The sequence below is a fragment of the Streptomyces sp. NPDC048603 genome (genome assembly GCF_043199475.1).
GTDB lineage: Bacteria > Actinomycetota > Actinomycetes > Streptomycetales > Streptomycetaceae > Streptomyces.
The window spans coordinates 1-56,970 of record NZ_JBICVY010000013.1; the positions used below are offsets into that span (position 1 = coordinate 1).

Annotated in this window: 47 protein-coding genes (1 of these 47 only partly in view); 29 read left to right on the plus strand and 18 right to left on the minus strand. The window is 73.6% G+C overall.

The features are described from left to right. Positions 1–339 precede the first annotated feature (339 nt). Complete coding sequence (locus ACGFQ9_RS29215; protein ID WP_393577898.1) at positions 340–1,506, plus strand: acyl-CoA dehydrogenase family protein; 1,167 nt, start codon at positions 340–342, stop codon at positions 1,504–1,506. A 23-nt stretch (positions 1,507–1,529) separates the two neighbouring features. Here the strand turns inward: ACGFQ9_RS29215 and ACGFQ9_RS29220 are convergent, their stop codons facing one another. After that, the gene (locus ACGFQ9_RS29220; protein WP_393577899.1) at positions 1,530–1,976 is read right to left on the minus strand and encodes a cell division protein SepF; all 447 of its coding nucleotides are present in this window, start codon (positions 1,974–1,976) and stop codon (positions 1,530–1,532) included. Between the two features lie 290 nt (positions 1,977–2,266). Here ACGFQ9_RS29220 and ACGFQ9_RS29225 point away from each other — a divergent pair, with 290 nt between their 5' ends. The 3 genes from ACGFQ9_RS29225 (at position 2,267) to ACGFQ9_RS29235 (ending at position 5,804) form a co-directional block, all read left to right on the plus strand. After that, the gene (locus tag ACGFQ9_RS29225; protein ID WP_393577900.1) at positions 2,267–3,583 is read left to right on the plus strand and encodes a DUF5685 family protein; all 1,317 of its coding nucleotides are present in this window, start codon (positions 2,267–2,269) and stop codon (positions 3,581–3,583) included. 762 nt (positions 3,584–4,345) lie between these two features. Continuing rightward, positions 4,346–5,236 (plus strand): S1 family peptidase, encoded by an 891-nt coding sequence (locus ACGFQ9_RS29230; protein WP_393577902.1) that lies wholly within the window; start codon positions 4,346–4,348, stop codon positions 5,234–5,236. An 88-nt stretch (positions 5,237–5,324) separates the two neighbouring features. Continuing rightward, positions 5,325–5,804: a hypothetical protein gene (locus ACGFQ9_RS29235; protein ID WP_393577903.1), complete on the plus strand. Its 480-nt coding sequence runs from the start codon at positions 5,325–5,327 to the stop codon at positions 5,802–5,804. A gap of 52 nt (positions 5,805–5,856) precedes the next feature. On the opposite strand, the gene ACGFQ9_RS29240 is transcribed toward ACGFQ9_RS29235, so the two are convergent. After that, positions 5,857–6,753, minus strand: coding sequence for a DUF4231 domain-containing protein (locus ACGFQ9_RS29240; RefSeq protein WP_393577904.1), 897 nt, complete (start codon positions 6,751–6,753; stop codon positions 5,857–5,859). A gap of 198 nt (positions 6,754–6,951) precedes the next feature. On the opposite strand from ACGFQ9_RS29240, the gene fxsA reads away from it, so the two are divergent. Genes fxsA through fxsT form a run of 5 tightly spaced genes read left to right on the plus strand, consistent with a single transcriptional unit; the run spans position 6,952 to position 15,651 of the window. Beyond that, complete coding sequence (gene fxsA, locus ACGFQ9_RS29245; protein ID WP_393577906.1) at positions 6,952–7,137, plus strand: FxSxx-COOH cyclophane-containing RiPP peptide; 186 nt, start codon at positions 6,952–6,954, stop codon at positions 7,135–7,137. A 29-nt stretch (positions 7,138–7,166) separates the two neighbouring features. Then, complete coding sequence (gene fxsBH, locus ACGFQ9_RS29250) at positions 7,167–9,476, plus strand: radical SAM/SPASM protein FxsBH, inactivated beta-hydroxylase extension form (protein WP_393577907.1); 2,310 nt, start codon at positions 7,167–7,169, stop codon at positions 9,474–9,476. Then, positions 9,473–10,249 (plus strand): aminoglycoside N(3)-acetyltransferase, encoded by a 777-nt coding sequence (locus ACGFQ9_RS29255; protein ID WP_393577908.1) that lies wholly within the window; start codon positions 9,473–9,475, stop codon positions 10,247–10,249. Before fxsBH ends, ACGFQ9_RS29255 begins: the two co-directional genes overlap by 4 nt. Positions 10,250–10,292: 43 nt before the next feature. After that, positions 10,293–11,699 (plus strand): TIR-like protein FxsC, encoded by a 1,407-nt coding sequence (locus ACGFQ9_RS29260; RefSeq protein WP_393578177.1) that lies wholly within the window; start codon positions 10,293–10,295, stop codon positions 11,697–11,699. Next, positions 11,683–15,651 (plus strand): FxSxx-COOH system tetratricopeptide repeat protein, encoded by a 3,969-nt coding sequence (fxsT, locus tag ACGFQ9_RS29265; RefSeq protein ID WP_393577910.1) that lies wholly within the window; start codon positions 11,683–11,685, stop codon positions 15,649–15,651. Before ACGFQ9_RS29260 ends, fxsT begins: the two co-directional genes overlap by 17 nt. Before the next feature lie 12 nt (positions 15,652–15,663). On the opposite strand, the gene ACGFQ9_RS29270 is transcribed toward fxsT, so the two are convergent. Both ACGFQ9_RS29270 and ACGFQ9_RS29275 read right to left on the minus strand, forming a co-directional pair. Further along, positions 15,664–16,563 carry an alpha/beta fold hydrolase gene (locus ACGFQ9_RS29270; RefSeq protein WP_393577911.1) on the minus strand — a complete coding sequence of 300 codons (900 nt, stop codon included), beginning with the start codon at positions 16,561–16,563 and terminating at the stop codon, positions 15,664–15,666. Between the two features lie 203 nt (positions 16,564–16,766). Further along, the gene (locus tag ACGFQ9_RS29275; RefSeq protein WP_393577912.1) at positions 16,767–17,369 is read right to left on the minus strand and encodes a TetR/AcrR family transcriptional regulator; all 603 of its coding nucleotides are present in this window, start codon (positions 17,367–17,369) and stop codon (positions 16,767–16,769) included. A gap of 180 nt (positions 17,370–17,549) precedes the next feature. Between ACGFQ9_RS29275 and ACGFQ9_RS29280 the strand changes: the two genes are divergently transcribed. Continuing rightward, positions 17,550–18,956, plus strand: coding sequence for a purine-cytosine permease family protein (locus ACGFQ9_RS29280; RefSeq protein WP_393577913.1), 1,407 nt, complete (start codon positions 17,550–17,552; stop codon positions 18,954–18,956). 128 nt (positions 18,957–19,084) lie between these two features. Further along, positions 19,085–20,740 (plus strand): amidohydrolase, encoded by a 1,656-nt coding sequence (locus tag ACGFQ9_RS29285; RefSeq protein ID WP_393577915.1) that lies wholly within the window; start codon positions 19,085–19,087, stop codon positions 20,738–20,740. A 601-nt stretch (positions 20,741–21,341) separates the two neighbouring features. Here ACGFQ9_RS29285 and ACGFQ9_RS29290 read toward each other — a convergent pair. Beyond that, a complete protein-coding gene (locus tag ACGFQ9_RS29290; RefSeq protein ID WP_393577917.1) occupies positions 21,342–22,406 on the minus strand; it encodes a DUF3533 domain-containing protein in 1,065 nt (354 codons plus the stop codon). Between the two features lie 139 nt (positions 22,407–22,545). Between ACGFQ9_RS29290 and ACGFQ9_RS29295 the strand changes: the two genes are divergently transcribed. From ACGFQ9_RS29295 to ACGFQ9_RS29305, 3 genes are all read left to right on the plus strand, one after another. Beyond that, complete coding sequence (locus tag ACGFQ9_RS29295; protein WP_393577919.1) at positions 22,546–26,052, plus strand: DNA polymerase III subunit alpha; 3,507 nt, start codon at positions 22,546–22,548, stop codon at positions 26,050–26,052. Positions 26,053–26,156: 104 nt separating this feature from the next. Next, a complete protein-coding gene (locus ACGFQ9_RS29300) occupies positions 26,157–27,125 on the plus strand; it encodes a hypothetical protein (protein ID WP_393578179.1) in 969 nt (322 codons plus the stop codon). 178 nt (positions 27,126–27,303) lie between these two features. Next, positions 27,304–28,182: an esterase/lipase family protein gene (locus tag ACGFQ9_RS29305; RefSeq protein ID WP_393577920.1), complete on the plus strand. Its 879-nt coding sequence runs from the start codon at positions 27,304–27,306 to the stop codon at positions 28,180–28,182. 42 nt (positions 28,183–28,224) lie between these two features. Here ACGFQ9_RS29305 and ACGFQ9_RS29310 read toward each other — a convergent pair whose 3' ends face one another. Further along, positions 28,225–29,262 carry a lytic polysaccharide monooxygenase gene (locus tag ACGFQ9_RS29310; RefSeq protein ID WP_393577922.1) on the minus strand — a complete coding sequence of 346 codons (1,038 nt, stop codon included), beginning with the start codon at positions 29,260–29,262 and terminating at the stop codon, positions 28,225–28,227. A 218-nt stretch (positions 29,263–29,480) separates the two neighbouring features. Here ACGFQ9_RS29310 and ACGFQ9_RS29315 point away from each other — a divergent pair, with 218 nt between their 5' ends. Next, a complete protein-coding gene (locus ACGFQ9_RS29315) occupies positions 29,481–29,966 on the plus strand; it encodes a GNAT family N-acetyltransferase (RefSeq protein WP_393577923.1) in 486 nt (161 codons plus the stop codon). Here the strand turns inward: ACGFQ9_RS29315 and ACGFQ9_RS29320 are convergent. Beyond that, positions 29,942–30,430, minus strand: a complete 489-nt coding sequence (locus ACGFQ9_RS29320) for a DUF402 domain-containing protein (protein WP_393577925.1) — start codon at positions 30,428–30,430, stop codon at positions 29,942–29,944. The two genes, ACGFQ9_RS29315 and ACGFQ9_RS29320, sit on opposite strands and share 25 nt — an antisense overlap. Before the next feature lie 8 nt (positions 30,431–30,438). After that, entirely contained in the window at positions 30,439–31,374 is a 936-nt protein-coding gene (locus ACGFQ9_RS29325) for a GNAT family N-acetyltransferase (protein ID WP_393577927.1), read from the minus strand. A gap of 82 nt (positions 31,375–31,456) precedes the next feature. On the opposite strand from ACGFQ9_RS29325, the gene ACGFQ9_RS29330 reads away from it, so the two are divergent. After that, the gene (locus ACGFQ9_RS29330; RefSeq protein ID WP_393577928.1) at positions 31,457–31,843 is read left to right on the plus strand and encodes a GntR family transcriptional regulator; all 387 of its coding nucleotides are present in this window, start codon (positions 31,457–31,459) and stop codon (positions 31,841–31,843) included. A gap of 54 nt (positions 31,844–31,897) precedes the next feature. Here the strand turns inward: ACGFQ9_RS29330 and ACGFQ9_RS29335 are convergent, their stop codons facing one another. After that, positions 31,898–33,034 carry a DUF5925 domain-containing protein gene (locus tag ACGFQ9_RS29335; RefSeq protein ID WP_393577929.1) on the minus strand — a complete coding sequence of 379 codons (1,137 nt, stop codon included), beginning with the start codon at positions 33,032–33,034 and terminating at the stop codon, positions 31,898–31,900. Positions 33,035–33,274: 240 nt separating this feature from the next. Here ACGFQ9_RS29335 and ACGFQ9_RS29340 point away from each other — a divergent pair, with 240 nt between their 5' ends. Continuing rightward, positions 33,275–34,081 carry an SGNH/GDSL hydrolase family protein gene (locus tag ACGFQ9_RS29340; RefSeq protein ID WP_393577931.1) on the plus strand — a complete coding sequence of 269 codons (807 nt, stop codon included), beginning with the start codon at positions 33,275–33,277 and terminating at the stop codon, positions 34,079–34,081. Between the two features lie 6 nt (positions 34,082–34,087). Here the strand turns inward: ACGFQ9_RS29340 and ACGFQ9_RS29345 are convergent, their stop codons facing one another. Further along, positions 34,088–35,200: a serine/threonine-protein kinase gene (locus ACGFQ9_RS29345; protein WP_393577933.1), complete on the minus strand. Its 1,113-nt coding sequence runs from the start codon at positions 35,198–35,200 to the stop codon at positions 34,088–34,090. A 248-nt stretch (positions 35,201–35,448) separates the two neighbouring features. On the opposite strand from ACGFQ9_RS29345, the gene ACGFQ9_RS29350 reads away from it, so the two are divergent. Next, positions 35,449–35,718, plus strand: a complete 270-nt coding sequence (locus ACGFQ9_RS29350; protein WP_393577935.1) for a hypothetical protein — start codon at positions 35,449–35,451, stop codon at positions 35,716–35,718. 38 nt (positions 35,719–35,756) lie between these two features. Here the strand turns inward: ACGFQ9_RS29350 and ACGFQ9_RS29355 are convergent, their stop codons facing one another. The 3 genes from ACGFQ9_RS29355 to ACGFQ9_RS29365 form a co-directional block, all read right to left on the minus strand. After that, positions 35,757–36,965: a CaiB/BaiF CoA transferase family protein gene (locus tag ACGFQ9_RS29355; RefSeq protein ID WP_393577937.1), complete on the minus strand. Its 1,209-nt coding sequence runs from the start codon at positions 36,963–36,965 to the stop codon at positions 35,757–35,759. A gap of 77 nt (positions 36,966–37,042) precedes the next feature. Next, positions 37,043–37,831 carry an ABC transporter permease gene (locus ACGFQ9_RS29360; RefSeq protein ID WP_393577938.1) on the minus strand — a complete coding sequence of 263 codons (789 nt, stop codon included), beginning with the start codon at positions 37,829–37,831 and terminating at the stop codon, positions 37,043–37,045. Next, on the minus strand, positions 37,828–38,790 hold the full coding sequence (locus ACGFQ9_RS29365) for an ATP-binding cassette domain-containing protein (RefSeq protein WP_393577939.1): 963 nt from the start codon (positions 38,788–38,790) through the stop codon (positions 37,828–37,830). Before ACGFQ9_RS29365 ends, ACGFQ9_RS29360 begins: the two co-directional genes overlap by 4 nt. Positions 38,791–38,935: 145 nt before the next feature. Here ACGFQ9_RS29365 and ACGFQ9_RS29370 point away from each other — a divergent pair, with 145 nt between their 5' ends. Then, on the plus strand, positions 38,936–39,661 hold the full coding sequence (locus tag ACGFQ9_RS29370; protein WP_393577940.1) for a TetR/AcrR family transcriptional regulator: 726 nt from the start codon (positions 38,936–38,938) through the stop codon (positions 39,659–39,661). Positions 39,662–39,802: 141 nt separating this feature from the next. Here the strand turns inward: ACGFQ9_RS29370 and ACGFQ9_RS29375 are convergent, their stop codons facing one another. After that, on the minus strand, positions 39,803–40,915 hold the full coding sequence (locus ACGFQ9_RS29375) for a type ISP restriction/modification enzyme (protein WP_393578180.1): 1,113 nt from the start codon (positions 40,913–40,915) through the stop codon (positions 39,803–39,805). A gap of 161 nt (positions 40,916–41,076) precedes the next feature. Here ACGFQ9_RS29375 and ACGFQ9_RS29380 point away from each other — a divergent pair, with 161 nt between their 5' ends. Continuing rightward, complete coding sequence (locus ACGFQ9_RS29380) at positions 41,077–41,244, plus strand: hypothetical protein (RefSeq protein ID WP_393577941.1); 168 nt, start codon at positions 41,077–41,079, stop codon at positions 41,242–41,244. 70 nt (positions 41,245–41,314) lie between these two features. Here the strand turns inward: ACGFQ9_RS29380 and ACGFQ9_RS29385 are convergent, their stop codons facing one another. Beyond that, positions 41,315–42,064: a GntR family transcriptional regulator gene (locus tag ACGFQ9_RS29385; RefSeq protein WP_393577942.1), complete on the minus strand. Its 750-nt coding sequence runs from the start codon at positions 42,062–42,064 to the stop codon at positions 41,315–41,317. Positions 42,065–42,103: 39 nt separating this feature from the next. Then, the gene (hmgA, locus tag ACGFQ9_RS29390) at positions 42,104–43,447 is read right to left on the minus strand and encodes a homogentisate 1,2-dioxygenase (protein ID WP_393577943.1); all 1,344 of its coding nucleotides are present in this window, start codon (positions 43,445–43,447) and stop codon (positions 42,104–42,106) included. Positions 43,448–43,593: 146 nt separating this feature from the next. Here hmgA and ACGFQ9_RS29395 point away from each other — a divergent pair, with 146 nt between their 5' ends. The 8 genes from ACGFQ9_RS29395 (at position 43,594) to ACGFQ9_RS29430 (ending at position 53,981) form a co-directional block, all read left to right on the plus strand. Beyond that, positions 43,594–45,957 carry a right-handed parallel beta-helix repeat-containing protein gene (locus ACGFQ9_RS29395; RefSeq protein WP_393577944.1) on the plus strand — a complete coding sequence of 788 codons (2,364 nt, stop codon included), beginning with the start codon at positions 43,594–43,596 and terminating at the stop codon, positions 45,955–45,957. Between the two features lie 344 nt (positions 45,958–46,301). Next, entirely contained in the window at positions 46,302–47,144 is an 843-nt protein-coding gene (locus ACGFQ9_RS29400; protein WP_393578182.1) for a hypothetical protein, read from the plus strand. Between the two features lie 121 nt (positions 47,145–47,265). Next, complete coding sequence (locus ACGFQ9_RS29405; protein WP_393578183.1) at positions 47,266–48,612, plus strand: hypothetical protein; 1,347 nt, start codon at positions 47,266–47,268, stop codon at positions 48,610–48,612. A gap of 21 nt (positions 48,613–48,633) precedes the next feature. Beyond that, on the plus strand, positions 48,634–49,272 hold the full coding sequence (locus tag ACGFQ9_RS29410; protein WP_393578185.1) for a TetR/AcrR family transcriptional regulator: 639 nt from the start codon (positions 48,634–48,636) through the stop codon (positions 49,270–49,272). A gap of 108 nt (positions 49,273–49,380) precedes the next feature. Further along, positions 49,381–50,790, plus strand: a complete 1,410-nt coding sequence (locus tag ACGFQ9_RS29415; RefSeq protein WP_393577946.1) for a CitMHS family transporter — start codon at positions 49,381–49,383, stop codon at positions 50,788–50,790. Between the two features lie 80 nt (positions 50,791–50,870). Further along, complete coding sequence (locus ACGFQ9_RS29420; RefSeq protein ID WP_393577948.1) at positions 50,871–52,283, plus strand: aldehyde dehydrogenase family protein; 1,413 nt, start codon at positions 50,871–50,873, stop codon at positions 52,281–52,283. 102 nt (positions 52,284–52,385) lie between these two features. Further along, a complete protein-coding gene (locus ACGFQ9_RS29425) occupies positions 52,386–53,465 on the plus strand; it encodes a zinc-binding dehydrogenase (protein WP_393577949.1) in 1,080 nt (359 codons plus the stop codon). 249 nt (positions 53,466–53,714) lie between these two features. Continuing rightward, the gene (locus ACGFQ9_RS29430) at positions 53,715–53,981 is read left to right on the plus strand and encodes a hypothetical protein (RefSeq protein WP_393577950.1); all 267 of its coding nucleotides are present in this window, start codon (positions 53,715–53,717) and stop codon (positions 53,979–53,981) included. Between the two features lie 67 nt (positions 53,982–54,048). Here the strand turns inward: ACGFQ9_RS29430 and ACGFQ9_RS29435 are convergent, their stop codons facing one another. Together ACGFQ9_RS29435 and ACGFQ9_RS29440 are read right to left on the minus strand one after the other, a co-directional pair. Further along, entirely contained in the window at positions 54,049–55,251 is a 1,203-nt protein-coding gene (locus tag ACGFQ9_RS29435; RefSeq protein WP_393577951.1) for a penicillin-binding transpeptidase domain-containing protein, read from the minus strand. 117 nt (positions 55,252–55,368) lie between these two features. Next, positions 55,369–56,037 carry a TetR/AcrR family transcriptional regulator gene (locus ACGFQ9_RS29440; protein WP_393577952.1) on the minus strand — a complete coding sequence of 223 codons (669 nt, stop codon included), beginning with the start codon at positions 56,035–56,037 and terminating at the stop codon, positions 55,369–55,371. Between the two features lie 59 nt (positions 56,038–56,096). Here ACGFQ9_RS29440 and ACGFQ9_RS29445 point away from each other — a divergent pair, with 59 nt between their 5' ends. After that, positions 56,097–56,970, plus strand: partial view of an acyl-CoA dehydrogenase family protein gene (locus ACGFQ9_RS29445; protein WP_393577953.1) — the 5' portion only. Its footprint extends 284 nt past the window's final position; 874 of the gene's 1,158 nt are visible here — the first part of the coding sequence; it begins with the start codon at positions 56,097–56,099; the stop codon falls past the right edge of the window.

Here is a 56,970-nt window from a genome sequence, read left to right on the forward strand (position 1 = left end):
TTGTGGCGCGCCCCCCGCTCCCCCGCCGGATCCGGCTCAGCGCGCCGTAAATCATGCCGTCCCGGACACCCCCAGCCGGAGCCCCCGGCCCCCGCACCCGAAGCCCCCCAGACCCCGGGCCCCGCCCCCGCCCGGCATCCGAAGCCCCCGGCCCCGCCCGGCAACCGAAGCCCCCGGCCCCGCCCGGCAGCCCCCTGCCCCGCCGCCCGGAGCCCCTGCACCCGCGCCCCCGCGCAAGGAAGGGGTGGACTGGGCCCGGCAGCGCGTTTTAGCGTCGGCGCGGAAAAACTCGCAGTGCAAGGTTCCGCACAACCCCGCACCCCGCCCGGAGGCGACACCGTGTTCGTGCCCACCGATCCCCTCGGAATCGACGATCTCCTCAGCCCCGAGGACCTCGCCATCCGCGACAGCGTCCGCGCCTGGGCCGCCGACCGCGTGCTGCCGCACGTCGCCGAGTGGTACGAGACGGGCGAGCTCCCCGTGATCAGGGAGCTGGCCCGGGAGCTCGGCGCCCTCGGCGCGCTCGGCATGTCCCTGGAGGGCTACGGCTGCGCCGGCGCCAGCGCCGTGCAGTACGGCCTGGCCTGCCTGGAGCTGGAGGCCGCCGACTCCGGCATCCGCTCCCTGGTCTCCGTGCAGGGCTCGCTCGCCATGTACGCCATCCACCGCTACGGCTCCGAGGAGCAGAAGCAGCGCTGGCTGCCCGGCATGGCCGCCGGCGAGCTCATCGGCTGCTTCGGACTGACCGAGCCCGACGTGGGCTCGGACCCCGCCGCGATGCGCACCTACGCCAAGCGGGACGGCACCGACTGGGTGCTGAACGGCCGCAAGATGTGGATCACGAACGGTTCGGTGGCCGCCGTGGCCGTCGTGTGGGCGCAGACCGACGAGGGCATCCGCGGCTTCGCCGTACCCACCGACACCCCCGGCTTCGCCGCGCCGGAGATCAAGCACAAGTGGTCGCTGCGGGCCAGTGTCACCAGCGAGCTGGTGATGGAAGACGTACGCCTGCCCGCCGACACGGTGCTGCCCGGTGTCACCGGGCTGAAGGGCCCGCTCGGCTGTCTGAGCCACGCCCGCTACGGGATCGTCTGGGGCTCGATGGGCGCCGCCCGCGCCAGCTTCGAGGCGGCGCTCGACTACGCGCGGACCCGGGAGCAGTTCGGCCGCCCGATCGGCGGCTTCCAGCTCACCCAGGCCAAGCTCGCGGACATGGCGCTGGAACTGCACAAGGGGATCCTGCTCGCCCACCACCTGGGACGCAGGATGGACGCCGGCACGCTCCGCCCGGAGCAGATCAGCTTCGGGAAGCTCAACAACGTCCGTGAGGCGATCGAGATCTGCCGCACCGCGCGCACGATCCTCGGCGCGAACGGGATCAGCCTCGAGTACCCCGTCATGCGGCACGCGACCAACCTGGAGTCGGTGCTCACCTACGAGGGCACCGTGGAGATGCACCAGCTGGTCCTGGGCAAGGCACTCACCGGGCTCGACGCGTTCCGTTAGACCGCGGCCGGTGAGCGCCCCGCTCAGCTCTGGTTGAAGAAGCCGTCGGCGGCCCGGCCGCCCGGCTCACCGCTCACGATCTGGGTGTCGGCCGGGGTCAGCAGGAAGACCCTGGTCGCCACCCGCTCGATCGAGCCGCGCAGGCCGAAGGTCAGGCCGGCCGCGAAGTCGACCACGCGCTTCGCGTCGGCCGGGTCCATCGAGGACAGGTTCACGATCACCGGCACGCCCTCGCGGAACAGCTCGCCGATGCCGCGCGCGTCGCGGAAGCCGTCCGGGGTGACCGTGGCGATCCGCCGGCCCCGCCCGACGGCCGAGTCCGAAGCGACCTTCACCCGGGGGTCGGTGACCCACTGGTCGCCGGCGTGCGAACCCTGCGAAGCCTCCGTGTACTCGTCGTCGTAGTAGCGCTCGTCGTCGCTGTCCTCGACGAGACCGAGCCAGGCACTCGCCTTGCGCACCGAACCCATGGGACGCCTCCTTTCACCGCGGCTGTCGTCTGTTGTGTCATCTCCGCAATCCCTATGGTCGTCCATGATGCTGACAACGCGCCAAGTGGATAGCCGCCGCGCAGGAGTTTCGTGACGGTACTGGTGCAGAACATCCGGTACACGCTCAGGGTTCAAGGGAGCTACCGCTGCTGTCTGAGTGAAAATACGACGACTGCCTCCGTCCGGGTGGCCACGGCGGACGTACGGGTGAAGGCACTGGCTGGATACGATGCCCCGGAAGCGCACGAGCAACACCCGGGGGACCCACTTTGTTCGGCATCGTCAGACCTTGCACGCACCGGCTCGGTGAGCGGTTCAAAACGGAGTGGATGGCCCATCTCTGCGGGCTCTGCCTGGCACTTCGGGGCGAACACGGACAGGCCTCGCGCATCGTCACCAATTACGACGGGCTGCTGGTCTCCGTTCTGACGGAGGCTCAGTCGGGCCCGGTCGCGGGCACCCGGCGCACCGCCGGACCCTGCCCGCTGCGCGGCATGCGCACCGCTCCCGTGGCCAACGGCGAGGGCGCCCGGCTGGCCGCGGCCGTCTCGCTGGTCCTGGCCTCCGCCAAGGTGCGCGACCACGTGGCCGACCGGGACGGGCTGTTGGCCCGGGCGCCGATGGCGGCCGCCGCGCGCCGGGTGGCCCGCGGCTGGGACCGGGCCGGGGCCCGGACCGGGGCCTCGCTCGGCTTCGACACCGCCGTGCTGGTGGACGCGGTGGACCGGCAGGCGGGCATCGAGGCGCTGGCCGGCCCCGGTACGCCGGTGCTCGTGGTGACGGAGCCGACGGAGACCGCGACCGCCGCCGCCTTCGCCCATACCGCGACCCTGGCGGGCCGGCCGGGCAACGCTCCCGCGCTGGCCGAGGCGGGCCGCTACTTCGGGCGGCTCGCGCACCTCCTGGACGCGGTCGAGGACCTGGAGAAGGACCGGACCGCCGGCGCCTGGAACCCCCTCGACGCCACCGGCACCCCGCTCGCCGAGGCCCGGCGGCTCTGCGAGGACGCGCTGCAGGGCATCCGGCTCGCCCTGCGCGACGCCGAGTTCGCGGACGGCGGCCTGGCCCACCGGCTGCTGGTGCACGAGCTGCGCAGCTCGGTGGACCGTGCCTTCGGCACCAGCTCCTGCGGGCACACCGCGACGAACTCGGCCCAGGGCCCGTACGGCGGCAGCCCGTACGGCGGAAGTCCCCACGGCGGTGCCGGACCGCACGGCGGCCAGGGCGCCGGCCACAACCCGTACGGCGGGAACCCCTACGGAGGGAACCCCTACGGCGGCGCCCCGTACGGCGGCGGCGCCCCCGGCGGACCGGGTGGACCGGGCATGCCGCCGTCCGGACCCGGCGGACCCGGCGGCCCGGGCGGCCCCGGCTTCTTCGGCGCTCCGCAGCCGCAGCGGCCGCAGCCCCGCGGCTTCCTCGCGGGCTGTGCCGCGGCCATCGGGCTGTTCTGCACCTGCAAGCTGTGCTGCGCCGAGGAGTACGAAGGGCCCTGGTCGCGGAAGAAGCGCGAGGGCTGCTGCCACAAGTGCGACGACTGTGGCTGCGGTGGCTGTGACTGCTGCTGCCCCTGCGACGGCTGCTGAGGGTTCCTCAGCTCCAGCGGCGTCAGTTCCGTGCGACCTCAGGCCCGTACGGCCTATCGCACCCGCATGTCACGCGCGGGTGTGGAAATCATGAACGGCATGAGCGACGACGCGGCCGCGGGGCTGCAGCAGGGGCCCGTACACCGGGGGGACGCGCCGTCCGGCCCGTACGGCCCCTGGCCTTCGCCGGCGCCGGCCCCCCGGACTCGGTCCGGGGGGACCCCGGGCGCACCGACCACCCGGAAGGTCGAATTCCGGCCGTTCCCGGCCATTGGCGTGAGGACGCCGGCGAAGTGGTGCCCACCCCCGCCGCCGGCGGTGGCCTCCCACCGGCCGGTGCACCCCCGACCGGCGGTCCCGCGCCCGGCGCGGGCGATAGCAGGCCCGGCCGGTCCCGCCCCGCGGCCCGGCCGGCGCGCGCTCGGCCCTTCCCCGGCCGGGGCCCCCGGCCGCCGACGGCTCCGCAGCGGCCGTCACCGACCGGGCCCGGCCCCCGCCTGCGCGTTCGCCACTCCCGTCACCCGCCCGTGCCCGCCGCCGGGCGGCACACGCGCCCGCACGGCGGCCGGGCGCGGGCAGAGGCCGATTCCAGCCCTTGCCGACGGCTGACGAAGGACACGAGACTCCCGAGCAGCGCTTGTCAGGACACGGCCAAAATCCCCATCCGGGTTCTTCCCCCGAGGACTTCGTCCAGGACAGATCCCCAAGCGCGCCTGACTGCGCCTCACGAACCCCCACACACCCCCCACGGGAGGACGAGAAGTGAGGATCAAGCGCATCACCCCCACCCGGGCGGCCGCGATCGCGGCGGGCCTGGCCGCCATCGCCGCGCTCGCCGTACCCGCCGCGGCGGCCACCGCCGACGACACGCCCTCGGGCGGCTACAGCGCCGACCGGCTCGCCTCGGCCGACGCCTCCGTGCTGCGCGCCGATGTCGCGGGCACCGCCTGGCACACCGACCCCGCCACCGGCACCCTGGTGGTCACCGCCGACTCCACGGTCAGCGCGGCCGACATCGCGAAGATCAAGCGGGAGGCGGGCCGCGACGCCGGGGCCCTGCGCATCGAGCGCACCCCCGGCAAGCTCAGCAAGCTGCTGTCCGGCGGCGACGCCATCTACGCCACCAGTTGGCGCTGCTCGGCGGGCTTCAACGTGCGCAGCGGCTCCACGTACTACGTGCTGACGGCCGGCCACTGCACCGACGGGGCCGGGACCTGGTACACGAACTCCGCCCGCACCACCGCCATCGGCCCGACCGTCGGGTCCAGCTTCCCCAACAACGACTACGGCCTGATCCGGTACAGCAACACCTCCCTCTCCCACCCGGGCACGGTGGGCAGCCAGGACATCACCTCGGCCGTCAACGCCACCGTCGGCATGTCGGTGACCCGGCGCGGCTCCACCACCGGCATCCACAGCGGCCAGGTCACCGGACTGAACGCCACCGTGAACTACGGCGGCGGCGACATCGTGTACGGCATGATCCGCACCAACGTGTGCGCCGAGCCCGGCGACAGCGGCGGCCCGCTGTACTCGGGCACCCGGGCGGTCGGCCTGACCTCCGGCGGCAGCGGCAACTGCTCCAGCGGCGGGACGACCTTCTTCCAGCCCGTCACGGAGGCGCTGAGCGCCTACGGAGTGAGCGTCTACTGATCCCGTGCGCCCCGTGCGGCCCCCTGGACGTCCTTCCGCCTTCTGGGAGGATGTCCAGGGGGTACACGCTGTTTCGGGGGGAACGCGGATGAAGCGCATCGGGGTGACCGGGCACCGGTCGATCCCTGCTGAGGTGCTCGGGCACGTGGAAGACCGGCTCCGGGCGGTGCTCGGCGACCACCGCGGGCCGCTGGAGGCGCTCTCCAGCCTGGCCGAGGGAGCGGACCAGCTCTTCGCGGACATCGCCCTGGAGTGCGGGGCGGACCTCACGGTGGTGATTCCCAGCGAGGACTACGAGGACGCCTTCGAGGACGCCGAGTCGCTGGCCGGCTACCACCGGCTGAAGCGGCGGGCGGACCGGGAGATCCGGATGGACTTCGCCCATTCGACCGACGACGCGTACTACGCGGCGGGCACCTACATCGCGGACTCCTGCGACCGGCTGGTGGCCGTCTGGGACGGTCTGCCCGCCCGCGGCCGGGGCGGCACGGGCGACATCGTGGCCTATGCGCGCGGGCTCGGGAAGCCCGTCACCGTGATCTGGCGGGCCGGCGCGGTCCGCGACTGACGGCGCCGCGCGACCGGCGCCGCACTCCGCGGGTCCATGCGATGACCTGCCGTCAACTGCTGTGCCGGGCCAGCCAGTCGGTGTGCTGCGGGGAGACGTAGCGCTCGGTCTCGTAGACCGCCGAGGGCCACTGCTGCTCGGTGATGGTCGTCTGCATCACCACCATCATCGCCGCGAGGTTCTGCTCGACGAGGGTGTGGGCCTCGATCAGCGGGTGGTGCCGGCGGACCTCGTTCCATGCGATCCCGGCCGTGGCGGCCGCGCTGACCAGTCCGGTGAGCCGGGCCGCGGGTCCCGTCCCGAAGGCCCCGAACAGCGCGAACAGCAGGCCCAGGCCGGTCAGCAGGACGATGCTCCAGGACCACAGGGAGGTGGCCCGGCGGGAGACCTCGGTCCGGCGCCGGTACCAGTTCCGCTGCTCGATCAGCCGGTCCCGGACGTAGGTCTCCCGGCGCACCTGATAGCCGAGCCCCCGTAACTTCCGCATGGCACCGGTGATTTCACCGTCCCGCGGCACCAGGCCGGCCGCGCGCGGGTCCTCCCAGCCCATCTTCGCCAGTTCCGCCAGTCCGGCCTCCAGCCGGGTGCGGTAGGTCTGTTCGGCGTCCTCGGGCCCGCTGCCGAACGGAGCGCCGTGCACCGCGTACCGCCAGGCGAGCGACTTGATGAACTCCGCCGCGCTGCGGTTGAGTTGCCACTGCGGCCGGGCCCGGCGCCGGGTCGCCCGTACGCCCACCGCCAGGACCCCGGCGTACGCCAGCACACTGAGCGCGCCGAAGAGCCGGACCGGGCCGAGGTGCGGTTCGGAGGGGAGGGCGGCCGCGGCGGCGGCGAGGACGAGGAGCAGCAGTTGGACCCGGGTGGCCTGGGCGGACTCCCGCTGGCGGGAGACCGCGGCCCGGTCGGTGTGGTGGAAGAGAGCGGGAAGATCCTCGTGCCGGAACGTCATGCTGCCCGGTGATCCGGACGCGGAGAAATCCTTCACAGCGACCCCCCTAGTCGGCTGCTCTGGCGCTGGCCCTCTTGCTCACTCTTTCGATAGAACGCTTGACCCGGCCTCATGTCCCGGTTGCCAATGGGTCGTGGAAGAGTAAAGTCCACGCTTGACACTAGCGCGTCGCTGTTGTCATTTCCATGCCCATTCCACATGGCCTCACCCCAGGACGGAACCGTGAAGACTTCCGCAACCCCTTCGACCAGTGCAAAGAGCCGTCGTGTCCCGCTCGGGGAGATCGACGTCCGCAGCACTTCCGCGGCCTCCGCGCTCGCCCGGGTGCTTCCGTCGGAATCCGGTCGTCCGATTTCCGCGCCGATCTTCAATTCCGCGCTCTGACACCGGAGTAACCGCTCTAGACTGGTGGAATGACCGGCCTGATCGCCTTCCGCGAGATCGTCCTGAAGGTTCACAGCAGATGCGATCTTGCTTGTGATCATTGCTATGTCTACGAACACGCAGATCAGAGCTGGCGGGCCCGGCCGAAGGTTATCTCCCCGGAGGTCGTTTCCAAGGCCGCGTCGAGGCTCGCCGACCATGCCCGTGACCATGAACTCCCCTCCGTCACGGTGATCCTCCACGGAGGGGAACCCCTGCTGGCCGGACCGGCCCGACTCCGCCTGGTCTGCGAGGAATTCACCCGGGCCCTCGCCGGGACCGCCGCCCTGGACCTGCGGATCCACACCAACGGCCTGCAGCTCAGCAGTCGTTACCTCGACCTCTTCGCCGAGTTCGGCGTCCGTGTCGGGGTCTCCCTCGACGGCGACCGCGCCGCCAACGACCGGCACCGCCGCTTCGCCGACGGCCGCACCAGCCACCCGCTGGTCCTCGGAGCCGTCGAGCTGCTCCGTTCGGAGCCCTACCGCCACCTCTACCAGGGCCTGCTCTGCACGGTGGACGTGGAGAATGACCCCGTCGCCGTCCTCGACGCGCTGCTGGAGCTGGCGCCCCCACGGGTGGACTTCCTGCTCCCGCACGCCACCTGGGACACCCCGCCGGCCCGCCCCGACGGCAGCCGGGACAGCTACGCGCGGTGGCTGCTGACGGTCTTCGACCGCTGGGAGCGGCTCGGCCGCCCGGTGCCCGTGAGGCTGTTCGAGTCCCTGCTCAGCACCCTCGCCGGCGGCCCCAGCCTGACCGAGTCCCTGGGCCTGGCCCCCACCGACCTGGTGGTCGTCGAGACCGACGGCACTCTGGAGCAGGTGGACTCCCTCAAGAGCGCCTACGAAGGGGCGGCCGCCACCGGGTTCAACGTCTTCGACCACGCCCTCGACGAGGTCGCCGCCCACCCGGGGGTGCGGGCCCGGCAGCTCGGACTGGCCGGGGTCAGCGCCGAATGCCGCCACTGCCCCGTCGTACGTTCGTGCGGCGGCGGCCTCTACACCCACCGGCACCGGACCGGGAGCGGCTTCGACAACCCCTCCGTCTACTGCGCCGACCTGCGGGAACTCGTCGACGGGGTGGAGAGCCGGACCGCCGTCCCGACCCCCTCACCGGCCGAACTCGACGCCGCCCAGCAGGAGCTGACGAGGACCCTGCTGGCCCGGCTGCACGCCGACCTGGCGGGGCGGGAGGACTGGGACCGGGCCTGGGCGTGGGTGGCCGCGGTGGAGGCGTCCGGGGAGGCGGGCGCGGCAGCGCTGGACACCGTACTGGCCCACCCGTACACCCGGAGCTGGGTGCTGGCCGCGCTGGACGCGGTCCGCGAGGACCGGTCGGGGAGGGCCGGCGGGGCCGCCGGATCCGATCGGGCCGCCGGGGCGGACGGGCCGGAGCGGCCGCAGCGGGCGGACCCCGCCGAGGCGGCCCGGCGGCTTGCGGCGCTGGCCGCCGCCGCGGTGCTGCGCGGCGGGCTGGACGCGCCGGCCGAGCTGCCCTACCGGGACGGCGAGGTGTACCTGCCGACGCTGGGCCTGCTGCGGCTCGGGGAGCCCGGCACCGAGGGCCGGGCCGCGCTCGCCGTGACGGACGAGGGCTTCCTGGTACGGGACGGCCGCTCCGAGCACCGCTTCGGGCCGGCGGCCGGGGACTCGCGCTGGGAGCCCGTGCGGAGCTGGCTGCCCGACCCGGACGGTCCGGCCGTTGCGCTGGACGACCTGGACCCCTACCGCACCTGCTTCGCCCGGCCCCCCAGGCTGCGGCTGGGCGCCGGCGAGGCCGAGGAGTGGATCCGCCGGCTCGACGCGGCCGCCGCCCTGCTGCGCCGCAGCGTCCCGGACCCCGCCCGGGCGGCGCTCGCCGGCCTGACCACCCTCACCCCGCTGGCGGGCGGGCCCCTGGCGGGCGGCTGGGGCGAGGCCGGGCGGCACGGGCCGGGGGCCCTCGGCCTCCCCTACGCCGCCGGGGTCCGGGACACCGCCCTGGCCCTGCTGACCGGATGGCGCCGGGCCCGGCTGCGTTCGCTGACCGAGGTGGCCGACCTGTACGCGCTGGACGGGGCCTGGAGCCACCGCTCGCCCTGGCGCCGCCACCCGGTGCCGGTCTCCCGGCTGCTGGCCGACGTACACGAGCGGGTGGCCGTGGAGGCGTACCGGCGGGCCACCACCGGAGGGGAGCCGGGGGAGGCGGAGGAGATCCGCCGGGCCCTGGACCGGCTCGCCGGCGCGGCGGAACTGACCAGCGGCGGTCGGCGGCTGGTCGAGGAGATGCGCTGGGAACTCAAGGCTGTGGAGGCGTGAGTCCCGCCCCCGGGGCGCTGGCCCTGGCGGTGCGGCTGAGGCTGGCCGGGGTGCGCCCCGGATCCAGGCTCCTGGTGCACGCCGCACTCGGCGGCACCGGCCTGGACGCGGAGACCCTGCGGGACGCGCTGATCGGGGTGCTCGGCCCGCGCGGCACCCTGGTGGTCCCGGCGTTCACCCCGGAGAACTCCAACACCTCCACCGCCCATCTGACCCGCATCGACGGGATGACCGACGAGGAGGTGCGGCTCTTCCGGGAACGGATGCCGGGCTTCCACCCGGAGCGCACCCCCAGCCCGCGGATGGGGGCACTGGCCGAGGCGGTCCGGACGACCCCCGGGGCCCACCGGAGCGACCACCCGCAGAGCTCCTTCGCGGCGCTCGGGCGGGACGCCGGGCGGCTCCTCGCGGAACACCGGCTGTCCTGCCACCTGGGAGAGGAGTCACCGCTGGGGGCCCTGTGCTGGGAGGGGGCCGATGTACTCATGATCAATGTGGGGTTTTCCGTCTGCACCGCCTTCCATCTCGCGGAGTACCGAATTCCCAAGCCCCCCTTGCGGATGTACGCGTGCGTGGTGAACCTACCGGGGGGTGATCAATGGATCGAGTTCGAGGACGTGGTGCTCGACGACAGTGATTTCGCGCTGATCGGCAAGGAGTTCCCGGAATCCCTGGTGCGCCGGGGAAGACTGGGCAGCGCGGACACCGTGCTTTTCTCGCTCCACGACGCGGTCGACCACGCCCTCGCCTGGATGACCGAAAACAGACGCTGATTGACTGAACCATGAGGGGATGTGGTGAAGCTGCTCCGGAATGATGTTTCTTCGCTCGCATCACCGGGACGGGGGTCAGGTGCCCGCATCAGTGCAGCCGTACTTTTTTCTCAGCTATGCGCACACACCGAGATTCGGGGCCGGGGGGCCCGATCCCGACATGTGGGTGGAACGGCTCTTCCGTGATCTCTCCAGCCATGTAATGGCGCTGACCGACCTCCCGGCCGGATCCGACGCCGGATTCATGGACCGGGAGATACGCAGCGGCGAGGGCTGGTCCGAACGCCTCGGCGCGGCCCTCGCCACCTGCCGGGTCTTCGTGCCCCTCTTCTCCCCGCGCTACTTCGCCAGCCAGATGTGCGGCAAGGAGTGGTTCGCCTTCGCCACCCGGACCGTCCGGCACGGCGCGATGAACAACGAACCCGCCGAGGCCATCGTGCCCGCCCTGTGGGTTCCCGTGCCGCCCTCCCAACTGCCCGGCCCCGCCGAGCGGCTGCAGTTCAACCACAACACCTTCGGCGACCGCTACGTCACCGACGGGCTCTACGGGCTGATCAAACTCCGCGGCTACGCCGAGCAGTACGAGCGGGCGGTGTACGAACTCGCCAAGCGCATCGTGCGCGTCGCCGAATCCGTCCGCCTCGACGTCAGCAGACCACTGGACTACCGGGTGGTGCCCAGTGCCTTCGGCACCCCCGGCGGAACCGCCAAGTCCCTCCAGGTCACCGTGGCCGCCGGCTCCCGCTACGACCTGCCGGAGGGCCGCAGCTCCGAGTACTACGGCGACAGCGCCCTGGACTGGAACCCGTACCACCCGGTCGCGCAACGGCCCGTCGCCTACGTCGCCGAGGACCTGGTCCGCAACCTCAACTACCGCACCACCACGGCCTCCTTCGACGACGAGGCCGGACACTTCGACAGCAAACAGCCGCCGGTCCGCCCCGAGATCCTGATCATCGACCGCTGGGCGCTCGCCGACGAGCACCGGCGGCAGCGGCTGGCCGCCTTCGACCAGGACCCCCGGCCCTGGGTCAGCGTGGTCGTCCCCTGGAACCGCTACGACCACCAGAGCCGCGCCCAGGAGGCCGAACTGGTCCGGCAGCTCGAGGAGACCATGCCGGTCACCATGAGCCGCGCCCGGATCGCCTGCCGGGCCGCCGCCAACGGAGTCGCCAACCTCGAAACCCTGGGCCAGCTCCTGCCGCAGGTGGTCGAGGCCGCCGCCCAGCAGTACCTCAGACACGCCCAGGTGTATCCACCGGCCGGCCGGGCCCACACCGAACGGCCCCGGCTGCACGGTCCGATGGGAACGGACGGGCCGCCCGCGCCGCCACCGCCGCGAGCGCCGTTCCCGCCCGACGCCGAACGAGGCACGAACCACGGCACCGAGCACGGCAGCGACGCACCCACTGACACGGACCGGGGGGACACGGATGACAGCCAGTCGTGACGGACGGATCGTCACCTTCTACTCGTACAAGGGCGGCACCGGACGGACCATGGCCCTGGCCAACACGGCCTGGATCCTCGCCGCCAACGGCAGGCGGGTCCTCGCCGTGGACTGGGACCTGGAGGCGCCCGGCCTGCACCGCTTCTTCCACCCCTTCCTGGACCCCTCCACCCTGGGCGCCACCACCGGCGTCATCGACCTGATCAGCGAGTACGCCTGGGCCGCCACCCGGCCCGACCCGCGCCCCGACGACTGGCACAAGGACTACGCGCGGATCCAGCCGCACGCCGTCTCCCTCACCCCCGAGACCCTCGGCTGGGAGTTCCCCGACGGCGGCACCCTGGACTTCGTCTCGGCCGGCCGGCAGAACCGCGAGTACTCCGCCACCGTGTCCACCTTCGACTGGGACAACTTCTACGACCGGCTCGGCGGCGGCCTGTTCTTCGACGCCCTGCGCGAGGACATGAAGCGCAACTACGACTACGTCCTCATCGACAGCCGGACCGGCCTCTCCGACATCGCCGACATCTGCACCGTCCACCTCCCGGACGTCCTGGTCGACTGCTTCACCCTCTCCGACCAGTCCATCGACGGCGCCGCCTCCGTCGCCCGCCAGATCGACGAGCGGTTCGGCGACCGCGGCATCAAGATCTACCCCGTCCCGATGCGCATCGACGAGGGCGAGAAGGAGAAGGCCGACGCCGGCCGCGCCCTGGCCCGGCTCAAGTTCGACCGCTTCCCGACCGGCCTGGCCGGCGACGAGGCCACCGCCTACTGGGGCGCCGTGGAGATCCCCTACCGCCCCTACTACGCCTACGAGGAGACCCTCGCCACCTTCGGCGACGAGGCCGGCCTCACCAACTCCCTGCTCTCCGCCTTCGAACGGCTCACCACCGTGGTCACCGAGGGCGAGATCACCGCCATGCCCGTCATCGGCGAGGAGGTCCGCCTCCGCATCCGGGACGCCTTCACCCGCCGCCGCCCCGCCCTGCCCGCCGACCTGTTCCTCTCGTACGTCGCCGAGAACCGGATGTGGGCCGACTGGATCGAGTCCGTCCTCACCCGCGCCGGGTTCCGGGTGGTGCCCCGCGACGTCTCCGCCGAGCGCCCCTCCCACACCGCGCCCGGCGACACGCTCGGCGGAGCCGGGTTCAGCGTCGACACCGCGGCCCGCACCGTCTTCCTGCTGTCCGCCGCCTACCTGAAGTCCGCGCGCGCCGTCGACGTGTGGGAGCGGGCCGCCGCCGAGGACCCCACCGGCGGCCGCCGCCAGCTGGTGGCGCTCCGGGTGGGCGACGTACGCCTCTCCGCCCCCTACATCGACCGAAACCCGGTCGACCTGTTCCGGCTGGACGAGGTGCACGCCACCGCCGCCCTGCTGCGGGCCGTCGAACGGCCGCTCGCCCTGGTGGACGGCAGCGCCGGCGCCTCCGGGCCCGGACCCCGGTTCCCCGGCACCGTCCCGAAGATCTGGAACGCCCCGCCCCGGAACCCCGGCTTCACCGGCCGGTCGATGGTCCTGGAGCGGATGCGCGACCAGCTCGGCGGCGGCATGGCCGTGGTGCTGCCCCAGCCGCAGACCCTGTTCGGGCTCGGCGGCGTCGGCAAGACCCAGGTGGCGCTGGAGTACGTCCACCGCTTCATGGCCGACTACGACCTGGTCTGGTGGATCTCCTCCGAGCAGACCGACGACGTGGTCGCCGCCCTCGCCGAACTCGCCGTCCGGCTCGGCGCGCAGACCGGCGAGGACATGGCGGCCGCCTCCCAGGAGGCCATCGACCTGCTGCGGCGCGGGGTGCCCACCTCGCGGTGGCTGCTGGTCTTCGACAACGCCGACGACCCCGAGGCCCTCAAGCGGTACTTCCCGCCCGGCGGGCCCGGCCACGTCCTGGTCACCTCCCGCAACCAGAGCTGGTCGCAGTACGGCGACGCGCTGCCGGTCGACGTGTTCCTCCGCGAGGAGTCCATCGAGCACCTGCAGCGCCGCGCCCCCGGACTGACCAAGGACGACGCCGAGCAGGTCGCGGTCGCGGTCGGCGACCTGCCGCTCGCCGTGGAACAGGCCGGCGCCTGGATCGCCGAGACCGCCACGCCCGTCGCGGCCTACCTGGAACAGCTGGCCCAGCAGGCGGCCCGGGTGCTGGCGCTCAACCAGCCGGCCGGCTACCCCGAGCCCGTCGCCGCCACCTGGAACGTCTCCATAGAACGGCTCCAGTCCCGCTCGCCGGCCGCCGTCCGGCTGCTCCAGCTCTGCGCCTTCTTCGCACCCGAGCCGATCTCCGCGAACCTGCTCTACAGCAAGGAGATGATCGAGGCCCTCAAGCCCTACGACGCCTCCCTGCAGGAGAAGCTGGTGCTGGGCCGGGTGATCCGGGAGATCGGCCGGTTCGCCCTCGCCAAGGTCGACCAGGTCAGCAACAGCATCCAGGTGCACCGGCTGGTGCAGGCCGTGATCCGGGCCCAGCTGAGCGACGAGGAGCAGCGGGCGGCCCGGCACGTGGTGCACCGGGTCCTGGCGGGCGCCCGGCCGGACGACGACGAGCCGATCGACAACCCGTCGACCTGGCCGCGCTTCAACACCATCTGGCCGCACCTGTCGCCCTCGGAGGCCCGGCTCTGCCACGAGCCGGAGACCCGCCGGCTGCTCATCGACCGGGTGCGCTACCTGTGGAAGCGCGGTGATCTGAAGGCCGCGTACCAGCTCGGTGAGGAGCTGCGCGAGGCCTGGCGGGAGCAACTCGGCAACGACGACCTGCAGTACCTGTACCTGCGCTTCCACCTGTCCAACATCCTCCGCTCGCGCGGCCGGTTCGTGGAGTCCAAGGAGCTCGACGAGGTCACCCTGGAGCGGCAGAAGGCGGTGCTCGGCCCCTCGCACCCGCACACGTACATGACCATGAGCGGGCTGGCGAACACGCTGGCCGCGCTGGGCCAGTACGGCAAGGCGATGGAGCTGGCGACGGTCGCGCACGAGGGCTTCAGCCAGATCTTCCACGAGGCGCACCCGCGGACCCTGGCCGCCGCGAACAACCTGGCGCTCAACCTGCGGCTGGTCGGCCAGTACTCCCGGGCCCGGGAGATCGACCAGGAGGTCTACGACCTGCGCACCGAGGTGCTCGGGCCGGAGCACCCGTACACCCTGTCCTCGGCCCAGAACCTGGCGCGGGACCTGCGCGAGGTCGGCCGGTACGAAGATTCGGTGCAGCTGCTCAGCCGGGCGTACGAGACCTACAAGCGGACGCTCGGCCGGGCCTTCCCCGGCACCCTGTCGGCGGCCAAGAACCTGGCGGTGTCGCTGCGCCGGGCCGGGCAGCTGGAGGACGCGCTGCGGCTGACCACGGCCACCCGGGCCCGCTACCGGGAGAAGTACACCTCGGTCAACCCGGACCTGCTGGCCTGCGACCTGAACCTGGCCGCGGACCTGTTCGCGACCGGGGACCCGGGCCGGGCGCGGGACGTGGCGCAGGAGGTCGTCGACGAGTACATGAAGGTGCCGGGGGAGCGGCACCCGTACACCCTGGCCGCGGTCAACAACCTGGCGGTGTTCCACTGGGGCACGGGGGCGGCAGAGACGGCGGAGCAGATGCTCCGGCAGACGATCCGGGCGATGCAGGACGTGCTGGGGGGCAACCACCCGCACACCGTGTTCGCGCACCTGAACCTGGCGAACGCGCGGGCCGACCTGGGTGACCCGGAGGGCGCGCTGGAACTGGAGCGGATCGCCGTGCTCCGGCTCCGCGACGCCCTGGGGACGCACCACCCGGAGACCCTGGCGAGTGCCTCCAACATGGCGGTCAGCCTGGACTCGCTGGGCCGCAAGGAGGAGGCCGCCAGGCTCCGCGCCGAGTCGGTGCTGGAGCTGACCCGGCTGCTGGGCGAGGACCACAACCTGGTCCGGTACGCCCGGGACGAGCGTCGGGTGCACCGGGACCTGGAGCCGCTGGCGGTGTGACCGGGCCGGCCGTCAGGCCGTCCGCTGCTGCTGCGGGGGCACGGGGAGCCCCCGCAGCAGCCAGGTCAGGATCTCGGGGAGCGCACGGAACGCGGCGAAGTGCGCGCCCTGGGGGTCGAAGGCGGCGGTGGCGCCCGGGATGCGCTGCGCCAGCCAGCGGGAGTGCCCCACAGGGGAGAACACGTCCTGCTCGCCGTGCCAGATGAGCACCGGGCAGCGGATGTCGGCCGGGTCGAAGCCCCAGGGCCGGGAGAAGGCGAGGACGTCGTCGATCCAGCCGTACGCGGAGTCCCGCAGGCCCTCGCGGTAGTTGCGCAGCAGCATCTCGCGCAGGCCGGTGTCCGAGACGATCATCCTGTCGTTGTCCGTCAGCTCCACGCGGAGTTCCTCCAGGAGCCGTCCGGGGTCGCGGCGGATGCCGTCGGCGCGCGGGATCAGCCGGGCGGCGAGCTCTTCGGGGTCCGCGGTCGCGGTGGTGTACTCGCGCACGTTGGAGGGGCCCATGCCCTCGAACCAGTCCAGGTCCTCGGCGTCCCGGGGGGCCAGGGCCACGAGCACGGCGGCCCGGGTGACCCGGTCGGGCAGCAGGGCGGCGCAGGCGAGGGCGCCCGGGGCACCGCCGGAGCGGCCGGCGACCGCGAAGGAGTCCAGGGCCAGGGCGTCGGCGATGGCGGCCACGTCGAGGGCGACGTCCGCGACGGTGCGGCCCGCATGGCGGTCGGAGCCGCCGTAGCCGGGGCGGTCGTAGGCGATGATCTGCATCCGGCGCTGGTACAGGACCATGCCGCGGGGTGCGGGGCCGAGCCGGCTGCCCGGCATGCCGTGGAGCAGGAACACCGGCTTTCCGCGCGGGTCCCCGAACCGTTCCACCATGAGTTGCCGCCCGTTGGCCGTGCGTACCCGCTGGCGCACGCGCTCCCTCCTCCACGGTAGACGTCACGACGTCACGGCGATTGTCCTCGCCGGGTGGGGAGCGCGGTAGGGCGCATTCGGCGGAAATGCGTCAAGTCCTTTTTCGGCAAGGCTGGTTCCACTTCCGTCGCCTGCCGCCCGGGGTCTGCCGCTCAGGGCCTGTCGGCGGATCGGGGTCCCGGCCCTGATCCGCCGGACAGGCCTCAGGTGTGCTCGATCAGGCGGGCCGCCGCCGATGCGGCCTGGGCGACCGCCGTCGGCCGGTCGGCGCCGCGCTGGCCCAGTGCCACCCGGGTGCTCAGCCCGTCGAGCAGGGCGAGCAGTTCGGAGGCCCGGGCGGGCACGTCCATCGGCGCGAAGCGGCCCTGGTCCACGCCCCTGGCCAGCAGCGCCTCCAGGTCCTGCTGCCAGCCGAGGTCGATCTCCTCCTGCGCGGCGCGCAGCGCGGCGTTGGAGGCCGTACGGGCCCACAGCTCGATCCACAGCATCCAGCGCGGGTCGCGGGGACCGGAGGGCAGGTACATCTCGGTGAACAGCGCCAGTTTGCGCGGAGCGGTCACCCGGCGGGACAGCAGGCCGGCCCGCTCCCCGGTGAGCCGGGCCTCGCTCCAGCGCAGTGCCTCCAGCAGCAGCCGGTCCTTGCTGCCGAAGTAGTACAGGATGTGGCCGCCGCTGGTACCCAGGCGCTCGGCGAGCGCGGACATGGTCAGGGCCGCGAGGCCGTCCTCGGCGATCGCCGCCATGGCCTCTTCCAGCATCCGCTCCTGGGCGATCCGCCCGTCGCTCCGCCGTGCCGCTCCCGCCACCGCTCCAGACCTCCCGCTCCGGCCCCCGGTCCCTCCTCGCCCGACCTTATCCCGGACAGGGTCTTGACGGCCGGGTGACCCACCCTTCATCTTGAATGCCATTCAAGAACTTAGAACGGCGTTCAAGATCGATTCCCCTTCGAGATCAGTTCCGTTCGTGATCAGTTCAGAGGTGTGCGCATGAATGACGCGGTCGTCACAGACGAAGCCGGCCGGGACGAGGTCTTCAAGGTCGAGACGCACGGCATCGACCCGATTCCGGACGGGGAGCGTCACGGCAGCGCCAGGGACCTGTTCTGGCTCTGGTTCGGCTCCAACCTCACCTTCACCTACGTGATCAACGGTGCCCTGGCCGTCGCCTTCGGGCTCACCTTCTGGCAGGCCACCGCCGTGGTCGTGGCCAGCGGGCTCACCTTCCTCGCGATCAGTGCCGCCGGGCTCTCCGGAGTCCGCACCGGCACCGCCACCCTGGTGATCTCCCGAGCCGCCTTCGGTGTCCGCGGAAACCTCCCCGCCGGGGTCCTCAACTGGCTGGTCGGCATCGGGTACACGATCCTCAACACGGTGGTCGGCACCCTCGCCCTGGAGGTCTTCCTCGGCGACCTCGGCCTGCTGCACGGCACCCCCGCCCGTGCCGTGGCCCTGGCCGTCACCCTCGCGCTGACCTTCGTCATCGCCCTGTGGGGCCACGCCACCGTCCAGTTCGCCGAGCGCTGGATGGCCTACGTGCTCGCCGTCGGCTTCGGCGCCCTGCTCGCCTTCCTGCTGCCCGGCGCCGACACCTCCGCCCCGGCCGCCGTCGTCCCGGGGGCATCCGGCTGGAGCCTGGCCTTCGTGATCATGCTCGCGGCCCCCTTCTCGTACCTGCCGATGCCCGCCGACTACACCCGGTACCTGCCCCGCACCACCTCGCTGCGGTCGATCACCTGGTACGGAGCGCTGGGCGGTTTCGTCTCCTCCGTGGCCCTGGGCATCGCGGGCGTGGCCGCCGCCACCCAGACCGACATGACCGACGCCGTCGCCGGCACCGAGGAACTGCTGCCCGGCTGGTTCCAGCCGGTCTTCCTGGCCCTCGTCCTCGGCGGCTCCGTCACCAACTCGATCATCACCCTCTACTCCTCCAGCCTGAACCTGCAGGTCCTCGGCATCCCGTGGAGCCGAGCCAAGGCCATCGTGGTCAGCGCCGCCATCACCGGACTCGGCTCGCTCGCCGCCCTCTTCCTCACCGACTTCACCACCGCCCTCACCTCCTTCCTGTCCCTGCTGATCATCGTGTTCGCGCCGTGGGGCGGCGTCTTCCTCGCCGACATGCTGCTGCGCCGCTGCCGGTACGACGACCACGCCCTGCACTCCGCCGGGCCGGAGGGCGGCTACTGGTACCGCTCCGGCTACCACCCGGCCGGCATGGCCGCCCTCCTCGCGGGCATCGTCTTCGCCGCCCTGACCTGCGACTCCGAGCTGTGGACCGGCCCGCTGGTGGCCCCGCTCGGCGGAGCGGACCTCACCCTGCTCGGCGCGGTGGTCTCCGGCCTCACGTACTGGGCACTGTTCCGCGGGGCGTCCGACCGGAGCACGGTCGCCGCTTGATGCCGGGCGGCGCTTTACGGCGCTGTCCTGTCCTGTCCTGTTCAGTCTTGTTCGGTCCCGTTCTGTCCTGTTCGGTCCTGTTCGGCTTTGGCCGTCGCTTCCCACCACCCCTCACAGGAGCACCACCCATGCACATCCCCGCCGACCTGCTGCTCACCGGCGCCCGGATCCACACCGTCGACCCGGAGCTGCCCGAGGCCGAGGCCCTCGCCGTGCGCGACGGCCGCATCGTCTGGGTCGGCCCGGACAGTGAGGCCGAGCACTGGGCCGGACCGGACACCGAGCGGATCGACGCGGCCGGCCGGCTGGTCCTGCCCGGCTTCGTCGACGCGCACAACCACGTCCGGCTCGGCTCCGACGACGCCTGCGTGCAGCTGGCCGGGGCCCGCAGCCTGGACGAGATCCACGAGCGGATCCGGACCTGGCACGCCGCGCACCCGGACGCCGAGTGGATCGAGGCCGAGGCCTTCGACTACTCGGCGATCACCGGCGGGCGGATGCCGCGCGCCGCCGACCTGGACCCGGTCACCGGGGACACCCCCGCGATCGTGCTCTCGTACGACGTGCACACCGCCTGGCTGAACACGGCCGCGCTGCGCCGGCTGGGCGTCGGACCGGGCCGTACGGACCTGCCGTTCGGCACGGCCGAGACGGACCCGGAGACGGGCGAACCCACCGGATTCGTCAAGGACTTCGCGGTCAAGGGACTCTCCCGGGACGGCCACCGGGCGCTGCGCGAGCTCGGTGTGCCGTGGGCGTCCCCGGACCGGCAGTACGGGCGGCTCGCCAAGTCCCTGGACGACGCGATCGGCTACGGCATCACCACCGTGGTCGAACCGCAGAACTCCCTGGACGACCTCGAACTCTTCGAGCGGGCCCGGGAGGAGGGGCGACTGCGCTCCCGGATCGTCGCGGCGCTGTTCCACCCGCGCGGCACGACCGACGCGGACCTGGACGAGTTCGCCGGCGCGGCGGAGCGGTTCTCCGACGACCGGTTGCGGGTCGGGCCGCTCAAGCTGTACATCGACGATGTGGTGGAGCCGCGTACGGCGGCCCTGCTGGAGCCGTACGCGCGCGGCTGCGGGCAGCACCGGGGTGAGACCTTCTACCCGCCGGAGGAGTTCGCCGAACTGCTCGCCAAGCTGGACGCTCGGGGCTTCCAGTGCTTCGTGCACGCCACCGGCGACCGGGGCATCCGTACGGTGCTCGACGCGGTCGCACACGCGCGGGAGGTCAACGGGCCGCGCGACGCGCGCCACCAGGTGGTGCACGTGGAGTGCCTGGACCCGGCGGACGTGCCGCGGTTCGCGGAGCTCGGGGTGGTGGCGTGCATGCAGCCGAGGCACTGCGCGCCGGAGATCGCCGGGCCGGGCCAGGACTGGGCGGAGAACGTGGGCGAGGGGCGCTGGCACAAGGCGTGGCCGATGCGGAGCCTTGCCGGGGCGGGCGCGGTGCTGGCGTTCTCCAGTGACTGGAACGTGGCCGAGATGGACCCGATGATCGGCATCTACACGGCGGTCACCCGGCGGCCGCTGGCCGGCGACGGGCCGGCCTGGCGGCCGGAGGAGACCGTGGACGTGGCGACCGCGGTGTACGGCTACACGATGGGCTCTGCCTACGCGAACTTCCTGGAGGGGGAGCGGGGGTCGCTGACGGTGGGCAAGCTCGCCGACTTCGTGGTGCTCTCGCGGGACATCTTCGCGGTACCGGCGGACCGGATTCCGGGGACGGTGGCGGAGACGGTGGTGGTCGGCGGCCGGGTGGTCCACCGGGCGGCGGCGTAACGGGGCGGGGGCGGGCCGGCTCCGGCTGCCGGGCGGGGCCGGGGTCGGCATCTGGGCCGGGGTTCCGGTTGCCGGGCGGGGGCGGGGCCCGGGGTCTGGGGGGCTTCGGGTGCGGGGGCCGGGGGCTCCGGCTGGGGGTGTCCGGGACGGCATGATTTACGGCGCGCTGAGCGGGATCCGGTTGTCGGGCGGGGGGCGCGCCACAAATCACGCTTGAGTGTCCCGGACACCCCCAGCCTCCACCCCCGTCCCCCTCCGGTACCCCGCGTGAGTGGGGGCAGGCGCGCTACCGCGGTGTGGGCAGGCGTCCCGCAGGGCGGGACGGGTGGGCACACCGGGACACCGCCGCGCAACGTCCGTACCCCCGCCCAACCCGAAGCCCCGCTCACGGGGCCCGGGGCGCAGCCCCGAGGGGTCCGGGGCGCAGCCCCGGTTTCGGGAAGGGGCGGGGTGGGGCAGAGGCGCCGCGCAGCGGGGGAGCCGGAGCCCCGCTGGGTTCAGGGTCGGCTTCGTTCACGGGACCCGGGGCGCAGCCCGGATGAGGGGCGGGGCGGAGCCCCGAGGGGGGCGGGGCGGAGCCCCGAGGAGAAGGCGGGAGGGGTCAGGGGAGGCGGGCTGCGGGGCCGCGTTCGGGAGGGGCGGGGAGGCCGCTGCCCACCGGCGCGCCGGCGCGCCCGTGGCGGGACACCGCGCACGCCATCGTCACCACCGCGCCGAGGACCGCCCATCCCGCCAGTACGAGCAATGGGCCCCCGGCCCCGTTCCCCTTGAAGTACGCGATGGAGCGCGCGGCGAACGTGCCCGCGCCCGGCGGCAGCGCCGGGCCGATGGTCCGCCAGAACGGCGGGAGCAGCGGGTACGGGTAGGCGCCGCCGGCGCTCGGGTTGCCGAGGACCACGACGAGCAGGATGGCCAGGCCGATGCCGACCACGCCGGCCAGCCCCTGCAGGGCCAGGGTGAGCGCGCCCACCGCGAAGACGACCAGTGCGCCCAGCCCCCACAGGGCCCAGATGCTGCCGGGCAGCGCGTCCAGCACCGGCCCCGCGATCAACGCGCCGAGCAGCCCCGCGGCGAGCGCGTACGCGAGCAGCGCGCCGAGCCGGATGACCGCGCGGGCGGAGTTCGCGGGCCGGGCCCCCGCGCTGATCGCGAGGATCGCGGCACACAGGTAGCCGCCCACGCACCAGCCCACCACCAGGTAGAACGCGGACAGCCCGCGGGCGTCGCCGCGGGCGGCGGGGGCCACGTCGACCACCCGCACCGTGCGGCCGCGGGCCTTCTCGACCGCGCCGACGACCTGCTCCAGTGCCTGGGACAGGGAGGCGCCGGCGCCGCTCGCGACGAGCAGCCGGTCGGCCGGCCCGGCCGGGTCGATGATCAGCGCGCCGTCCACGTCCCGGTTCTCGACCTGGGCCAGGGCGGCGGCCTCGTCGGCGACCGCGCGCGGATCGAGCGGATCGCCGGGCAGCTCGGCGAGCTGCTCCACCGACTGCTCGGTGATCCGGGCCGCAGGGGAGGCCACGGCGATCGGGATCTCGCTCGGCTTCGGCTGGTGGAAGGCGCCGATGTACGAGGTGACGAAGGCGAGCTGGAGCACCAGCACCCCGAACACCAGCAGTGCGGCGCGCACGGTCACCGCGTCCTTGATCTCGGCGAGGAAGCTCATGTCCTCACGCTGGGCGGGGCGGGGGAGGGGCGCAGCAGGGGAGGGGCGAACGGGTGATGCGGGGGTCACCCGGATGGTCGAACAAACGTTTCGTACGGGCATTCGAATTGGTCTATGGTGGAGACGGGGGAGACCGGCCATGGGGTACCGAGGGAAACAGGAGGCGCGGGTGACTTGTTTTACGCATCTGCACGCCGTTTCCGGGTTCTCCATGCGCTACGGAGCCTCCCACCCGGAACGGCTGGCGGAGCGTGCCGCCGAGCGGGGCATGGACGCCCTCGCGCTCACCGACCGCGACACCCTCGCGGGTGCGGTGCGGTTCGCCAAGGCGTGCTCGAAGGCCGGCGTCCGCCCCCTGTTCGGGGTGGACCTCGCCGTGCCGGACCACGACCGCACGGCCGGGAGCGAATCCACCACCCAGCGCCGCCGCACCCCCGTCAAGGGCGGTGCCTTCCTCGACGAATCCGCACACCGGGCCGTCTTCCTCGCCCGCGACGGCGCCGCCGGCTGGGCCGAGCTGTGCCGGCTGGTCACCGCGGCCCACGCCCGTACGGCGGACGTGCCGCAGCTGGAGTGGCCGGAGCTGCGCGGCGGCGCGGGAGTGTTCGTGCTGCTCGGCCCCGGCTCGGAGGTGGGGCGTGCGCTGGCCGCCGGACGCCCGGACCGGGCGGCCCGGCTGCTCACGCCCTGGCGCGAGGTCTACGGGGACGCGCTGCGGCTGGAGGCGGTGCACCACGGACGGGCCGGGACCGGCCCCGGCTCGCTGCGGCTGGCCGCCCGCACCGTCGGCTTCGCCGCCGAGCAGGGCGTCACCGCCGTCCTGACCAACGCCGTCCGCTACGCCGACCCGGGCCAGGGCCCGGTCGCCGACGTGCTCGACGCCGCGCGCAGGCTCGTGCCCATCGACCCCCGCAGACCGCTCGACAGCGGCGAGCGCTGGCTCAAGGGGGCCGAGGCGATGGCCGGGTCCGCCGACGCGGTCGTCCGCGCGGCCGGCCTGCGGCCCGCCGACGCCCGCCGCCTGCTGGAGGACACCCGGCGCACCGCCGAGGCGTGCACCGTCGACCCCGAGGACGACCTGGGCATGGGATCGGTGCACTTCCCCGAACCCTGGCTGGTCGGCGCGGCCCACCGCACCGCCCAGCGGGTCCTGGAGTCCCGGGCCGGCGCCGGCATGGTGCTGCGCGGCTACGCCGGCCGCCGGGAGTACTGGGACCGGATGCGCGACGAGCTCGACATCATCGCCCACCACGGCTATGCCACCTATTTCCTGACGGTCGCTCAAGTCGTTGATGATGTGAGGAAGATGGGGATCCGGGTGGCGGCCCGTGGGTCCGGTGCGGGCTCCCTGGTCAACCACCTGCTCGGGATCGCGACGGCCGACCCGGTCGAACACGGCCTGCTGATGGAGCGGTTCCTGTCCAAGCGGCGCCCGGTGCTGCCCGACATCGACATCGACGTGGAGTCCGCCCGCCGGCTGGAGGTCTACCGGGAGATCATCGGCCGGTTCGGCGCCGAGCGCGTCGCCACCGTCGCCATGCCCGAGACCTACCGGGTGCGGCACGCCATCCGGGACGTCGGCGCCGCCCTGTCCATGGACCCGGCCGTCATCGACCGGCTCGCCAAGGCCTTCCCGCACATCCGGGCCCGCGACGCCCGCGCCGCCCTGGCGGAGCTCCCGGAGCTGAGCGACGTACGGGCCGAACAGGAGCGGCACGGCTTCGGCCGGCTGTGGGAGCTGGTGGAGGCGCTGGACGCGCTGCCGCGCGGAATCGCCATGCACCCGTGCGGGGTGCTGCTCTCCGACGCCTCGCTGCTCGCCCGCACCCCGGTGGTGCCCACCAGCGGCGAGGGCTTCCCGATGTCCCAGTTCGACAAGGACGACGTGGAGGACCTCGGGCTGCTGAAGCTGGACGTGCTGGGCGTCCGGATGCAGTCGGCGATGGCGCACGCCGTGGACGAGATCCGGCGGGCCACGGGGAAGCGGCTGGACCTGGACGACCCGGCGCAGGTGCCGCCGGGCGACCCGGCCACGTACGAGCTGATCCGCTCGGCCGAGACGCTGGGCTGCTTCCAGATCGAGTCGCCGGGCCAGCGCGACCTGGTCGGCCGGCTGCAGCCGGCCTGCTTCCACGACCTGGTCGTGGACATCTCCCTGTTCCGGCCCGGACCGGTGGCCGCCGACATGGTCCGGCCGTTCATCGAGGCCCGGCACGGGCGGGCGCCCGCCCGCTACCCGCACGAGGACCTGACGGCGGCACTGCGCGAGACCTACGGGGTGGTGGTCTTCCACGAGCAGGTCATCGAGATCGTGCACGTGATGACCGGCTGCGGACGGGACGAGGCCGACCGGGTGCGGCGCGGGCTCTCCGACCCGGAGTCGCAGGGCCGGATCAAGGTCTGGTTCGCCGGCCGGGCGGCGGAGCGGGGCTACGGGCCCGAGGTGGTCGCCCGCACCTGGGAGATCGTCGAGGCGTTCGGCAGCTACGGCTTCTGCAAGGCGCACGCGGTGGCCTTCGCCGTGCCGACGTACCAGTCGGCCTGGCTCAAGGCGCACCACCCGGCCGCCTTCTACGCCGGCCTGCTGACCCACGACCCGGGCATGTACCCCAAGCGGCTGCTGCTGGCGGACGCGCGGCGGCGCGGGGTTCCGGTGCTGCCGCTGGACGTGAACCGGTCCGCGGTCGCCCACCGTATCGAACTGGTGTCCGACGCGCCTTCCGGTGCCCCGCCGGTGTGGGGGCTCAGGCTCGCCCTGGCGGACGTGCACGGCATCAGCGGTGCCGAGGCGGACCGGATCGAGGCCGGGCAGCCGTACGCCTCCCTGCGCGACTTCTGGGACCGGGCACACCCGGGCCGGCCGGTGGCCGAACGGCTCGCTCAGGTCGGCGCGCTGGACGCGTTCGGGACCAACCGCCGGGACCTGCTGCTGCACCTGTCCGAACTGCACGGCGCCCAACGGGCCGGGGCCGGACGGGAAATGAAGGCCCGTCAACTCCCACTGGAAGGCGGACGTTCCACCGCCCGGATCGGCCTGCCCGACCTCAACGAGGCCGAGCGGCTCAGCGCCGAGCTCGGCGTGCTCGGCATGGACGCGTCCCGGCACCTGATGGCGGATCACCACGCCTTCCTCGCCGAACTGGGCGTGGTCCCGGCCCGGTCGCTGCGGGACACCGAACACGGCCGGACCGTGCTGGTCGCGGGTGCCAAGGCGGCCACCCAGACCCCGCCGATCCGGTCCGGCCGCCGGGTCATCTTCACCACCCTGGACGACGGGACCGGCCTGGTCGACCTGGCCTTCTTCGACGACAGCCACGAGGCGTGCGCGCACACGGTGTTCCACTCGTTCCTGCTGCTGGTCCGCGGGGTCGTGCAGCGCCGGGGCCCGCAGAGCCTGAGCGTGGTCGGTGCGGCCGCGTGGAACCTCGCGGAGCTGGTGGAACTGCGCGCGTCCGGCGGACTCGACGCGGTGGCGGCCCGGCTGGCGGCGCCGGCCGCCTCCGGCGGCGGTCCGGCGGACACCGGGCGCCGCATCGAGCTGCCGACCGGCTACCGGATGAACCCCTGGGCGGACCTCCGGCCGCCCGGCGAGGGCACGCAGACCCCGCGCAAGCTGTGGCACTCCAGCCCGGGGAGCGCGGGATGACCGGCTTTGCCCTGCGGGCGGCCCCCGAACCGGCGCTCGAGGCGCGGGGCTCGGGCGGGGTGGGGGCAGAGCCGCGCGCGGCGGACGGGGCCGCCGTGCTGTGCCTGCGGTTCCGGGCCCTGGACGGCGGGCCGCTCGACGCCGCGGCGTACGGCGGGCTGCTCGGGATGGTCGGGGAGGTCACCCCGCTCGTGCAGGCGCTCCCGCCCGACGCCGCGCTCGCCGACGTCCGCGGAGCCTTCCGCTACTTCGGCCGGGACGCCGCCGGGCTGGCCGCGGTCATCCGGGTGCGGGCACTCGCCCTGTACGGCGTGGACTGCGTGATCGGTGCCGCCGGAAACCCCATGCTGGCCCGGATGGCCGCCCGTGCGGCCACCCCCGGCCGCACCCTGGTGGTGCCCGACGAGCCCGCCGCCGTACGGGAGTTCCTCGCGCCCCGGCCCGCCGTCGCGCTGGACGGCATCGGCCCGAAGGCAGCCCGCGCCCTGGCCTCGTACGGCCTGGACTCGGTCGGCCGGATCTCCGGCGTCCCGCTCGCCACCCTCCAGCGCATCCTCGGCGTGCGGGCGGGCCGCGAGGCGTACGAGCGGGCCCACGGCATCGATCGCACCCCGGTGGTGCCCGGTGCCGCCGAACGCTCGCTGGGCGCCGAGCGGACCTTCGGCCTGGACGAGCTGGACCCCGCCGAGCAGCGCCGGGCCCTGCTCTCCCTCACCGAGGAGCTCGGCCTCCGGCTGCGCGCCCGGGGGGAGGTCTGCCGTTCCCTGTCGCTGACCGTGCGCTGCGCCGACCGTACGAGCCTCACCCGCGACCGGGTGCTGCGCGAACCCACCGCGCACTCCGCCGCGCTGACCGCCACCGCGTACGGCATCCATGCCGCGCTGGGCCTGCAGCGGGCCCGGGTGCGTGCCCTGGCGCTGCGCGCCGAGGGGCTCGTACCGGCCGAACGGGCCGCGCACCAGCTGAGTCTGGACCCGGAGGACGACAGGGCCCGCCGGATCGAGGCGGTGGCGGACCGGCTCCGGGCGCGGTTCGGCCCGGCCGCCGTCACCCGGGGCACCCTCGCCGCGTGAGGGTGTATCCGGCGCGCTCGCAGTCGGCTGGGGACCGTCTCGACACGGCGATTTTTTACTGACGCGTAACTTCCAAGTCTTGCTACTCGCTCGTAATTTGACGAGTGGTAACACCCTGGTGATCCGGATCACAGGCATCCCCGCCCCCACATGCCATGAGCCGCAAGGAGATCACCCCATGCTGCCCTGGAGACGCCTGCTCCGGCCGCTCGCCGCCCTCACGCTCGCGATCGGCGCACTCGCCCCCACCGCCACCGCCTCGGCCGCTCCACAGGCCACAGCACAGACCGCCACCGTCAGCAGCGGCTGGAACAACTGGTCCTGCAAGCCCTCGGCCGCGCACCCGCGGCCCGTCGTCCTCGTCCACGGCACCTTCGGCAACTCGGTCGACAACTGGCTCGGCCTCGCCCCGTACCTGGTGCACCGCGGGTACTGCGTCTACTCGCTCGACTACGGGCAGCTGCCCGGCGTGCCCTTCTTCCACGGCCTCGGCGCCGTCGACAAGTCCGCCGAACAGCTCAGCGTGTTCGTCGACCGGGTGCTCGCCGCCACCGGCGCCGCCGAGACCGACATCATCGGCCACTCCCAGGGCGGCATGATGCCGCGCTACTACCTGAAGTTCCTGGGCGGCGCCGACAAGGTGGGCGCGCTGGTCGGGCTCGCCCCCTCCAACCACGGGACCACGCTCCTGGGCCTCACCAAACTGCTGCCCTACTTCCCCGGGGCGGAGGAACTGATCAGCGAGAACACCCCCGGGCTCGCCGACCAGATCGCCGGCTCGGCCTTCCAGAACAAGCTGAACGCCGGCGGCGACACGGTTCCCGGTGTCAGCTACACGGTCATCGCCACCAGGTACGACCAGGTGGTCACCCCGTACCGCAGCCAGTTCCTGGACGGCCCGAACGTCCGCAACGTGGTCCTGCAGGACCTCTGCCCGGTGGACCTCTCCGAGCACGTCGCGATCGGGCTCGTGGACCGGATCGCCTGGCACGAGGCGCTCAACGCACTCGACCCGGCTCACGCCGAACGGACCACCTGCGCCTCGGTCTTCGACTGACGCGCAAGCGGTCCGTGCACCGGGCCCGCCCCGGCTACCGGGTCAGCGGCCGTGCCGTCCCCCGGCGGCACGGCGGCGGGCCAGGCCGAACACCACGGCCGCGCCGACCGCCAGGGCCCCGGCCCCGGCGATCGCTATCGCCGGGGTGGCGCTGTTGCCGCCGGTCTGGGCCAGACCGCCGCCCCCGGAGGAGGACTCCGGGGCGGCCACCGTCGAGGTCGAGGCCAGCGGGGACGGGGACGCCCCGCCGTGGGCACTGTGGCCGTGCGCGTCCCCCGTCGGCGTGGCAGGCGCGGCCGGCACGGCCGGCGTGGTGCCGGTCTGCGGGCCGGTGGGCGCGGTCGGCTGCCCGGTCGGCTTCGTGCCGGGCTTCGTGCTCGGTTTGCCGGTGGGCTGCGGGCCCGGACCGCTCCCGTTGTCCTTCCCGAACACCACGTCCGAGCAGGTGTAGAACGCCTCCGGGCTGTCCGACCGCTGCCAGATGCTGTAGATCAGGTGGCGGCCGGACTTCTTCGGCACGGTGCCGGTGAACACGTACTCGCCGCCCCGCATCCCCGGGTCGGTGACCGTGGCGAACGGCTTCGCCTCCAGGTCGGACCACTTCAGCGGCTTCGACGGGTCGTACCCGTCCCTGGTGATGTACAGGGCGAAGGAGCCCTTGTGCGGAGCCGTGCCCCGGTAGCGGAACGTATGCGCACCGGCCTTCATCGGGGAGGCCGGCCAGTCGCCGCGGGCCAGGTCCAGGCCCTTGTACTTGTCCCGGCCCGCCGAGCACAGCTTGCCGTCCGGGATCAGCTGCTTGTGGCGGCCGCCCGCATCGCCGATGTTCACCTCGTTCCAGTCGTAGAACGCCTGCGTCCCGCTGGCCCGGACCGCCGCCTTGCAGGCCGCAGACTTCGGCGACTCCGGCCCCTCCGCGAAGCACGTGGCCACCCGGCTGACCGGGTCCGTCATCGACCCGTGCGCGACGGCCGGCGTGGTGGCGGTGGCCGCCAGCGCGAGCGGGGCGAGGCCGAGGGCGGCGAGGCGGGCGGCCGTACGGCGGACGGAAGCGGTCGCGACGGTCGGGACGGTCGACATGAGCGTTCTCCTTGTGGGCTGCACATGGTTCGGTGGCCGGCCCCGTGGGCTGAGCGGCGCCGCCCCCCTGTTGCGTTTGCGGCGCCGCTTCCGGCCTTCCCTGGCTCGCCCAAACTAGCCACTCCGAAAGGGGATTCCGGCTGCTCGGAGGCCCTGGAGCCGATCCTTAGGCTTCACTTAAGGAGGCGCTAAGCGCGGCCTACGGATAGCGTGCCCGCATGATCATCGAGACCGAGCCCGAGTCCCGGCAGGAGCCCGGGCGGGAGCCCCGGAGAGCCGTCACCGCGGACGTGCCCGCGGTACGCGCCGTGACCGACGCCGCGTACCGCCACTACATCGAGCGGATCGGGATCCGGCCCGCCCCGATGGACGCGGACCATGCCGCCGGGGTCGCCGCCGGGCACGTCTTCGTCGCCGGCGACCCGGTGGCGGGCCTGGTGGTGCTGGTGCCGCAGGAGGACCACCTCTTCCTGGACAGCGTCGCCGTCCACCCGGACGCCCACGGCACCGGCCTGGGACGGATCCTGCTCGGATTCGCCGAGACCCGCGCCCGCGCGCTGGGCCTGCCCGAGATCCGGCTCTACACCAACGCCCTGATGTGGGAGAACCAGCGGCTCTACCCGCGCTACGGGTACGAGCTCACCGAACGGCGCGTCGACGGCCCGTACGACCGCTTCCACTACCGCAAGCGGCTCAGCGCGTAGCCGCCCTCCGCCACGGCGAGCCGCTCCAGCTCGTCCAGCGCGGCCAGCGCCTGCCGGGCCGCCTCCGGGTCGTGCCCGGCGAGGCCGCTCGCGGCGAACTCGTCCTCGTCCAGCCGCAGCACCTCGGAGCCGTCGGCGGAGACCCACAGGTCCAGGTCGAGGTCCTCCACCACGATCTCGCCGGCGGCCGGGTCCGCCACCGCCGGACGGGTGATGTCGCAGTACCAGCCCTTGAGCGTGCCGTCGCCGGCCCGGACCTCCTTCACGGCGTACCAGCGGTCGCGCCAGTAGTGCTCGGTGAACACGTCGCCCGGCTCGAACCGCACGAAGCCGAAGTCGCGGACGCCGGGAGCCGACCAGGGGGCGCGCACGGAGATCCGCGATCCGTCGTCCCCGACCAGCTCCGCCTCGTAGCGGATCTTCGTACGTCCGCCCTTGACCAGGGCCACCTCGATCACGCCCATGACGGCGTTCAGCCTCCCAGCTTCTTCGCGTAGCGCGTTTCGGTCGCGCAGATCTCGTATCCGAACCACCGGTTGATCGCGAGCATCGGGCCGTTCCCGCTGTCGTTCCCGGTGAACGCCTCCGTACAGCCGGCCGCCCGGGCCCGGTGCAGGGAGGCCGCCTTGGCGAGCTTGGCCAGGCCGCGGCCCCGGTGGGCGCGCACCGTGCCGGTCATCGCCGAGCCGTAGCGGCCGGCGCCGTCGGTGCGGACCGCGCTGAACGCGGCCGGCTCCCCGTCCACCAGGGCCACCATGGTCAGGTCCCGGTCCAGGACCGGGTTGTTCCAGGTGTGCCGGAGCCAGTCCTCGTAGTCGGTCAACTCCGCGCCCACGTCGCTCGGTTCGTCGGCGGTGGCCTCCGCGTCCACGGCGAACAGCGGGCGCGGGTCGGCGGCGAAGGCCGAGGCGGGCCGCAGTTCGACGCCGGCCGGCGGCTCCGGGACCGGCGGCAGGGTGCCGGCCGTCAGGTCCAGCCGGAGGAAGTGAGCCGACCGGCCGCGGCGGTAGCCGTGGCGTTCGGCGAAGGCGCGGTGGGCGGGCTCGTCCAGAACCCAGGCGAAGGCCTCGGTGGCCCCCTCGGCGGCGAGGTACGCCTCCGCGGTGCGGAGCAGGGCGCCGCCGGCTCCCAGACCCCGGCGGGCGGGGTCGACGTAGGGGTTGACGAAGGACCGGCCGGGCTCGGGGCTCTCGTAGGCGATGCCTACCTGGGCGGTGCCGATGACCTCCCCGTCCGCCGTTTCGGCGAGGAGCAGGCGGTACCGCTGCGCGGGGTTGGCGACGGACAGGTCGAACAGGATGCCCTCCGCCGTGCTGATCATGAACGGGAGGGCGGCCCGCCGGACCCGCACCACGGCCTCGACGTCCGCGGGGTCGTCGGGGCGGAGATCACGTACCAGAACAGTCATGCGGTGGACGCTACGCAGGGGGCGTGCCGCCGTGCCCCCGAATTTCCCCGCGACGGGCCCCTGATGGAGCAGAATCCGGGGTGTGACCTCGACGAATCTGAAGATCGGTATTTCCGGAACGGCTGGTTCTGCCGCTCCGTACGAGCAGCTGCGCGCGCAGATCGCGGAGCAGGCGCGGTCGGGCGCCCTCCCGGCCGGCTTCAAGCTGCCGACGGTACGCGGGCTGGCGGAGGAGCTGGGCCTGGCGGCGAACACGGTCGCGAAGGCCTACCGGGCGCTGGAGGCGGACGGGGTGATCGAGACGCGCGGGCGGCACGGCACGTTCGTCGCCGCGGCGGGGGACGCGGCGGCGCGCGAGGCGGCGGGGGCGGCACAGGCGTACGCGGAGCGCGCGCACCGGCTCGGCCTGACCTTCGACGAAGCGGTGTCCGCGGCGCTGGACGCCCTCCGCGCCCGCTACGAGCAGTAGCCCGGCCCCCCCGCCCTGCCGTGGTGGGCGGGGCGGGGCGGCGCGCCGGAGGCGCTACAGGTAGAGCCCCGCCGCCGGGCCGTGCGGCTGCGGCGGGAGGACCGCCGCCGAGCCCGTGCCCCGCCGCAGCGCGTAGAGCTCGGCCAGGGTCGCGCCCTCCCGCGACACCCCCTCCTCCGTGCCCAGCCAGTCCACCGCCTCGCGGTGGGTGAGCTTGCCGACCTCGATCCGGGCCAGGCACCGCCCGGGACGTACCACCGCGGGGTGGAGGCGTTCCAGGTCCTCGTTGGTGGTCACGCCGACCAGGACGTTGCGGCCCTGGCCCAGCAGGCCGTCCGTGAGGTTCAGCAGCCGGGACAGTGCCTGCCCCGCCGTGTGCCGGGCCTCCCCGCGGATCAGCTCGTCGCAGTCCTCCAGGAGCAGCAGCCGCCAGCGCCCCTTCGTGGAGCCCTCGTCCTCCCCGATGGCGATGTCCATCAGGTACCCGACGTCGTTGAACAGCCGCTCGGGGTCGAGTACGCAGTCCACCTGGCACCAGTCCCGCCAGGACCGGGCCAGGGTGCGCAGCGCCGAGGTCTTGCCCGTCCCCGGCGGTCCGTGGAGCAGCAGGAGCCGGCCCGCGATGTCGTCCGGGGTGATCTTCATCAGCCGGTCCATCGCCCCGGCCACCGGCGCCGTGTAGTTCTCCCGTACCTCCGCCCAGGTGCCGGCGCCGATCTGACGCGTCGTGCGGTACGGGCCGCGCCTGGGGGAGACGTACCAGAAGCCCATCGTGACGTTCTCCGGCTGCGGTTCGGGCTCGTCCTGAGCGCCCTCCGTCGCCTGGCCGAGCACCCGCTCCGCCAGCTCGTCGCTGACCGCGGTCACCGTCACGTCCGCGCCCCGGCTCCACCGCGAGACCAGCATCGTCCAGCCCTCGCCCTGGGCGAGGGTGGCGCTGCGGTCGGTGTCGCGCGCCGCGCGCAGCACGGTCGCCGCGGGCGGCAGCAGGGTGGCGTCCGCCTTGACCCGCTCGATGGTGACGCTGTGCGAGTACGGCTGCTCGCCGGAGGCGAACCGGCCGAGGAACAGCGCGTCGACCACGTCCGAGGGGGAGTCGCTGTCGTCCACGGTGAGCCGGATCGGCAGTGCGTCGCGGGGGTCGCGGTCGCTCGGCGGGGGGCCCGGCATGGCGCCCGGAGTGTCTGGCATGGCGCCCATGATCCGGCACGGAGTGCCCTCGTGCACCCGTGTTTCCCCGGTTCGTTCGCCGGATCGGGTGCCTGACTTCCCTCTTCAAACGCTCCCCGCGTGAAGGTTCCGCCCCCGTCCCCACGCCATCTCCTCGCCGAATTTTCTTGGCATGGACACTTCCAGAAGCTCCCGGCTCTCGGTACGACAAACGAGACGAGCCACCCACTCGTCGGTCAACCCCCACAAGGAGCCGCACTCATGAGACTGTCGCGCTTCGCCTCCTTATCCTCCGCACTGCTGCTGGCCGCCGGAGCCGCCCTGTTCGGCGCCGGAGCGGCCGCGGCCGCACCGCAGGCCGACTTCGGCTACGTCGCCCTCGGCGACTCGTACTCCTCCGGCGTCGGCGCCGGGAACTACGACAGCGGCAGCGGCAACTGCAAGCGGACCCCGCGCGCCTACCCCGCACTGTGGGCCGCCGCCCATTCCCCGCAGACCTTCTCCTTCACCGCCTGCTCGGGCGCCCGCACCGGTGACGTGCTGTCCGGCCAGCTCGGCCCGCTCAACAGCGGCACCGACCTGGTCAGCATCACCGTCGGCGGCAACGACGCCGGGTTCTCCGACGTCATGACGACCTGTGTGCTGCAGTCCGAGTCCTCCTGCGTCAGCCGCGTCAACCAGGCCAAGGCGTACGTCGACACCACCCTGCCCGGCAAGCTCGACCAGGTCTACGACGCCATCCGGGCCAAGTCCCCGTCCGCCCGCGTGGTCGTCATCGGCTACCCGCGCTTCTACAAGCTGGGCGGGAGCTGCATCGCCGGCCTCAGCGAGGGCGAGCGGTCCGCCATCAACGGCGCGGCCGACCACCTGAACGCCGCCATCGCCAAGCGGGCCGCCGACCACGGGTTCGCCTTCGCCTCGGTCGTCGGTGCATTCACCGGCCACGAGATCTGCTCCGGCAGCGCGTGGCTGCACAGCCTCAACTGGACCAATATCGGCGAGTCGTACCACCCGACCGCGGCCGGCCACTCCGGCGGCTACCTGCCCGTCTTCACCAACGCCGCCTGAGCCGGCTCAGTCCACGAGCAGCCAGACCAGCGCCACCAGCGCGGCCAGCAGCACCAGCACCCCGGCCGTGAGCACCAGACCGGCCCGGCGCGGCACCGCCCCCTCGGGCGGCGCCGTCGCCGGGCCACCGCCGGTGCCTGGTCCACCCCCGTTGCCGGTCCCGCCGTTGCCGGTCCCGCCGGCGCTGCCGCCGGATCCGGACTCCGGTCCGCCGGTGGCCCGTACGGTCCCGCCGGCACCCACCACGCGCAGCATCCGGGCGGCCTCCGCCGCCGGCAGCCGGTCCGCGGGATCCGGCCGCAGCAGTCCCTCCAGTACGGGCGCCAGCGGACCCGCCCGGCGCGGCGCCGGCGCCGGCGAGCCGCCGTCCGCGCGCGGCGGAGGGCTCCCCTCGACCGCCGTCCAGAGCAGCGCGCCCAGCGACCACAGGTCCGACCCGGGGCCCGGGGCCCGCCCCGAGAGCCGTTCCGGAGCCAGGAACCCGGCCCCCGAGGCGGTCGACCGGGCCAGCCCGAAGTCGCTCAGCAGCACCCGGCCGTCGTTGCCGACCAGGACGTTGCCGGGCTTGAGGTCCCGGTGCAGCACCCCCGACTCGTGCGCGGAGTTCAGCGCGACCAGCAGCTGCTCCCCGAGGTGCGCCACCCGCTGGGGCGGCAGCGGTCCGTCCGCCGCCAGGACCTCCGCCAGCGAGAGTCCGCGGACCAGCTCCATCACGATCCACGGCCGGCCGCCCTCGGTGATCACGTCGTGCACCTTGACCACCCCGCGGTGCGAGATCTGCGCCGCGGCCCTGGCCTCCCGCTCCAGCCGGGCGTACAGGCGCCGGGCGTCCACCGGGTCCGTCCCGGCCGGCACCCTGATCTCCTTGACCGCGACCTCGCGTCCCAGGCTCTCGTCGCGGGCCCGCCACACCAGATCGGTGCTGCCCTCGCCCAGGGGGTCCAGCAGCCGGTAGCGGCCGGCCAGGATCCGCTCGCTTCCGGCCGCGCTTCCGGCCGCGCTTCCGGGCGTGCTTCCGGTCGGCGCCCCGCTCTGCGTTCCGCCCTGTGGTCCGCTCTGCGTTCCGCCCTGTGATCCGTCTCGCTTTCCGCCCGGATCCCGGCTCAGATCTCCGCCCATATGAGGCCCCCCATGGGTAGCGGTCCGATCACTCCACGTTATACCGGTTCGTCGGTCGTGGCGCCGGTCGTGCCAAAACTCGCCAAACAGTCCGGTTTGTGCGGAGAGTGACGGATGACTCCACTGAGTAACCGTCAACTCCCGCGCGAAACAGGGGTAATTCACACGACCGGGATACCCGACTGCGACGTGGGGGCGATAGGGTTAATCTGCCCGGGCCGGGTGCCTTCGTACGGGTGGGGAGAGACATGGAACAGATAGCAATGCGCAGCAGGCCACCCCGTGTGCCTGCCATCACCTGCGGCAGCAGCGCGACCAGCTCGCGCCTCGACCGTCACCTCGCTGTGCTCGGCGGCCCCGCCGTCCCGCAGCGCGAGGCCGCCGAGGCGACCCTGCTGATGCGCGAACTGACCTCGCGCGACCACACGCACGTCCAGCGGAGCCGGAGCGCGCGCGTCGCGCTGTTCGCCCCGCTGCGCCGGCTGCGTCGTACGCTCCTCGGCAGCCGCCGCCCGTAGCACCCCGGCTCCACCCCGGCACACCTCCGTCCCCGGCCTCAGGCGACCACACCGTCCCGGCGCAGCGCCGTGATCTGCGTCTCCGTCATCCCCAGGGAGCGCAGCAACGCGTCGGTGTGTTCGCCGAGTGCGGGCACCGCGCCCATGCGCGGTGCCGCACCGCCCGGCAGCTCGATCGGCGGCAGCAGGGCCCGCAGCGGCCCCGCCGGGGAGTCCACCTCCCGCCAGCGGTCACGTGCCGCCAGCTGGGGGTGCCCGGCCAGGTCCGCCACCGAGTTGAGGCGGGCGCAGGCGATCCCCGCCGCCTCCAGGCGGCCGATCGCCTCCGCCGTGCCCAGTCCGGCCAGTGCCCGGGCCACCACCGCGTCGGTCTCCCCCCGGTTCGCGGTCCGCGCCGCGTTCGTCGCGTAGGCCGGATCCACGCCCAACTCGGGCCGCTCCAGCACCTGTTCGGCCAGCCGCCGCCACTCCCGGTCGTTCTGCACGGAGAGCAGCACCTCGCCGCCGTCCGCCGTCGGGTACGCGTCGTACGGGGCGATCACCGCGTGCCCCAGCCCGGTCCGGGCCGGCTGCTCACCGCCGTGCATGGTGTGGTGCAGCGGATGCCCCATCCACTCGGCGAGCGCGTCCAGCATCGACACCTCGACCGGGCCGCCGCGCCCGGTCGTCCCGCGCCGCAGCAGCGCCGCCAGCACCCCCGAGAACGCGTACATCGCCGCGGCGATGTCGGCCGCCGGGATGCCCGCCTTGACCGGCCGGTCCGGGGTGCCGGTCACCGAGACCAGCCCGGCCTCGCACTGCACGAGCATGTCGTAGGCCCGCTTGTGCGCGTACGGGCCCTCGGGGCCGTAGCCGGAGATGTCCACGGCGACCAGCCGCCCGTACCGCGCGGTGAGCGTGGCGGCGTCCAGCCCGAGCCGGGCCGCCGCCCCCTGCGCGAGGTTCTGCACGAAGACGTCCGCCTCCGCGATCAGCCGCTCCAGCACCTCGCGCCCGCGCGGCTCCTTCAGGTCGAGGGCGATCGACTCCTTCCCCCGGTTGGCCCACACGAAGTGCGAGGCCAGCCCGCGGGCCGCGGTGTCGTAGCCGCGGGCGAAGTCGCCGCCGTCGGGGCGCTCCACCTTGATCACGCGGGCACCGAGGTCGGCGAGCTGGCGCGTGGCGAAGGGGGCCGAGACGGCCTGTTCGACGGCGACGACGGTGACGCCGTCCAGCGGGAGGGGCTGCGGAAGCGCGTGGGTGGCCATGGGGCCCTGCCTACCGGGTGGGGCGGGTGGTTGTCACCCCCGGCCGGCCATGGAGGGAGTCCCGCCCGGTACGGCCGTCAGCCCCGGCCGCGTGCGAACCGGCGCGCGGCCGGCGGCACGAACACCACCAGCAGCGCCAGCGACCAGCACATTGCCCCGGCCACCGGGTGGGCGGCCGGCCAGGCGGCCCCGGGTGCGGCCTCGCCGCCCGCGTTCCCGCACAGCGCGCGCACCGCATTGGCGACCGCGCTGATCGGGTTCCATTCCGCGACCGTACGCACCCACCCGGGCAGCCCGGCCGTGGGCAGATAGGCGCTCGACACCATGGGCAGCACGAAGGTGGCGCTGCCCAACTGGCCGGCCGCCTCCTCGCTCCTGCTGACCAGGCCGAGGTAGGTGCCCACCCAGGCGGTGGCGAACCGGAACAGCAGCAGCACGCCCAGAGCGCCCAGTGCACCCGGCAGGCCGTTCTCGATCCGCCATCCCATCGCGAGCCCCACCAGCATCAGCGGCACCATCGACACCGTCGTGGTCAGCAGGTCCGCGCCGGTCTGGCCGAGCGGTACGGCCGCCCGGCTCATCGGCAGCGTGCGGAACCGGTCCATGACCCCGCGGTGCGCGTCCTGGGCGGCCGTGAACATGCCGGTCATCAGGCCGTTCGCGGCGGTCGCGGCGAGCAGGCCGGGCACCAGGAACTCGCGGTAGTCGGCGGCGGGCATGGCGAGCGCACTGCCGAACACGTAGCCGAAGAACAGCAGCAGCATGACCGGCATGGTCTGGGTGAGGACGAGGAGGGCGGGCGCGTGCCGTGCCTTCTGGAGCTGCCGCGCCACCACCGCCGTACCGTCGGCGAGGACGTTGCTCATGCCGCGGCCTCCCCGGATCCGGCCGGCGCGGCGGTCAGGCGCAGGAACACCTCGTCCAGGCTGGGCGGGCGCAGGCTCGCGTCCGTCACCGGAACCCCCGCCGCGTCCAGGGCCCGTACGACCTGAGGCAGGGTCAGCCCCGGGTCCCGTACGGTCACCCCGACCGTCAGCCGCTCCTCGTCCAGCACCGGCCGTCCGCCGGTGAGCCGGTCCAGCACCACCGCGGCCCCGCCCAGCGACTCGGGCCCGGCCACCGTGACCTCGGCCGAGGACCCGATCCGGGCCTTGAGCGACTCGGGGGTCCCGGTGACGGAGGCGCGGCCGTTGTCGACGAGGGTGACGTCATCGGCGAGCCGGTCGGCCTCCTCCAGGTACTGCGTGGTCAGCAGCACGGTGGTGCCCTCGTCGGCGAGGGACCGCACCGCCGCCCAGATCTGCTCCCGGGAAGCCGGATCCAGGCCGGTGGTCGGTTCGTCGAGGAACAGCACCCGTGGCCGGGTGAGCAGGCCGGCGGCCAGGTCCAGGCGCCGCCGCATGCCGCCGGACCAGGTGCCGACCACGCGGTCGGCGGCCTCGTCGAGCCCGAGGCGGCCGAGCAGTTCGCCGGCGCGGGCCCGGGCTGCGGCTCCGCGCAGCCCGGTCAGGCGCGCGAACAGGCGGAGGTTCTCCCGGCCGGTGAGCTCGCCGTCGACCGAGGCGTACTGGCCGGTGACACCGATGGCCCGGCGCACCGCGGCCGGTTCGCGGACCACGTCGTGGCCGGCCACGGCCGCGGAGCCGGCGTCCGGGAGGGTCAGGGTGGCGAAGACCCGGACGGCGGTGGTCTTTCCCGCGCCGTTGCGGCCGAGCAGTCCGCGCACGGTGCCCTCGGGGACCGCCAGATCGAGCCCGCGCAGGGCCCGGACCTCCCCGAACCTCTTCTCCACACCTTCACTAAGTACAGCGTACGTAGTTGTCATGGCGGCGACCCTACCGCACTACGTACGCTGTACGTGGCTAGGATGGGTGAGTGGACGTGGGTATGAAGGTGGACGCGGGCACCGGCCCGGACGTGGGCGGATGTGCGGGCGTCGTCGGCGACGGCGCGGCGCCGGGTGAGGGCCGATGACGGCCGCCGGGCGCTCCGTCGAGCCCGGGGTGATCTGGACCCGCCCGCAGCGGGCCGGCCGCGGACCCCGTCCCGCGCACAGCCGTGACTCGATCGCGGCCGAGGCGGTGCGGATCGCCGACGCGGAGGGCATCGAGGCGGTGTCCATGCGCCGGGTCGCCGCCGGAGTGGGCGCCGGGACCATGTCGCTCTACAACTACGTTCCGCGCAAGGAGGACTTGTACGAGCTGATGGTGGACCGCGTCAGCGGCGAGTACGAACTCACCCCGCCCACGGGGGACTGGCGTGGCGACATGCTCGGACTGGCCCGCCAGGGACGCGATCTGATGTTCCGTCATCCATGGCTGCCGGGACTTCTGTCGCCGGTGTACGGCTTCAGCCCGCAGGTGCTGCGCTACCTGGAGCACTGCCTGTTCTGCCTGGCGCCGCTGGAGGTCCCGGATGCCGGGAAGCTGGAGCTGATCGCCTCGCTCAACGGCATGCTCGCCACCTACGTGGGCGGTGAACTGGCGCTGGCCGAACGGGCGCGCTCACTGCCGTGGGGCGAGGCGGCCGAGCGCGGGGCGCGCACGGCCTACCTGGCCGGGCAGCTCGCGACGGGGGAGTACCCGCGGCTGGCCGGGGCGCTGGGCGCCGCGGCGGAGTCCCCGCCACCCGACCTGGAGGCCGTCTTCGGGCACTGGGTGGGGCGATTGCTGGACTCGTTCGCCCCGCCCCGGTGAGTGCGGGGCCCGTACCGCCGGAGGCCGGACCGGCGCCCCCGTGACCGCGGAGCCCGGCCTGCCGGGTCTGATCCGTATGGCACGGTCTGGCACCCCCTGGCATTCGGCACCCCCTGGCATCCGGCACCCCATGACACCCCCCTACAGCAGTGCGAACTGGCCGCCCGGGCCCTCCTCCCGGTGGTCCAGCACCGAGGCGGGCCGGCGCGCCCGGCGTGGCGGCGGCAGGACGCCCGCCGCCCGCAGCTCCGCGGCCGTGATCTCCGGCCCGGTGCCGAACGCGGCCCGCTCCGGGGCGAGTTCGGCCAGCAGGGACAGCGTGGTGATCAGCCCCAGCAGCTCCGAGGTCCACTGCTGCGGCCACTGCACGGGCCCCAGCGCCTCCAGGCCCTCCGCCGACCGGTAGGCGGTCCGGGCCGCGAACCACCCCTCCAGCACCCGGACACCGCGTTCCTCGTACGCCCACGCCTCCGCCGGCACCGGCGCGATCCGCCCGGTGCCCAGATGCAGGGTCTCGGTCTCCGCGTCGTACGCCGGCCCGTCCGGCCGGTCCGGGAGTGCGGCACGGACGTACGGGCGCCGCCCGCCCGGCAGCCGCGGCGGCTCCCCGCCCCGGGCCCCGCGCAGCCGCACGGCCAGGATGCGGCGCCCCAGCTCCACCCCGGCCCGCCAGCGCCCTGGGTCGGCTGTGAGGGGGACCTCGTACCCGCGCGGGCCGGGGCGGCCGGTGGCCAGCACCCAGGCCAGCACCTCGTCCGCGGTCGCCGCGGTCCCGTGGCGCTCGCCGAGGAAGGCGAGCAGGCCCGGAGCCAGGTTCGGTTCGGTCCCGCCCGGCCGGCGGTGCAGCGGCCGGACCCGGCCCGGCCGCCCGGCCGGCAGATGGGCGGTGATCAGCGGCTCGGTCTCCAGGACGAACAGCTGGTGCTCGTCACGCACCCGCCACAGCTCCGGCCGGGCCGCGTCGATGATCCGCTGGTCCGGCAGCAGCCACTCCTCGTGGAACGGCCCGGTCAGCACCCGCACCGGCTCCGGGCAGGCCCCGGGCTCCGGTGCGAAGGGACCGGTGCCGGCCCGCTGCCCCGGCAGCGCCGCCGCCCCGGCCGCCGGCGTACGGGACCGGCTCGGCCGGAACAGCCGTTCGTGCTCCGCGCCCCCGGCGGCGGTCAGGGCCGCCCAGCGGGCCCGCAGGGTCGCGGGATCGGCGGCGGCGGGCCAGGACCGGCCGAGCCGCAGCGGGGCCACCGACCAGGGCATCAGATCGTCCAGCAGGGGCGCGTCCGTCGTCACCCGCCAGATGGTAGGGGGAGCGCGGGGTGAGCCCGGGTCCACGAGCGGACCTGTCCGGGCCGCTGCGAAGCGTTACGCTCCTTTTGTAGGCACATGTTCCGCGCATGTCCCGATCGAGGAGGGCGGCCATGAGCCAGTACGACGAATACTCGACCCCGTCCCAGGCCGAAGGCGAGCGCCTGGACGAGGACATGGACGAGAAGGAGCGGCGGGAACACCGGCACCCCGACGTCATGCGGACCACGCCTTCCCAGGCCGAGGGCGAGCGCGCCCGGGAGCAGGGCGAGGAAAGCTGACCCGGCCCCGGCCCCGGCCCTTCCGGCACGCCCCCCGGCACGCGCCCCCGGTGCGGCCCTTCAGCGCGGTCTAGTGCGCGTCGACCGTCACCGTGAAGGAGAACCGGTCGCCGCGGTAGCGGATCCGGGCCACGTCCACCACCCGGCCGTCCTCGTCGTACGTCACGCCCGTGTAGTGCAGGATCGGGCTGAGCAGCGGCACCTCCAGCAGCTCGGCCGTCGCCGGGTCGGCCAGCCGCGCCTCCACGGTGTCGGTGATCCGGCTGATCCGCACCCCCACCACGTCCCGGAGCACCTTGGTCATCGGCCAGCGCTCCAGATCGGCCACGTCCACCGCCCCGGCGAGCTCGGGGAGGAGTGCGTTCTCCGCCCAGTTGGTCGGCTCCCCGGTGGTCCCGTCACGGCGCAGCCGCCGGTACGTGACCACCTCCTGGGCGCCCGGGAAGTACTCGGAGAGTTCCCCCGGAACCGGCCCCCGCTCGTGCCCGAGGACCGTGGTGCGCTCGCCGGACTGCTGGGCCACGATCGCGTCGACCGAGCCCAGCAGCCGTACCGGCGCTCCGCGCTGCGCCCCCGGCTCGATGAAGGTGCCGCGCCGCCGGTGCCGGGTGATCAGCCCCTCCTGCTCCAGCTCCTTCAGCGCCTGCCGCATGGTCAGCACGCTGACCCCGTAGTGCTCGGCCAGCTGCTCCTCGGTGGGCAGGCGCAGCGAGGCGTCCGGGGTGCGCCCCAGTATCGAGGCGCGCAGGGACTGCGACACCTGGTACCAGAGCGGCAGCTTCCGGTTGAGCACCAGTGAATCGGGGGCGAAGGCGGTCACGGGGATTTCTCCGTACGGGTGGGGCGTCGTGCACGCATCCTAGGCGCGGAAGTGCCGTTCGAGGCCCTGCCAGACGTCGTCGTAGCCGCGCTGCAGGTGGTCCGCGCCGGCCGCCTGCCCGGTGGCGGTGACCGGCCAGCGGGTCTCGAACATGAAGGCCAGGCCGTCGTCGATCTTCTGCGGCTTGAGCTCGGCGGCGCTCGCCTTGTCGAAGGTCTCCCGGTCCGGGCCGTGCGCGGACATCATGTTGTGCAGCGAGCCGCCGCCCGGCACGAAGCCCTCGGCCTTGGCGTCGTAGGCGCCCTCGATCAGGCCCATGTACTCGCTCATCACGTTCCGGTGGAAGTACGGCGGGCGGAAGGTGTCCTCGCCGACCAGCCAGCGCGGCGCGAACACCACGAAGTCCACGCCCGCCAGGCCCGGGGTGTCCGAGGGCGAGGTCAGCACCGTGAAGATCGACGGGTCGGGGTGGTCGTAGCTGATGGTGCCGATCACGTTGAAGCGGCGCAGGTCGTAGACGTACGGGACGTGCGTGCCGTGCCAGGCGACCACGTCCAGCGGGGAGTGGCCGTAGGTCGCGGACCAGAGGTTGCCGCAGAACTTGTTGATGACCTCGGTGGGCCGCTCGACGTCCTCGTACGCCGCCACCGGCGCGAGGAAGTCCCGGGCGTTGGCCAGGCCGTTGGCGCCGATCGGACCCAGGTACGGCAGCTCGAAGGGCTGCCCGTAGTTCTCGCAGACGTAGCCGCGGGAGGGCTCGTCGCCGCTGTTCAGGAGCTCGACCCGGAAGCGCACGCCGCGCGGGATCAGGGCCATGTGCCCGGGCTCGGCGTGCAGCAGGCCGAGCTCGGTGCGGATCAGCAGGCCGCCGCGCTCGGGGACGATCAGCAGCTCGCCGTCGGAGTCGCTGAACACCCGGTCGGTCATGGAGGCGTTGGCCGCGTAGAGGTGGATGGCCATGCCGGTGCGCTGGGTGGCGTCGCCGTTGCCGCCGAGGGTCCACAGGCCGGCCAGGAAGTCGGTGCCGGGCGCCGGGTCCGGCAGCGGGTTCCAGCGGAGCCGGTTCGGGTCGGGGACGGTCTCGGTGAACGGCGCGGTGCGCAGGTTGCCGTTGTCGGTCCGGGTGAAGGGCGGGTGCGCGGCCGACGGGCGGATCCGGTAGAGCCAGGAGCGCCGGTTGTGGGCGCGGGGCTCGGTGAACGCGCTGCCGCTGAGCTGCTCGGCGTAGAGGCCGAGGGGGGCGATCTGGGGGGAGTTGCGGCCCAGGGGGAGCGCCCCCGGGACGGCCTCCGAGCTGTGTTCGTTGCCGAAGCCGGACAGGTACGTCAGCCCCTCCGCCGTCTTCCTGGCCTGCTCGCTGCCGTTGCCGCTGACGCTCGTCATGCGTTCGCTCCCGCTCCGTCGAGGAATCCTATGGTCGACAGTAGGATTCCCGGCCCGCCGCGTCAACGGCGGGAATTCCGTCGTGCGGAAACTCGGGCGTGCGCGGGGGGCTCCCAAAAGATGAACATTGCTCTACTCTCTCGCGCATGTCGTGGACCCGCAGGTTCCCTGCCGTGCCGGCGGGGTTCCCCGCCGCCCTGCCCGCCGCCCTCCTCGCGCTCCTCCTCGCCGTACTGGCGGTGCTCGCGGCCGCTCCCGCCGCCCGCGCCCACGAGGAGCGCCCGGTCACCTTCCCCGACGGCTCGGGCTCCGTGCCCCGGTACCGCCAGGCCGAACCCGACCTGATCGTCTGCAAGGCCGACCGGGGGGACTTCGAAAAGCGGATCTCCGCCTTCCCGGCGGAGCTCAGGCAGCGCAACCTGGACCTCTTCGCCCGCTGCGAGCGCGAGGGATACCGGCACCTCCAGCAGGCCGTGGACAAGGTGGACCGGCCCGGCATGAACATCGCGATCCTGCCCGGGCTCTACGAGGAGGAGCCCTCGCTGCCCGAGCCGGCGGGGGAGTGCGCCGCCCTGGAGGCGCCCAAGTCCTCCTTCGGCTACCAGATCCTCAGCTACGAGCAGCAGGCCCGCTGCCCGCACAACCAGAACCTCGTTGCCATCCTCGGCAAGAAGGACCTGCAGATCGAGGGCACCGGCGCGTCCCGGCTGGACGTGGTCGTCGACGCCGGGTACCGGAAGCTGAACGCGATCCGCGCGGACAAGTCGAACGGGATCTACTTCCGCAACTTCACCGCCCAGCGCACCACCTTCAACTCGCTCTACGTCCTCGCCGGGGACGGCTTCGTCATCGACGACGTGCTCACCCGCTGGAACGACGAGTACGGCTTCCTGACCTTCGCCAGCGACCACGGGCTCTACAAGAACTGCGAGTCCTACGGCAACGGCGACTCCGGCATCTACCCCGGCAGCGCCTCGAACATCAACGACGGCCGCGGCTACGACGTGCCCCGCTACTCCATCGAGATCACCGGCTGCCGCAGCCACCACAACATGGTCGGATACTCCGGCACCGCCGGTGACTCGGTCTGGGTCCACGACAACGAGTTCGACCAGAACATGGGCGGCGCCTCGATGGACAGCGCCTTCCCCGGCCACCCCGGACTCCCGCAGAACCACGCCAAGTTCGAGCGGAACCTGATCCACGACAACAACCAGGACTACTACCGGTACGTCGCGGACGGCACCTGCGCCAAGGCCCCCGCAGACCGCGGCTACGAGCAGGGCGTGGTCTGCCCGCAGATCTCCATGCCCCCCGGCACCGGCATCATCACCGCCGGCGGGAACTGGAACATCTACGAGAACAACTGGGTCTACGGCCACCGGCGCGCGGCGTTCTTCCTCTCGGCCGTGCCCGCGTTCATCCGCGGCGAGGAGGAGTGGTCCAAGCAGGCCGACACCTCCCACCACAACCGGTACGCGGGCAACGTCCTCGGCAAGGACAGGTCCGGCGCCTCCCGCCCCAACGGGATGGACGTGTGGTGGGACGGCCAGGGCAAGCGCAACTGCTGGCAGGACGGCCCGGACGGCTCCACCCCCGGCACCCTGCCCGAGTGCGGCGGGGCGCGCGGGCAGGTCTCCGGGGCCTCCGCACGGCTGGTCGGCGAACCGGTGAAGCTGGTCCAGCTCCTCGTCTGCGCCGACTACAACGTGCAGGCGCGCCGGCTGCCGGCGGGCTGCGACTGGTACGGAGCCCGCGGCCTGGAACGGGTGGAGACCCAGATCGCGCTGGCCGTGGCCGCGGTCCTGCTGCTGGTCGGCGGCACCCTGTGGTGGCGCCGGCTGCGCCGCGACCGGCTCGGCACCGCCGCCTTCGCCGTGGGCGCCGCCGGCCTGGCCCTGGACGTGGCGGGCTCCACCATGTCCTTGGCCGGCACCCCCGTGCCCGCCCTGGCGCTGCTCCTGCAGGGAGTGTGGTGGACCGGCACCGGCCTGGCCCTGCGCGGCTCCCGGCCCTGGCTCGCCCGGCTGACCCTCCTCCTGGGCGCCCTCACCCTGCTCGACGCCTTCGACAAGGCCGTGCTGATGATCCCGTGGATCCCGGTCGGCCCGGCCTGGATCCGCGGCCTGGTCGCCGTGGTGTGGGTGCTCTGGGCAGTGATCGCCTCGGCCCGCACCGACGCCGGCCCGCCCCCCACGACCACCCCGCCCGGCGATGCCCCGTCCGGCGACCGGATCCCCGTCCCGGCAGGCGCCGCCCCGGCCCGGCGCACCGCGGCAACCCCCACCGGGCCCGACCAGGGCCCGGCGGGCTCCGCCCCGACCCCGGACACCCCGCGGACCGGCAACCCCACGGAGGCCCCCTCGCCCGCCGGCGACCCGCGCCCGAACACCCGGCCCGAGGACGGCTCGGCGAACGGCGGCTCCGGTGCGGACACCGGCTCCGCAGGCGCTTCCGGCGCGGACGGCCCGCCCGCCCCGGGCGGCGGGACGCCGGGAGGCGCGGCATGAACGGGCAGCACGACGCCTGCGGCGTCTGCCGTACGCCGTTCCGCCGGAACCGTGCGGCGGACCGGCCGGATCGGCCGGACCACTCGGGCGGATCGGGCCGGTCCGGGCAGCCGGGCATGCCCGGTCTGCTCGGCCGGCTCGCCCTCCTGGGCGTGCCCGGCCTGCCCGCCGGGGCGGGGCCCGGGGACGGCCGGCGCTCCGGCGGCCGGGGCCGGGCAGACGGGCCGGGCCGGGGCGGGCAGGGCCGGGGCGAGGTGGGCCGGGGCGGTCCGGGCGCCCCGGCCCGCGGGGTCCGCCGCCCCCAGCGCCCCGGCCGGCGCCGGCCGGGGCGGCGGGCCGCGGCGCTGCTCGCCGTGGCGCTGCTGCTCGCCGGCGCCGGTGCGACGGGCTGTGGTGGGCGGCCGACCACCCACCACAAGCCCGGCACCAGTCACGAGCAGGCGTCCGGGAGCACCGGCACCCTGCTGGACACCAGGGACCCGGCCAGCCACCGCTTCCGGGAGGTCCCGGCGGCCGGTGCCCCCGAGGTCCGGCTGACCCTCCGGTCCGACACCGAGGACGGCTGGAACCTCCAACTCGCCGTACAGAACTTCCGGTTCACCCCCGACAGCACCGGCGGTGCCGCTGTCCCCGGAGCCGGTCACGCCCACCTGGAGCTCGACGGCCGCAAGCTGGCCAGGCTGTACGGCCCCTGGCACCACCTGCCGGCCGCGCAGGTACCCCCGGGTCCGCACACCCTGACCGTCCGCCTCTACGCCGACGACCACACCGCGTGGGCCGTCGCGGGCAAGCCGGTCGAGGCCACGGCACAGCTCACCGCCACCGCGGCGGGCAGCCCGCCCGCCCACGGCCACGGCACCCCCGCCCCGCCCGCGGGCACGGCCAGCCCGCCGCCGAACGGCGCGACCCCCGGCGGTGCGCCGGCCGACCGGACCGTCACGCTCTCCGTCCGCGACGGCAAGGTCAGCCCCGCTCCCGGCCGCACCGAGCTCAAGCGCGGCCAGAGCGTGGCCCTGCGGGTCACCAGCGACCGCGCGGACACCCTGCACGTCCACGGCTACGACCGGGAACTGGCGCTGCCGCCGGGTCAGGAGGCCACCCTCCTCCTCACCGTCGACCGCACGGGCCTGTTCGAGGTCGAGACCCACGAGTCCGGCCTGGTCCTCACCCAGCTCGTGGTCCGGTGACCGGGTGCCGCCCGTGACCGTCCCGTCCGCCGCGGCCACCCCGCTCGCCCTGCCAGTCCCGCCCGCCCCGCCGGACCTGCCCGCCAGTCCCGTCCTGCCCGGTGTGCCGGACCTGCCCGTCCTGCCGGTTCCGCCGGCCGGCCCGGGTCCCGGCCGGCTCCTGGCGCACGGTGTGGGTTCCACCCACGACCTGCCGATCTCCCCCTTCTACGCGTTCGCCGGTGCCTTCACCGCCCTGTTCGTCTCCTTCCTCGCCCTCGGCCTGCTCTGGTCCACCTCCCGCTTCCGCGGCGACCGCTCCGGCCTCGCCCTCCCGGCCGGATTCCAGCGCCTCGCCGACGCCCCGCACACCCGCACCGCCCTGCGCGTCCTCGGGCTGGCCGCCGCGCTCTTCGTCCTGCTGCACCTCCTGTTCGGCCCCGACGACCCCGAGCGCAATCCCGCGCCCGGCGCCGTCTACGTCCTCTTCTGGGTCGGCCTGGTCCCCGCCTCCCTCCTCCTCGGCCCCGTCTGGCGCCTCCTCAACCCCCTCCGCACCCTGCACTCCCTGCCCGCCCGCCTGCGCTCCCGCCTGCCGCGCCACGGCGCCCGCACCGCCGACCCCGCCCGCGCGGTGCGGACCCGCCCGGTGCCCGCCCGCCTCGGCACCTGGCCCGCAGCCGCCGGACTGCTGGGCTTCACCTGGCTGGAGCTCGTCGCCCCCGAACCCGCGTCGACCACCACCCTCCTGACCGCACTCGCCTTCTACGCCGCCGTCCAGCTGCTGTGCGCCGCCCGCTACGGCGAGCGCTGGTTCGGCCACGGCGACGCGTTCGAGGTGTACTCCGGCCTGCTGGCCCGGCTGTCCCCCCTCGGCCGCCGCAGCGACGGCCGCCTGGTCCTCCGTAACCCCTTCCACGGACTCGACGCGACGCCCGAGCGGCCCGGACTCGTCGCCACCGTCTGCGTCCTCCTCGGATCCACCGCCTACGACGGCTTCTCCGACACCCCCTCCTGGATCAACACCGTCCAGACCTCCCCCCTCGGCCGCGTTCCCACGGCCACGCTCGGACTCCTCGGCGCCGTCGCGCTCGTCGCCGTCCTCTACTGCCTGTGCGCGGCGGCCACCCGCCTGGTCTCCGGCCCTCTCCCCGGCCCCCTGACCGCCTTCGCGCACTCACTCCTGCCGATCGCCCTCGGCTATCTCGTCGCCCACTACTTCTCCCTCCTCGTGACCGAAGGACCACGCACCGTAAGCATCGCACTCGGCACTGACAACGCCCCTCCGCCCGCCCCGCCCCTGGGCCCCGGAGGGCTGGCCGCCCTCCAGGTCGCCGCCGTCGTCACCGGCCACGTCCTCGGCGTGGTCGCCGCCCATGACCGATCGGTCCGGCTCTTCCCGCCGGCCAGGGCCGTCGCCGGTCAGCTCCCCCTGTTCGCGCTGATGATCGTCTACACCCTCGGCGGAATAAGCCTCCTGCTGAACTGATCCACAACGAGGAGCGGCATGATGGACCCCGTGCCCGCAGTGCCTCCCGCCCATTCCCTCCGCCGCGCCCCGGTCCAGCAGCGCAGCGCCGACCGGCTCGCCCGGATCCTCGACGCCTGCGCCGAGCTGCTCGACGAGACCGGCTACGAACTCCTCAGCACCCGGGCCGTCGCGGTCCGCGCCGGCGTGCCCATCGGCTCCGTCTACCGCTTCTTCAGCAACAAGCGGGCCATGGCCGACGCCCTCGCCCACCGCAACCTCGACCGCTACGCCCAGGGCATCTCCGACCGGCTCGCGGAGCTCCCGGCCACCGACTGGCGGCCCGTGGTGGACGCCGTGCTCGACGAGTACCTGTCGATGAAGCGGAGCGTGCCGGGCTTCGTCCTCGTGGACTTCGGGGTGCCCGCACCACCGGCCGAGAGCAGCGAGGGGACCGTCGCCGACCCCAACCACCTGGTCGCCGCCCGCCTCACCGAGCTCCTCTGCGCCCATCTCGGCCTGGTCGCGGACGAGGCGCTGAGCCGCGCCGTCCTGGTCGCGGTCGAGGCCACCGACGCCCTGATCCAGCTGGCCTTCCGCTCCGACCCGGCCGGCGACCGGCACATCGTCGACGAGACCCGCGCCATGATGCACGCCTACCTGGCCCGCGTCCTGGACTGACCCAACGCCCCGCCGATCCGGTGCACCTGCCCTGAGCTGGGGTTTTGCTCGTATTGCTCACGCGCGCACCCCTTGTTGGCCGGTTAACGCCCTCCTTACCTTCCCTGCATGCTGACCATCCTCGGTTTTGCCATGATCGCGACGTTCCTGGTCCTGATCATGATGAAAAAGATGTCGCCGATCGCGGCTCTCGTCCTCGTCCCCGCCCTCTTCTGCGTCGCCGTCGGCCAGGGCGCGCAGCTCGGCGACTACGTCATCGAAGGCGTCGGGAAGCTCGCCCCGACCGCCGCCATGCTGATGTTCGCCATCGTCTACTTCGGCGTCATGATCGACGTCGGCCTGTTCGACCCGATCGTCCGGGGCATCCTGCGCTTCTGCAGGGCCGACCCGATGCGCGTCGTCGTCGGCACCGCGGTGCTCGCCGCGGTGGTCTCGCTCGACGGCGACGGCTCCACCACCTTCATGATCACGGTCTCGGCCATGTACCCGCTGTACAAGCGGCTGGGCCTCAGCCTGGTGGTCATGACCGGTGTGGCCGCCACCGCCAACGGCGTCATGAACACCCTGCCCTGGGGCGGCCCCACGGCCCGCGCCGCCACCGCCCTCAAGCTGGACGCCGCCGACATCTTCGTCCCGATGATCCCGGCGCTGGCCGTCGGTCTGCTCTTCGTCTTCGTCCTCGCCTACGTGCTGGGCGTACGCGAGCGGCGCCGTGTCGGGTCCCTGGTCATGCCGGGCGGAACGGCCGCGAGCGAGGAGGTGCTGGTCACGGCCGGCGGTGCCGGGACCGCGGCGGGATCCGGAGCCGCGCCGGCCAAGGCCGTCGGCGCTACGGGCGACCACGCGGCGCCCGCCGCCCCGGAGGACGACGACGGCTTCCGGGGCCTGGACCCGCACCGCGCCACGCTCCGGCCCCGGCTCTACTGGTTCAACGCCGGACTGACCGTCGCGCTGCTCACCGCGATGATCACGGAACTGCTCCCCATCCCGGTGCTGTTCCTGCTCGGCGCCGCCCTCGCGCTCACCGTCAACTTCCCCCGGATGGCCGAGCAGAAGGAGCGCATCGCCGCCCATGCCGAGAACGTCCTCAACGTCGCCGGCATGGTCTTCGCCGCCGCCGTCTTCACCGGGGTCCTCACCGGCACCGGCATGGTCAAGCACATGGCCGACTGGCTGGTCGACGCCGTCCCGGAGGGCATGGGCCCGCACATGGCCCTGGTCACCGGCCTGCTGAGCCTGCCGCTCACCTACTTCATGTCCAACGACGGCTTCTACTTCGGTGTCCTGCCGGTGCTCGCCGAGGCCGGGGCCGCGCACGGGGTCTCCCCGCTGGAGATCGCCCGCGCCTCCCTGGTCGGCCAGGCCCTGCACATGTCCAGCCCGCTGGTCCCGGCCGTCTACGTACTCGTCGGCATGGCCAAGGTGGAATTCGGGGACCACACCCGCTTCACGGTGAAATGGGCGGCCCTCACCTCCCTGGTGGTCCTCGCCGCGGGGATGCTTTTCGGCATCATCTGAGCCCGGCGAACAGGAAACTAGCGATGCTAGTTTGTAGGGTGTCTGCGAGGTTCATCGCGCATCGGCCCGGGAGGAAGCCCATGAAGGCCCACGACGGCATGTACATCGGCGGGGAATGGCGGCCCGCCGCAGGCCGCGACCGGATCGAGGTCGTCAACCCGGCGGACGAGCAGGTCCTGGCCGGTGTCCCGGCCGGTACCGCCGAGGACGTGGACGCGGCGGTACGGGCGGCCCGCGAGGCCTTCCCCGGCTGGGCGGCCACCCCGCCCGCCGAGCGCGCCGCCCGGATCGCCGCCGTACGTGACGTCCTGGTCGCCCGCAGGAAGGAGTTCGCCGAGCTGATCACCGCCGAGCTCGGCGCTCCGCTCGGCTTCTCCGAGATGGTGCACGTCGGGGCGCCGATCGCGGTGGCATCGTCGTTCGCGGAGATCGCCGCCGGGCACCCCTTCGAGGAGCGCATCGGGAACTCCACCGTGCTGCTGGCCCCCGTCGGTGTCGTCGGGGCCATTACGCCCTGGAACTACCCGCTGCACCAGATCGTTGCCAAGGCGGCACCCGCTCTCGCGGCGGGCTGCACGGTCGTCCTCAAGCCCGCCGAGGACACCCCGCTGACCGCGCAGCTCTTCGCCGAGGCGGTCGCCGAGGCCGGCGTACCGGCCGGCGTGTTCAACCTGGTGACCGGTACCGGCCCGGTCGCCGGGCAGGCGCTGGCCGCCCACCCGGACGTCGACCTCGTGTCCTTCACCGGCTCCACCGCCGTCGGCCGGCTCGTCGGCGCCACCGCCGGCGCGGCGGTCAAGCGGGTCGCCCTGGAGCTGGGTGGCAAATCGGCCAATGTCATCCTGCCCGGCGCCGATCTCGCCAAGGCCGTCGCCACCGGTGTCGGCCACGTCATGAACAACTCGGGCCAGAGCTGCAACGCCCTCACCCGCATGCTGGTCCACCGCGACCAGTACGAGGAGGCCGTGGCCCTGGCCGCGGAGGCGGTCGCCGGCTACCCGGTCGGGGACCCGCGCGAGACCGGGACCCGGCTCGGCCCGGTGATCAACGCCAAGCAGCGGGACCGGGTCCGCGGCTACATCGACAAGGGCATCGAGGAAGGTGCCCGCCTCGTCGCGGGCGGCCCCGAAGCGCCCCACGACCGGGGCTACTTCGTCACGCCCACGGTCTTCGCGGACGTCACCCCCGAGATGACCATCGCCCAGGAGGAAATCTTCGGCCCGGTCCTCTCGATCCTGCGCTACGAGGACGAGGAGGACGCCCTCCGGATCGCCAACGGCACCGTCTACGGCCTCGGCGGCGCGGTCTGGGCGGCAGACGAGGACACCGCCGTCGCCTTCGCCCGTCGCATGGACACCGGTCAGGTGGACATCAACGGCGGCCGGTTCAACCCGCTCGCACCGTTCGGCGGCTTCAAGCAGTCCGGTGTCGGCCGCGAGCTCGGACCGCACGGCCTGGCCGAGTACCTCCAGACCAAGTCCCTGCAGTTCTGACCGCCTAGGGTCTGTCCGGCGGATCATGGCCGGGGCCCTGATCCGCCGGACAGACCCTAGCCCCCGAAGCACCCACCCACGCAGACGGAGAAGATCGCCATCATGGTCCGCGCCGCCATCCTGCCCGCTGTCGGAGCACCGCTGGAGATACGGGAGATCGTTCTGCCCGAGCCCGGCCCCGGCCAGGTCCGGGTCCGGCTCGCCGCCGCCGGGGTCTGCCACTCCGACCTCTCCCTCACCAACGGCACCATGCGGGTTCCGGTGCCCGCCGTCCTCGGGCACGAGGGCGCCGGCACGGTCGTGTCCGTCGGCGGGGGCGTCACCCATGTCGCCCCCGGCGACGGAGTGGTCCTCAACTGGGCGCCGTCCTGCGGCGACTGCCACCACTGCGGCATCGGCGAGGTCTGGCTCTGCGCCAAGGCCCTCACCGGCGTCGGCGAGGTCTACGCCCACGACGACCGGGGCACCGAGCTCCACCCCGGTCTCAACGTCGCCGCGTTCGCCGAGGAGACCGTCGTCGCGGCCAACTGCGTGCTGCCCGCCCCCGCCGGCATCCCCCTCGCCGAGGCCGCCCTGCTCGGCTGCGCCGTACTCACCGGCTACGGCGCCGTCCACCACAGCGCACAGGTGCGCCCCGGGGAGTCGGTGGCCGTGTTCGGCGTGGGCGGTGTCGGCCTCGCCGCGCTCCAGGGAGCCCGTATCGCCGGGGCGGGACCGCTGATCGCGGTGGACGTCTCCCCGGCCAAGGAGGAACTGGCCCGTGCGGCCGGCGCCACCGAGTTCGTCCTCGCCTCCGGGACCACCGCCAAGGAGATCCGCGCCCTGACCGGCGGCCAGGGCGCGGACGTGGCCGTCGAATGCGTCGGCCGGGCCGAGACCATCCGGACCGCCTGGGAGTCCACCCGGCGGGGCGGCCGCACCACCGTCGTCGGCATCGGCGGCAAGGAGCAGCAGGTCGCCTTCCACGCGCTGGAGATCTTCCACTTCGCCCGCACCCTCACCGGCTGCGTCTACGGCAACAGCGACCCCGCCCGCGACCTCCCGGTGCTGGCCGAACACGTCCTGGCGGGCCGCCTCGACCTCGGCGCTCTCATCACCGACCGGATCGGCCTGAAGGACATTCCGGCCGCCTTCGAGGCGATGCTGGCGGGCAGGGGAGGACGGTCCCTGGTCGTCTTCTGACACTCCGCCGCACGCCCCGCGTACGCCCCCGGCCCCGGCCCGCCCCCGAACGCCCGTCCGGCCGGGGCCCCGGCGGACCCCGGCCGGTCCGAGGTGCGTGCGCCGGTGGGGTGCTCTAGCGTCGGAAGGGCGAGGGTGACCGTTGCGTCGAGCCGGTCGCCCCTCGGACAGCCTGCTCCGCGTCGCCCCCGCCCGTGGTCCGGCGCACTGGCGGATCGCGTAACCGACCGAGAGAGCAGGTGCATCCGCATGCGTTCGTCGGCTCGTATCCCCAGCCTCCTCGCCGGCCTGGTCCTCGCCGCCGGTGCCGTCGTCTTCGCGGGCCCGGCGGCCCACGCCGACATGCAGCAGTGCGAACAAGCCGTGTCGCAAAGCGGCAAGCAGGTCACGGACGCCGTCCGGCAGGCCTGCTACCAGGGCCAGATCGGCAACCAGACCAGCTGCTCCGCCAGCCTCGTCGAGGCCGGCATCTCCAACGACACCGCGGCCCAGGCCTGCCGGGTGGCCCCGAAGTAGCCCTCACGAGGCCCCCCGGGGCAGACGGCCCGCCTGCGGGCGCCGCCCCGGACGCCGGGCGCCGCGATCAGAGCCGTGCCGACCCCGCGAGCCGCCCGGCGATCCGGGCCGCCTCCCCGGTGGTGTCGGCGGAGGTGGAGAGGCAGACCGCCACGGCGAGCGGGCGGCCGCCCGGACCCGAGCCGGATGCCAGGGCCCAGGTGACCGAGGCGGAGGGCACCCAGGCGCTCACCGAGTCCCCGACGGCGGACCGCAGCTGCTCGGCGGTGTGCCGGGAGACGGCGCGCCCGGCGGGTGCGGGCGTCTTGGGGTCGTTCACCATCCGGGGGTGGACCCGGGTGCCGCCGTTGCCGATCGCGGCCATCACCATCGCCATGTGCACGGGGACGGCCTTGGTGTCGAAGAGGCCGTTGGCCGTCAGCGCGAGCTGTGCCGGATTCCCCGGCCGTTCGGGCCAGGTGCTCACCCAGGTCCGCAGCGGCGTGTCCATCTGCTCCACGTTGAAGCCGAACTCCCCGGCCGTGGCGGCCAGGGCCTCGGCACCCAGGTCGGCCGCGAGACGGGCGAAGACGTTCGAGCAGGCGTGGCGGAGGGCCACCCGCAGACTCGCGTTGGCGCAGTGGGCGGGGTCCCCGGCGAACTGAGCCGTGCTGTCGGGGACGGTGTGCACGGCCGGGCTGAGCGTCGGGGTGTCCACCGAGGCGAGCAGCCCCTTCTCCAGGGCGGTGGCCGCGACGACGACATGGGCGGCGGAGCCGATGTTCTCCGCGTTGCGGAGGGCCTTGTTGAAGAGGGGCTTGTCGGGGTCGTCCTTGAGCCGGTCCCACGCCTTTCCGTCGGCCACCCGGTTCCCGCTGAAGGTGCCGGGGTCGAACGCGGGGGCGCTCACCAGGGCGGCGATCTCGCCCGTCCGCGCGTCGAGGACGATCGCGGCGCCCTTTCGCCCGCGCAGTGCGTCGAAGGCGGCACGCTGGAGCACCGGGTCGATGGTGGTCACCACGTCCTCGCCCGCGTCGATCTTCTTCTGCAGGAGGCCTTCGAGTCCGGCAGCCCCGAACGGCAGCGAACGGTAGCCGGTGACGGCCGAGTACAGAGCTCCGTCCGTGTAAGTGCGCCGCCACGGGGCCTGGGGCAGCCCGGAAGCCTCCGATCCGGTGACCGGGCGTCCGGCGACCAGGATGTCGCCGAGCGCTCCCTCCGGCTTCGGGGCTGCCGGCTTCGCCGCTGTGGTGCCGGGAGCGCCCGGCGCGGACGGCTTTGCTTCCTCCACGCCAGGGCGCCCGGAGGAGCAACCTGACAGGCCGGCGGACAACAGACTGACCAGCGTGGCGACTACAGCGGCGGAGCGGTACGGCGACAGAGGCATGCGGTCATCCTAGGAACAAGATCACATCTGCCGGTCATGATGGCGTCGGATCGCTTCGTACTGCAGGGCCAGCCCGTCCAGCAGGGCTGTCAGGCCCGTTTCGAAGGCGCCCTCGTCCACCTCGCGCCGGCGTTCCGCCAGCAGGTGTGCCTGTCCGAGGTGGGGGTAGTCCGCCGGGTCGTACGCCTGCTCGTCGTCCACGAAACCGCCCGCGAACGAGCCCACCGCCGAGCCCAGGATGAAGTAGCGCATCAGCGCGCCGATCCGGGTCGCCTGGGCGGGCGGCCAGCCCGCCGCCGTCATCGCCCCGAACACCGCGTCCGCGACCCGCAGTCCGGCCGGCCGACGCCCCGGTCCACGTGCCAGCACCGGCACGATGTGCGGGTGGTCGGCCAGGGCCGCCCGGTAGGAGTGGGCCCAGTCGTGCAGTGCGGTCCGCCAGTTCCGGCCGTCCGACTCCTCGAACATCGACAGGTCCACGCGCGCGCTCACCGCGTCCGCGACCGCGTCCAGGATCTCGTCCTTGGTGCGGAAGTGGTTGTAGAGGGAAGGCCCGCTGACCCCGAGCGCGGCCGCCAGCCGACGCGTCGAAACGGCCTCCAGCCCTTCCGCGTCCACCAGAGCGCCGGCCGTCTCGACGATGCGGTCTCTGCTCAGGAGGGGCTTGCGCGGTCTGGCCATGCGCCACATAGTAGGCCCCGGAAACCGAAAACTACCGCTGCTAATTAAACGCCCGGTGGGGGATGGCCGTGAACCTGGAGCTCAGCGAGGAGCAGACCGCCGTGCGGCGCCTCGCCCGCGACTTCGCCGACCGTGAGATCGCCCCGTACGCCGCCGACTGGGACCGTGCCGAAAGCGTCGACCGGTCGATCGTCAAGAAGCTCGGCGACCTGGGTTTCCTCGGGCTCACCGTCCCCGAGGAGTACGGCGGCTCCGGCGGCGACCACCTCTCGTACTGCCTGGTCACCGAAGAACTCGGCCGCGGCGACTCGTCGGTGCGCGGCATCGTCTCCGTCTCGCTCGGCCTGGTCGCGAAGACCGTCGCCGCATGGGGGAGCGAGGAGCAGAAGCGGGAATGGCTGCCCCGGCTCTGCTCCGGCGAGGCCCTCGGCTGCTTCGGCCTCACCGAGCCCGGCGCCGGCTCGGACGCGGGCAGCCTCACCACCCGGGCGGTGCGCTCGGACGGCGGCGGCGCGTACGTGGTGAACGGCAGCAAGATGTTCATCACCAACGGCACCTGGGCCGATGTGGTCCTCCTGTTCGCCCGGACCGGCGACGAGCCGGGCCACCGCGGGATATCGGCCTTCCTCGTCCCGGCCGACAGCCCCGGCCTGACCCGGCGCGAGGTCCGCGGCAAGCTCGGCCTGCGCGGCCAGGCCACCGCCGAACTGGTCCTGGAGGACGTCCGGGTGCCCGCCTCGTCCATGCTCGGCCCCGAGGGCAAGGGCTTCCCGGTGGCGATGTCCGCCCTCGCCAAGGGCCGGATGTCGGTGGCCGCCGGCTGCGTCGGCATCGCCCAGGCGGCCCTGGAGGCGGCCGTGTCGTACGCCGCCGGCCGCGAGCAGTTCGGCAAGCCGATCGCCGGCCACCAGCTGGTCCAGGAGCTGATCGCCGACATCTCGG

Bases quoted from the DNA above. Each gene is read 5' to 3' on its own strand.
- ACGFQ9_RS29350 (WP_393577935.1), top strand. From the start codon at position 35,449: ATGGAACAGATAGCAATGCGCAGCAGGCCACCCCGTGTGCCTGCCATC.
- ACGFQ9_RS29260 (WP_393578177.1), top strand. From the start codon at position 10,293: ATGTTTCTTCGCTCGCATCACCGGGACGGGGGTCAGGTGCCCGCATCA.
- ACGFQ9_RS29345 (WP_393577933.1), bottom strand. From the start codon at position 35,200: ATGGGCGGAGATCTGAGCCGGGATCCGGGCGGAAAGCGAGACGGATCA.
- ACGFQ9_RS29365 (WP_393577939.1), bottom strand. From the start codon at position 38,790: ATGACAACTACGTACGCTGTACTTAGTGAAGGTGTGGAGAAGAGGTTC.
- ACGFQ9_RS29235 (WP_393577903.1), top strand. From the start codon at position 5,325: ATGAAGCGCATCGGGGTGACCGGGCACCGGTCGATCCCTGCTGAGGTG.
- ACGFQ9_RS29440 (WP_393577952.1), bottom strand. From the start codon at position 56,037: ATGTGGCGCATGGCCAGACCGCGCAAGCCCCTCCTGAGCAGAGACCGC.
- hmgA (WP_393577943.1), bottom strand. From the start codon at position 43,447: ATGACGAGCGTCAGCGGCAACGGCAGCGAGCAGGCCAGGAAGACGGCG.
- ACGFQ9_RS29290 (WP_393577917.1), bottom strand. From the start codon at position 22,406: ATGAGCTTCCTCGCCGAGATCAAGGACGCGGTGACCGTGCGCGCCGCA.
- ACGFQ9_RS29375 (WP_393578180.1), bottom strand. From the start codon at position 40,915: ATGCCCTGGTCGGTGGCCCCGCTGCGGCTCGGCCGGTCCTGGCCCGCC.
- ACGFQ9_RS29295 (WP_393577919.1), top strand. From the start codon at position 22,546: ATGGGGTACCGAGGGAAACAGGAGGCGCGGGTGACTTGTTTTACGCAT.
- fxsBH (WP_393577907.1), top strand. From the start codon at position 7,167: ATGACCGGCCTGATCGCCTTCCGCGAGATCGTCCTGAAGGTTCACAGC.
- ACGFQ9_RS29240 (WP_393577904.1), bottom strand. From the start codon at position 6,753: ATGACGTTCCGGCACGAGGATCTTCCCGCTCTCTTCCACCACACCGAC.
- ACGFQ9_RS29430 (WP_393577950.1), top strand. From the start codon at position 53,715: ATGCGTTCGTCGGCTCGTATCCCCAGCCTCCTCGCCGGCCTGGTCCTC.
- fxsT (WP_393577910.1), top strand. From the start codon at position 11,683: ATGACAGCCAGTCGTGACGGACGGATCGTCACCTTCTACTCGTACAAG.
- ACGFQ9_RS29425 (WP_393577949.1), top strand. From the start codon at position 52,386: ATGGTCCGCGCCGCCATCCTGCCCGCTGTCGGAGCACCGCTGGAGATA.
- ACGFQ9_RS29220 (WP_393577899.1), bottom strand. From the start codon at position 1,976: ATGGGTTCGGTGCGCAAGGCGAGTGCCTGGCTCGGTCTCGTCGAGGAC.
- ACGFQ9_RS29335 (WP_393577929.1), bottom strand. From the start codon at position 33,034: ATGCCAGACACTCCGGGCGCCATGCCGGGCCCCCCGCCGAGCGACCGC.
- ACGFQ9_RS29280 (WP_393577913.1), top strand. From the start codon at position 17,550: ATGAATGACGCGGTCGTCACAGACGAAGCCGGCCGGGACGAGGTCTTC.
- ACGFQ9_RS29285 (WP_393577915.1), top strand. From the start codon at position 19,085: ATGCACATCCCCGCCGACCTGCTGCTCACCGGCGCCCGGATCCACACC.
- ACGFQ9_RS29420 (WP_393577948.1), top strand. From the start codon at position 50,871: ATGAAGGCCCACGACGGCATGTACATCGGCGGGGAATGGCGGCCCGCC.
- ACGFQ9_RS29380 (WP_393577941.1), top strand. From the start codon at position 41,077: ATGAGCCAGTACGACGAATACTCGACCCCGTCCCAGGCCGAAGGCGAG.
- ACGFQ9_RS29305 (WP_393577920.1), top strand. From the start codon at position 27,304: ATGCTGCCCTGGAGACGCCTGCTCCGGCCGCTCGCCGCCCTCACGCTC.
- ACGFQ9_RS29395 (WP_393577944.1), top strand. From the start codon at position 43,594: ATGTCGTGGACCCGCAGGTTCCCTGCCGTGCCGGCGGGGTTCCCCGCC.
- ACGFQ9_RS29410 (WP_393578185.1), top strand. From the start codon at position 48,634: ATGGACCCCGTGCCCGCAGTGCCTCCCGCCCATTCCCTCCGCCGCGCC.
- ACGFQ9_RS29315 (WP_393577923.1), top strand. From the start codon at position 29,481: ATGATCATCGAGACCGAGCCCGAGTCCCGGCAGGAGCCCGGGCGGGAG.
- ACGFQ9_RS29415 (WP_393577946.1), top strand. From the start codon at position 49,381: ATGCTGACCATCCTCGGTTTTGCCATGATCGCGACGTTCCTGGTCCTG.
- ACGFQ9_RS29355 (WP_393577937.1), bottom strand. From the start codon at position 36,965: ATGGCCACCCACGCGCTTCCGCAGCCCCTCCCGCTGGACGGCGTCACC.
- ACGFQ9_RS29370 (WP_393577940.1), top strand. From the start codon at position 38,936: ATGACGGCCGCCGGGCGCTCCGTCGAGCCCGGGGTGATCTGGACCCGC.
- ACGFQ9_RS29320 (WP_393577925.1), bottom strand. From the start codon at position 30,430: ATGGGCGTGATCGAGGTGGCCCTGGTCAAGGGCGGACGTACGAAGATC.
- ACGFQ9_RS29325 (WP_393577927.1), bottom strand. From the start codon at position 31,374: ATGACTGTTCTGGTACGTGATCTCCGCCCCGACGACCCCGCGGACGTC.
- fxsA (WP_393577906.1), top strand. From the start codon at position 6,952: ATGGCCTCACCCCAGGACGGAACCGTGAAGACTTCCGCAACCCCTTCG.
- ACGFQ9_RS29310 (WP_393577922.1), bottom strand. From the start codon at position 29,262: ATGTCGACCGTCCCGACCGTCGCGACCGCTTCCGTCCGCCGTACGGCC.
- ACGFQ9_RS29360 (WP_393577938.1), bottom strand. From the start codon at position 37,831: ATGAGCAACGTCCTCGCCGACGGTACGGCGGTGGTGGCGCGGCAGCTC.
- ACGFQ9_RS29340 (WP_393577931.1), top strand. From the start codon at position 33,275: ATGAGACTGTCGCGCTTCGCCTCCTTATCCTCCGCACTGCTGCTGGCC.